The sequence below is a fragment of the Streptomyces sp. genome (assembly GCF_036566765.1).
Lineage (GTDB): Bacteria > Actinomycetota > Actinomycetes > Streptomycetales > Streptomycetaceae > Streptomyces.
Map to the genome: position 1 here is coordinate 1 of NZ_DATCVQ010000613.1, position 56,797 is coordinate 56,797.

The 56,797-nt window shown below is 71.7% G+C and carries 52 protein-coding genes (1 of these 52 cut by a window edge); 25 read left to right on the top strand and 27 right to left on the bottom strand.

Translation table 11 applies throughout. The annotated features are described in order from the left end of the window. The 4 genes from VIU94_RS35580 to VIU94_RS35595 form a co-directional block, all read right to left on the bottom strand. Window positions 1-585 (bottom strand): glycine-rich protein (locus VIU94_RS35580; RefSeq protein ID WP_331918136.1); only part of this gene is annotated, 585 nt, incomplete at its 3' end. A 56-nt stretch (window positions 586-641) separates the two neighbouring features. After that, complete coding sequence (locus VIU94_RS35585) at window positions 642-1,730, bottom strand: hypothetical protein (RefSeq protein ID WP_331918138.1); 1,089 nt, start codon at window positions 1,728-1,730, stop codon at window positions 642-644. Window positions 1,731-1,878: 148 nt separating this feature from the next. Beyond that, complete coding sequence (locus VIU94_RS35590; RefSeq protein ID WP_331918140.1) at window positions 1,879-2,610, bottom strand: TetR/AcrR family transcriptional regulator; 732 nt, start codon at window positions 2,608-2,610, stop codon at window positions 1,879-1,881. A gap of 48 nt (window positions 2,611-2,658) precedes the next feature. Beyond that, entirely contained in the window at window positions 2,659-4,170 is a 1,512-nt protein-coding gene (locus VIU94_RS35595) for a flavin-containing monooxygenase (protein WP_331918142.1), read from the bottom strand. Between the two features lie 284 nt (window positions 4,171-4,454). On the opposite strand from VIU94_RS35595, the gene VIU94_RS35600 reads away from it, so the two are divergent. Next, window positions 4,455-4,658, top strand: coding sequence for a cold-shock protein (locus tag VIU94_RS35600; protein WP_030069301.1), 204 nt, complete (start codon window positions 4,455-4,457; stop codon window positions 4,656-4,658). Window positions 4,659-4,746: 88 nt separating this feature from the next. On the opposite strand, the gene VIU94_RS35605 is transcribed toward VIU94_RS35600, so the two are convergent. From VIU94_RS35605 to VIU94_RS35630, 6 genes are all read right to left on the bottom strand, one after another. After that, window positions 4,747-5,055: a hypothetical protein gene (locus tag VIU94_RS35605; RefSeq protein ID WP_331918144.1), complete on the bottom strand. Its 309-nt coding sequence runs from the start codon at window positions 5,053-5,055 to the stop codon at window positions 4,747-4,749. A gap of 4 nt (window positions 5,056-5,059) precedes the next feature. Continuing rightward, on the bottom strand, window positions 5,060-5,980 hold the full coding sequence (locus tag VIU94_RS35610; RefSeq protein ID WP_331918146.1) for an ATP-grasp domain-containing protein: 921 nt from the start codon (window positions 5,978-5,980) through the stop codon (window positions 5,060-5,062). Then, window positions 5,977-6,804: a hypothetical protein gene (locus tag VIU94_RS35615; RefSeq protein ID WP_331918148.1), complete on the bottom strand. Its 828-nt coding sequence runs from the start codon at window positions 6,802-6,804 to the stop codon at window positions 5,977-5,979. Before VIU94_RS35615 ends, VIU94_RS35610 begins: the two co-directional genes overlap by 4 nt. Next, window positions 6,801-8,684, bottom strand: coding sequence for a M6 family metalloprotease domain-containing protein (locus VIU94_RS35620; protein WP_331918149.1), 1,884 nt, complete (start codon window positions 8,682-8,684; stop codon window positions 6,801-6,803). Before VIU94_RS35620 ends, VIU94_RS35615 begins: the two co-directional genes overlap by 4 nt. Before the next feature lie 147 nt (window positions 8,685-8,831). Continuing rightward, window positions 8,832-9,713 carry a diacylglycerol/lipid kinase family protein gene (locus VIU94_RS35625; RefSeq protein WP_331918150.1) on the bottom strand — a complete coding sequence of 294 codons (882 nt, stop codon included), beginning with the start codon at window positions 9,711-9,713 and terminating at the stop codon, window positions 8,832-8,834. A 29-nt stretch (window positions 9,714-9,742) separates the two neighbouring features. Further along, the gene (locus tag VIU94_RS35630) at window positions 9,743-11,338 is read right to left on the bottom strand and encodes an FAD-binding oxidoreductase (protein WP_331918152.1); all 1,596 of its coding nucleotides are present in this window, start codon (window positions 11,336-11,338) and stop codon (window positions 9,743-9,745) included. Between the two features lie 108 nt (window positions 11,339-11,446). Here VIU94_RS35630 and VIU94_RS35635 point away from each other — a divergent pair, with 108 nt between their 5' ends. The 4 genes from VIU94_RS35635 (at window position 11,447) to VIU94_RS35650 (ending at window position 15,203) form a co-directional block, all read left to right on the top strand. After that, window positions 11,447-12,046, top strand: a complete 600-nt coding sequence (locus VIU94_RS35635; RefSeq protein ID WP_331918154.1) for a TetR/AcrR family transcriptional regulator — start codon at window positions 11,447-11,449, stop codon at window positions 12,044-12,046. Then, window positions 12,043-13,602 carry a glycerol-3-phosphate dehydrogenase/oxidase gene (locus tag VIU94_RS35640; protein WP_331918156.1) on the top strand — a complete coding sequence of 520 codons (1,560 nt, stop codon included), beginning with the start codon at window positions 12,043-12,045 and terminating at the stop codon, window positions 13,600-13,602. The genes VIU94_RS35635 and VIU94_RS35640 overlap by 4 nt, the downstream gene beginning before the upstream one ends. 156 nt (window positions 13,603-13,758) lie before the next feature. After that, entirely contained in the window at window positions 13,759-14,949 is a 1,191-nt protein-coding gene (locus tag VIU94_RS35645; protein ID WP_331918158.1) for a cytochrome P450, read from the top strand. A gap of 14 nt (window positions 14,950-14,963) precedes the next feature. Beyond that, on the top strand, window positions 14,964-15,203 hold the full coding sequence (locus VIU94_RS35650; protein ID WP_331918160.1) for a ferredoxin: 240 nt from the start codon (window positions 14,964-14,966) through the stop codon (window positions 15,201-15,203). Window positions 15,204-15,258: 55 nt separating this feature from the next. Here VIU94_RS35650 and VIU94_RS35655 read toward each other — a convergent pair whose 3' ends face one another. Continuing rightward, window positions 15,259-17,100, bottom strand: coding sequence for a S8 family peptidase (locus VIU94_RS35655; protein ID WP_331918162.1), 1,842 nt, complete (start codon window positions 17,098-17,100; stop codon window positions 15,259-15,261). 257 nt (window positions 17,101-17,357) lie between these two features. Continuing rightward, on the bottom strand, window positions 17,358-18,422 hold the full coding sequence (locus VIU94_RS35660; protein ID WP_331918164.1) for a T6SS phospholipase effector Tle1-like catalytic domain-containing protein: 1,065 nt from the start codon (window positions 18,420-18,422) through the stop codon (window positions 17,358-17,360). Between the two features lie 89 nt (window positions 18,423-18,511). Here VIU94_RS35660 and VIU94_RS35665 point away from each other — a divergent pair, with 89 nt between their 5' ends. The 4 genes from VIU94_RS35665 to VIU94_RS35680 are packed head-to-tail and all read left to right on the top strand — an operon-like array spanning window position 18,512 to window position 22,539. Then, a complete protein-coding gene (locus tag VIU94_RS35665; RefSeq protein WP_331918166.1) occupies window positions 18,512-19,693 on the top strand; it encodes a caspase family protein in 1,182 nt (393 codons plus the stop codon). After that, entirely contained in the window at window positions 19,690-20,976 is a 1,287-nt protein-coding gene (locus VIU94_RS35670) for a hypothetical protein (protein ID WP_331918168.1), read from the top strand. Before VIU94_RS35665 ends, VIU94_RS35670 begins: the two co-directional genes overlap by 4 nt. Further along, window positions 20,976-22,016 carry a hypothetical protein gene (locus VIU94_RS35675; protein WP_331918170.1) on the top strand — a complete coding sequence of 347 codons (1,041 nt, stop codon included), beginning with the start codon at window positions 20,976-20,978 and terminating at the stop codon, window positions 22,014-22,016. The genes VIU94_RS35670 and VIU94_RS35675 overlap by 1 nt, the downstream gene beginning before the upstream one ends. Before the next feature lie 37 nt (window positions 22,017-22,053). Then, complete coding sequence (locus VIU94_RS35680) at window positions 22,054-22,539, top strand: universal stress protein (protein WP_331918172.1); 486 nt, start codon at window positions 22,054-22,056, stop codon at window positions 22,537-22,539. Between the two features lie 17 nt (window positions 22,540-22,556). On the opposite strand, the gene VIU94_RS35685 is transcribed toward VIU94_RS35680, so the two are convergent. Continuing rightward, the gene (locus VIU94_RS35685; RefSeq protein ID WP_331918174.1) at window positions 22,557-24,620 is read right to left on the bottom strand and encodes a phosphocholine-specific phospholipase C; all 2,064 of its coding nucleotides are present in this window, start codon (window positions 24,618-24,620) and stop codon (window positions 22,557-22,559) included. Window positions 24,621-24,976: 356 nt separating this feature from the next. Here VIU94_RS35685 and VIU94_RS35690 point away from each other — a divergent pair, with 356 nt between their 5' ends. The 4 genes from VIU94_RS35690 (at window position 24,977) to VIU94_RS35705 (ending at window position 29,457) form a co-directional block, all read left to right on the top strand. Beyond that, window positions 24,977-26,590, top strand: coding sequence for a serine/threonine-protein kinase (locus VIU94_RS35690; protein WP_331918176.1), 1,614 nt, complete (start codon window positions 24,977-24,979; stop codon window positions 26,588-26,590). Beyond that, entirely contained in the window at window positions 26,587-27,192 is a 606-nt protein-coding gene (locus tag VIU94_RS35695; protein WP_331918178.1) for a hypothetical protein, read from the top strand. The genes VIU94_RS35690 and VIU94_RS35695 overlap by 4 nt, the downstream gene beginning before the upstream one ends. Window positions 27,193-27,313: 121 nt before the next feature. After that, complete coding sequence (locus tag VIU94_RS35700) at window positions 27,314-28,375, top strand: right-handed parallel beta-helix repeat-containing protein (RefSeq protein ID WP_331918180.1); 1,062 nt, start codon at window positions 27,314-27,316, stop codon at window positions 28,373-28,375. Between the two features lie 53 nt (window positions 28,376-28,428). Then, window positions 28,429-29,457, top strand: coding sequence for a methyltransferase (locus VIU94_RS35705; protein ID WP_331918182.1), 1,029 nt, complete (start codon window positions 28,429-28,431; stop codon window positions 29,455-29,457). Between the two features lie 153 nt (window positions 29,458-29,610). On the opposite strand, the gene VIU94_RS35710 is transcribed toward VIU94_RS35705, so the two are convergent. The 7 genes from VIU94_RS35710 to VIU94_RS35740 are packed head-to-tail and all read right to left on the bottom strand — an operon-like array spanning window position 29,611 to window position 34,849. Next, window positions 29,611-29,943 carry a TcmI family type II polyketide cyclase gene (locus tag VIU94_RS35710; RefSeq protein WP_331918184.1) on the bottom strand — a complete coding sequence of 111 codons (333 nt, stop codon included), beginning with the start codon at window positions 29,941-29,943 and terminating at the stop codon, window positions 29,611-29,613. Window positions 29,944-29,965: 22 nt separating this feature from the next. Beyond that, window positions 29,966-30,445, bottom strand: a complete 480-nt coding sequence (locus VIU94_RS35715; protein ID WP_331918186.1) for an SRPBCC family protein — start codon at window positions 30,443-30,445, stop codon at window positions 29,966-29,968. A gap of 1 nt (window position 30,446) precedes the next feature. Next, on the bottom strand, window positions 30,447-30,707 hold the full coding sequence (locus tag VIU94_RS35720) for an acyl carrier protein (protein WP_331918188.1): 261 nt from the start codon (window positions 30,705-30,707) through the stop codon (window positions 30,447-30,449). Between the two features lie 23 nt (window positions 30,708-30,730). After that, a complete protein-coding gene (locus VIU94_RS35725) occupies window positions 30,731-31,978 on the bottom strand; it encodes a ketosynthase chain-length factor (RefSeq protein WP_331918190.1) in 1,248 nt (415 codons plus the stop codon). After that, window positions 31,975-33,243, bottom strand: a complete 1,269-nt coding sequence (locus tag VIU94_RS35730; RefSeq protein ID WP_331918192.1) for a beta-ketoacyl-[acyl-carrier-protein] synthase family protein — start codon at window positions 33,241-33,243, stop codon at window positions 31,975-31,977. Before VIU94_RS35730 ends, VIU94_RS35725 begins: the two co-directional genes overlap by 4 nt. Next, the gene (locus tag VIU94_RS35735; RefSeq protein ID WP_331918194.1) at window positions 33,240-33,665 is read right to left on the bottom strand and encodes a cupin domain-containing protein; all 426 of its coding nucleotides are present in this window, start codon (window positions 33,663-33,665) and stop codon (window positions 33,240-33,242) included. The genes VIU94_RS35730 and VIU94_RS35735 overlap by 4 nt, the downstream gene beginning before the upstream one ends. A gap of 59 nt (window positions 33,666-33,724) precedes the next feature. Then, window positions 33,725-34,849: a SchA/CurD-like domain-containing protein gene (locus VIU94_RS35740; RefSeq protein ID WP_331918196.1), complete on the bottom strand. Its 1,125-nt coding sequence runs from the start codon at window positions 34,847-34,849 to the stop codon at window positions 33,725-33,727. Between the two features lie 233 nt (window positions 34,850-35,082). Between VIU94_RS35740 and VIU94_RS35745 the strand changes: the two genes are divergently transcribed. From VIU94_RS35745 to VIU94_RS35770, 6 genes are all read left to right on the top strand, one after another. After that, window positions 35,083-36,780, top strand: a complete 1,698-nt coding sequence (locus tag VIU94_RS35745; protein WP_331918198.1) for an FAD-dependent oxidoreductase — start codon at window positions 35,083-35,085, stop codon at window positions 36,778-36,780. A 385-nt stretch (window positions 36,781-37,165) separates the two neighbouring features. Then, window positions 37,166-38,248: an ATP-grasp domain-containing protein gene (locus VIU94_RS35750; protein ID WP_331918200.1), complete on the top strand. Its 1,083-nt coding sequence runs from the start codon at window positions 37,166-37,168 to the stop codon at window positions 38,246-38,248. Further along, window positions 38,245-39,471 carry a phenylacetate--CoA ligase family protein gene (locus tag VIU94_RS35755; protein WP_331918202.1) on the top strand — a complete coding sequence of 409 codons (1,227 nt, stop codon included), beginning with the start codon at window positions 38,245-38,247 and terminating at the stop codon, window positions 39,469-39,471. The genes VIU94_RS35750 and VIU94_RS35755 overlap by 4 nt, the downstream gene beginning before the upstream one ends. Next, entirely contained in the window at window positions 39,468-40,769 is a 1,302-nt protein-coding gene (locus VIU94_RS35760; protein WP_331918204.1) for an MFS transporter, read from the top strand. Before VIU94_RS35755 ends, VIU94_RS35760 begins: the two co-directional genes overlap by 4 nt. Next, window positions 40,766-41,635, top strand: a complete 870-nt coding sequence (locus VIU94_RS35765) for an SDR family NAD(P)-dependent oxidoreductase (RefSeq protein WP_331918206.1) — start codon at window positions 40,766-40,768, stop codon at window positions 41,633-41,635. The genes VIU94_RS35760 and VIU94_RS35765 overlap by 4 nt, the downstream gene beginning before the upstream one ends. A 16-nt stretch (window positions 41,636-41,651) precedes the next feature. Then, the gene (locus tag VIU94_RS35770; protein WP_331918208.1) at window positions 41,652-42,908 is read left to right on the top strand and encodes an AMP-binding protein; all 1,257 of its coding nucleotides are present in this window, start codon (window positions 41,652-41,654) and stop codon (window positions 42,906-42,908) included. Between the two features lie 49 nt (window positions 42,909-42,957). Here VIU94_RS35770 and VIU94_RS35775 read toward each other — a convergent pair whose 3' ends face one another. Continuing rightward, a complete protein-coding gene (locus VIU94_RS35775) occupies window positions 42,958-43,377 on the bottom strand; it encodes a TOBE domain-containing protein (RefSeq protein WP_331918210.1) in 420 nt (139 codons plus the stop codon). 11 nt (window positions 43,378-43,388) lie between these two features. Continuing rightward, the gene (locus VIU94_RS35780; protein ID WP_331918212.1) at window positions 43,389-43,625 is read right to left on the bottom strand and encodes a hypothetical protein; all 237 of its coding nucleotides are present in this window, start codon (window positions 43,623-43,625) and stop codon (window positions 43,389-43,391) included. 42 nt (window positions 43,626-43,667) lie between these two features. Here VIU94_RS35780 and VIU94_RS35785 point away from each other — a divergent pair, with 42 nt between their 5' ends. Continuing rightward, the gene (locus VIU94_RS35785; RefSeq protein ID WP_331918214.1) at window positions 43,668-44,729 is read left to right on the top strand and encodes an ATP-binding protein; all 1,062 of its coding nucleotides are present in this window, start codon (window positions 43,668-43,670) and stop codon (window positions 44,727-44,729) included. Continuing rightward, on the top strand, window positions 44,726-46,531 hold the full coding sequence (locus VIU94_RS35790) for a vWA domain-containing protein (RefSeq protein ID WP_331918216.1): 1,806 nt from the start codon (window positions 44,726-44,728) through the stop codon (window positions 46,529-46,531). Before VIU94_RS35785 ends, VIU94_RS35790 begins: the two co-directional genes overlap by 4 nt. 19 nt (window positions 46,532-46,550) lie before the next feature. Here the strand turns inward: VIU94_RS35790 and VIU94_RS35795 are convergent, their stop codons facing one another. The 4 genes from VIU94_RS35795 to VIU94_RS35810 form a co-directional block, all read right to left on the bottom strand. After that, the gene (locus tag VIU94_RS35795) at window positions 46,551-47,825 is read right to left on the bottom strand and encodes a TerD family protein (RefSeq protein ID WP_331918244.1); all 1,275 of its coding nucleotides are present in this window, start codon (window positions 47,823-47,825) and stop codon (window positions 46,551-46,553) included. 137 nt (window positions 47,826-47,962) lie between these two features. Next, on the bottom strand, window positions 47,963-49,642 hold the full coding sequence (locus tag VIU94_RS35800; RefSeq protein WP_331918218.1) for a serine/threonine-protein kinase: 1,680 nt from the start codon (window positions 49,640-49,642) through the stop codon (window positions 47,963-47,965). A 78-nt stretch (window positions 49,643-49,720) separates the two neighbouring features. After that, window positions 49,721-51,439 (bottom strand): acyl-CoA dehydrogenase family protein, encoded by a 1,719-nt coding sequence (locus VIU94_RS35805; protein WP_331918220.1) that lies wholly within the window; start codon window positions 51,437-51,439, stop codon window positions 49,721-49,723. Window positions 51,440-51,516: 77 nt separating this feature from the next. Continuing rightward, on the bottom strand, window positions 51,517-52,083 hold the full coding sequence (locus VIU94_RS35810) for a PadR family transcriptional regulator (protein WP_331918222.1): 567 nt from the start codon (window positions 52,081-52,083) through the stop codon (window positions 51,517-51,519). A gap of 220 nt (window positions 52,084-52,303) precedes the next feature. On the opposite strand from VIU94_RS35810, the gene VIU94_RS35815 reads away from it, so the two are divergent. Then, window positions 52,304-53,035, top strand: coding sequence for a hypothetical protein (locus VIU94_RS35815; protein ID WP_331918224.1), 732 nt, complete (start codon window positions 52,304-52,306; stop codon window positions 53,033-53,035). 95 nt (window positions 53,036-53,130) lie between these two features. Here the strand turns inward: VIU94_RS35815 and VIU94_RS35820 are convergent, their stop codons facing one another. Beyond that, window positions 53,131-54,165: a helix-turn-helix domain-containing protein gene (locus VIU94_RS35820; protein WP_331918226.1), complete on the bottom strand. Its 1,035-nt coding sequence runs from the start codon at window positions 54,163-54,165 to the stop codon at window positions 53,131-53,133. A gap of 118 nt (window positions 54,166-54,283) precedes the next feature. Here VIU94_RS35820 and VIU94_RS35825 point away from each other — a divergent pair, with 118 nt between their 5' ends. From VIU94_RS35825 to VIU94_RS35835, 3 genes are all read left to right on the top strand, one after another. Then, window positions 54,284-55,180: an alpha/beta hydrolase gene (locus VIU94_RS35825; protein WP_331918228.1), complete on the top strand. Its 897-nt coding sequence runs from the start codon at window positions 54,284-54,286 to the stop codon at window positions 55,178-55,180. Window positions 55,181-55,327: 147 nt separating this feature from the next. Then, window positions 55,328-55,813, top strand: coding sequence for a VOC family protein (locus VIU94_RS35830; protein WP_331918230.1), 486 nt, complete (start codon window positions 55,328-55,330; stop codon window positions 55,811-55,813). 146 nt (window positions 55,814-55,959) lie between these two features. Next, window positions 55,960-56,797 carry the 5' portion of a radical SAM protein gene (locus tag VIU94_RS35835; protein ID WP_331918232.1) on the top strand. Its footprint extends 500 nt past the window's final position, so 838 of the gene's 1,338 nt are visible here — the first part of the coding sequence; the start codon lies at window positions 55,960-55,962; its stop codon lies beyond the right edge, outside the window.

Genomic DNA, 56,797 nt, shown 5'->3' on the forward strand with positions numbered 1-56,797 from the left:
GCCGTCCCCGCCGTGCAGCCGGGGCCCGCCGTTTCCGGCGCCGCCTCCCCCGCCGGCGACCAGGACCCGCTCGGCCGGGCTGAACGCTCCGACCCTCAGGTCGGAGGCCCCGCCGCCGGAGCCCCCTCCCCCGTGCGCTCCGCCGCCGCCCGCTCCGTGGCCGTACCCGCCGGGCCGGGCGTACTCCCCTCTCCGCGAGCTGCCGGGTATGCCGGCGGCGCCGACGGTGAGTTGGAAGACCTGTCCGGGGGTGACGGCCAGGGTGGCGCGGGTGTGGCCCCCGAGACCGCCGGGGGCCCCTGTATCGACCGGGTTGGGGGTGACGTATCCGGCGGCGCTGCCGCCCTCCGCGCCGTACAGGTCCACGGTCAGGGAGCTGACTCCGGACGGGACGGTGAAGGTGTCGGTGCCGGGCGCGGTCCAGCCGCATCCGGCTCCGGGATCCGTGGTGGGAACACCCGTCGTCCCGCAGACGGGTTCGGCGGCGACGGCCGTCGCGGTGGGCGGGCACAGCGCTGCGGCGACGAGCACAGCGGCGCCGGCCAGGGCCAGGGCAGGGGTCCGCGCAGGGCGGGATGTGTTCATGTGTCAGTTCTTCTGCCGAGTCGGGGGAATGGGGAGCGGAAGGACGACGTACGGGATCAGACGCCGTCGTCGGCGCACAGCGCCCAGGCGTCGGTGTACGTGTTCGGGGAGCTGCCGCCACCGGTGTGGGCGTCGGCGGTCCAGTACGCGGCCGTGGTCGTTCCGTCGCCGACCGGGCTGCCGCCGGAGGTGCTGGGGTAGCTGCCGTTGAGGTGGTCGCCGACGGAGCCCGGGCCCGTGAAGTTCGTGGTGGTGAGGCTCCCGCCGCTGATCGCGGCACCGCCGCTGACCAGCTTGCCGTCGGCCTCGCCGCAGCCGACGGTGGCCGTCTGCCCGGTGGTGGCGGCGGTGGGTCCGCTCACCGAGGTGTGCCGGACCGTGACCGTGACTCCGCTGACGTCGATGGCGTCGCCGCTGCAGATGGCGTAGGCGTAGGTGGTGTTGTCGCTGTTGCCGCCCCCGCCGTTCCAGCCGACCGCGCTCCAGGAGTCGGCGTCGGTCTCCCCGTCGGCCGCGGCCTTCTGGCCGAATCCGTGGCCGGCGTCGTTGAAGGTGGGGAAGCTCGCGATGGGCTTGAGGCTGCCGACGCTCGCGGGGGTGATGCGGGCGCCGCCGCCGAGCAGGCGGGTGTTCGCGGGGCAGGTGGCGGTGACGAGGCCGACGGTTCCACTGCTGGTGGGTCCGGCGAGCTTGTTCATCACCACCTGGGTGTGGGTGACGAGGCTGCTGCTGAAGCACACGGCATAAGGGGTGCTGGAGAAGGAGGCGTTGACCGCTCCTCCGCTGCCGCCGATGCCGAGCCAGTGGGTCACGTCGGTGCCGACGACCCCGGTGGAGCCGAGGTACTCGGTGCTTCCGTCGGGGCTGGGGACGGTGCCGTTGATCTTGTTGCCGTTGGAGGACATGCCGGTGCCGATGGCCTGGCTGATGCCGCCGCCGGAGATCAGGCCGCTGGAGCAGGCGGCGTCGGTGGTGATCTCGGCGAACGTGGCCGCGGGGCCGGATGTGGCCCCCGGGGTGCGGACGGTGACGCCGACGGAATTGGCGTACGCGGTGAACGGGACGGTCACGGCAAGTGCCGCTCCCACCACGAGGGCGAGAGCCCGGCCCATGGGGCGAGGACGGCGGTGAAAGACACGGTGCATGGGATCCATCTCCTCGGATCTCCGCAGGGGTGCAGCCCAGTGCGGTGGGCGGCAGCTGCGTACCGTAGCAGTGGAATCCGTTCGCATCTATGAGGTGTTTGCGGACTGAGACCTAACAAATGCGAGGTCGGGCATCGTGGGGTGCTTGCTACTGTTCGGCCACCCCAGAGCCGACGCCGGACTCGGCCCGGCCGCCGATCAGGTCGGACACGAGCCGGTCCGGAGCGAGGTCGACGCCCATGGAGCGGAGGTTGCCGTCGAGGACCGACCAGATCGAGCAGGTCAGGAGGTCCGCCAGCTGGTCGCCGGTCAGTGCGTGCCGCTTGTCGGCGAGCCAGTGGTTGACCGCGGCGTCGACGAAGCCGACGATGCCGAAGGCGATCGACGGCGCCGGAGCGGGGTCCTGGCCGAGGGACTTCAGCACCACCTCGAACAACTCGCCCACCTGTACGGCGATCGCCGCCTTGGTGCCCGCGACCACCCCGGCGCCGTCACCGGGCGCGGGTGCGCCCGCGCCTAGGAAGGCGTGCAGTCGGGGGTGTCTGCGGATCCAGTCCAGGTACGCGTCGACGGCGTGCCGGACGGCCGCGACGACGGTGCCGTCGGGCTGCAGCGTCGGCGCGAGGTCGGCCATGAGGGAGTCGACGATGCGCCGGCGGATCAGCTCGTCGAGGTCGGCGCGATCCTTGAAGTGCCGGTACACCACTGATCGCGGCAGCCCGAGACGATCGGCGATCTGCTTGACGCCGAACTCGGGCCCCTCCTCCTCGATGACGGCCACGGCGGCGTCGAGGAGATCGAGCCGGCGTTGGGCCTTGTGCGCGTTCCATCGCGTCGAGCGCCCGTCCGTCTCGGCCCGCGTGTTCGAGGTCTCCGGCATTTCAGCAGGATAGGTGCGCACGATTTCAGGTGGTCGGCTTGCCCTCTGTCAGGCCGCCGGGGCGGAGTCCTGCCGTTCCTCGCGCCGGGCCGCGGGATCCGTGCGGCCGAAGCGGAGCGCCGGGTCGTCGATCGGGGAGCGTCGCAGGGCGCGGCGGTCGCGGTAGTAGTCGTTCCAGATCCGCCACGGGGCGCGGGTGCCCTGCCGGGGCATGACCGCGTCGGCGCGTGCGATGTATCCGGAGGTCAGCGAGTCGCCCATCGCGGACTCGGCGGCGCGGTCGGCGTCGGTGGCGATCGGCGTGACGTGGGTGAAGCCCCGCTCGTCCATGTGCGTGAGCAGCCTGCTGATGTACTCCGACGCCATGTCGGCCTTGAGGGTCCACGAGGCGTTGGTGTAGCCGAGGATGACGCCGAAGTTGGGGATGCCGTCGAGCATCACGCCCTTGTAGATGACGCGGTCGCGGGTGGTCACCGGGCGGCCGTCGACCACGAGCTCCGCGCCGCCGGCGATCTGCACCCGCAGGCCGGTGGCGGTCACGACGATGTCCGCCGGGATCTCCCCGCCGGACCGCAGGGCGATGCCGGACTCCGTGAACGTGTCGATGCGGTCGGTGACGACGGACGCCGCGCCTCTCTTCAGCGCCTTGAACAGATCGCCGCCGGGCACCGCGCACAGCCGCTGGTCCCAGGGCCGGTACGCGGGGGTGAAGTGGCGCATGTCGACGTGCTTCCCGACCTGCGCCCGCACCCCGGCGAGCAGCAGCCTGCGCATGACACCGGGGGCGGCCCGGCACAGGACGTACATCGCCCGTTGCAGCGCGATGTTGCGGGACCGCCCGAGCCGGTGGACCAGCCCCGCCGGGACGCCGGCCTTGCGCAGCAGGACGGCCAGCGGATCGTGCGCCGGCAGGGACAAGACGTACGAGGGCGAGCGCTGGAGCATGGTGACGTGGGCGGCGTCGTCGGCCATCGCAGGAACCAGGGTGACGGCGGTGGCGCCGCTGCCGATGACGACCACGCGCTTGCCGCGGTGGTCGAGGTCGTCGGGCCAGTGCTGCGGGTGGACGACGGTCCCGCCGAAGCGCTCCTCGCCCGGAAAGTGCGGACGGTGGCCGTTGTCGTAGTCGTAGTAGCCGGTGGCGTTGACCAGGAAGTCGCAGGTGTGGACCTCGGTCTCGCCGGTGTCCTCGTCCCGGGCCTCGACGGTCCACCGGCCGTCCTCGCTCGACCAGCTCGCCCGGACGACTCTGCGCCCGAAACGGATGTGCTCGGGGACCCCGTACGCGTCGGCGGTCTCCTGCACGTACTGCCGGATGTCCGTGCCGTCGGCGAGGATCTTGGTGCCGTGCCAGGCGCGGAAACGGAAGCCGAAGGTGTACATGTCCGAGTCCGAGCGGATGCCGGGGTACCGGAACAGGTCCCAGGTCCCGCCGATCCGGTTCCGCCGCTCCAGGACCGCGTAGGTCTTGCCGGCGTTCGCCCGGGTCAGATGGCAGGCGGCGCTGATGCCGGACAGTCCCGCGCCGATGATCAGCACATCGACATGACGTCGCTCCACGTACGTCTCCCTACTGTCTGGGCCGGCCGATGACTGTCGCCGACCGCCGTCCCGTACGGCAATGTATATGCGACGCAGCGTTTCGGATACCTGCGGTAACGTGATCCAGGCCACATAAATCGACGGGATCCCGTCATCTGCGGCCCGAGGTGTGGTACGTTGTTGATGTTGCAGTTGTGGTACCCATGAACCTATGTGCGCCTGACGGGAATGTTTCGTTGGGCGCGTTATTTGTTTTCCGGCATCTCCGGATGGGGCCTTCTGCCTACCAGAAGGAGAACGTCATGGCACAGGGAACCGTGAAGTGGTTCAACGCCGAAAAGGGTTTCGGCTTCATCGAGCAGGACGGCGGCGGTCCGGACGTCTTCGCCCACTACTCGAACATCGCGACGCAGGGCTTCCGTGAGCTCCAGGAGGGCCAGCGCGTGTCCTTCGACGTGACGCAGGGCCAGAAGGGCCCGCAGGCGGAGAACATCGTTCCCGCCTAATCGCCTCACGCGATTGCGCAAGCCGGGGTCCGCACCTTAAGGGTGCGGACCCCGGTTTTTTGCTGCTCTTCTTCGGCTCAGGGACGGGTCACGGCCGCTCGACCCGGAAGTCGCCGGGATCCGGGTGCGGTTCCGCCAGGATGTCGGCCGAGGAGCCCAGTCTCGCCCGGAGGTGGAGGGTCGCCCCGATCGCCACGTCGATCAGGAGCTCCCGTCGGATTCCCAGACTCATCTGCGAGCCCGTGAGGTTGGGCGTGATCAGGTCGGCCATGCCCTGTACGGGGGCGGTGGCGAGTACCTCGCAAGTGGCGAGGTACCAGTCGCTCAGCCGTGGGTGCGTGTGCCGGGCGAGGAGCCGGAGCCGGAGCGCGGTGAGGTTCTCGACGGGCTGGACCACGTGATCAGACCCCCGAGGGAACGGCGGCGGTTCGGTGACCGGCGAGGTACTCGACGAGCGCCCGGGAGATGGGCAGGTCGGTGTGCGCCTCGTAGTAGCTGTAGGCCGGCATGGGGTTGACCTCGAAGCACACCCACTCCCCGTCGGGTGTGCGGCGCAGGTCGATGCCCGCGAGCGGCAGGCCCAGCGAGGCCGCCAGGTCCACGCAGCGCCGGGACGTGTCCGGAGGAAGGTCGAGCGGGGCCAACCGGGCGGAGTCCCCGTCCGATTCGGCGTAGCGGTAGTCGATCGCCTCGCTTTCGACGGCCGCGGCGTAGGTGCGATCGCCGACCACATGGACACGTACGTCCTGGCCCGGCACATACGCCTGGAACTGCGTCGGCAGTCCGCGGACCAGAGGGAGCCGGCTCTCGTCGGCCTCGGTGAACTCCCTGACGATGGAGCGGATGCCGCTCACCGACTTGTAGACGATCCGGCCGTACTGGGCCCGGAACTCGAGGATCTCGTCCGGGTCGTCGCTGACCAGGGTCTCCGGCACGGCGAAGCCGGACCGGCCGATGAGCTGGGCCTGGTACGGCTTGGAGGAGTTGGACTCCATGGCGCGGGGCCGGCTCACCACGACGGCCGGGGTCGTGTCCAGCCAGCCGACGAACCACTCCTGGAACGCCGCCGCCCGCGCCCTGGCCGCCTGGTCCCCGCCGGCCGGCAGTTCCAGCGGGCGGGCGTACACGGCCGACACCTCGCCGAGCGGGAGGCGCATCCCTTCGACGGTCAGCAGACCGTCGAGCCCGCCCGTTCCGACGACGAGGTCGTACCGGGCCAGGCGGGCCTGGTCGATGACGAGGTGGCGGAGTTCGGCGTCCTGCGCCGCGCGGATCGCGCGCGCGAGGGGCGGGTCGTCCGTACGGCCGAGGAACAGGATCACGCGGGCCTCCGGGCAGGCTGTTCGGCGACGGTCGTCATCAGTGCGGCGGTGGCCTCGACGTGCCGCGGGTCGTCCAGGACCGGACACAGGTGCACGTCCGTCACGACGGGGCGGGTCGCACGGCGCGCAAACCGGAGCTCGAAGTGCCGGGTGCCGAGGGCGCCGGCCAAGCGGTGGCAGCGCTCCGCGTAGTCACCGGGGCCGATCACGCGGTCCCCGGCGACGAGCAGGCGGTCGCCGTCCGCCGTCGGATCCGGCAGCACATCGATCGGTACGGGCGATCCGGGCCCGCCCGGCCACGCGAGCCGGGGCACGTGCCGCTCCCCTGGGGCGGGCCGGCCCACCAGGCCGCTGCGCGTCGCCCCGCCCCGGCGGGCCACCGGCAGGCCGCACCGTTCGGCGTGGACGAGCGCCATGGTGGGGGAAATGGGCCCGAAGGCGGTTCCGTACGCGCTGATCACGCCGATCACCCGAGGCGCGAGCGAGAGCAGCCAACTCGCCACCAGGGCCTGGCGCTCGCTGTGCGCGTACACGGCGTCCTTGGCGCGGGGGCCCTTCTCGGCGCGCGCGGCGAGCGGCATCCCCGGCAGTCGGTGCAGCACCGCACCGATGCTCCGGTCGTCGAGCACCTGCCCGGCCGACAGGGTGATCCGGGTGGACGGCACTCCCCTGCCGTCGACCCGGTGGCTCCACCGGGCCCGGGCGAGTTCGGCGGGCGTGACGGCCAGGACGCCGTCGTGGCCGCCCCGGGCCGCCAGCGCGCGGACCACCGCCGCCGCGCCGCCGTCGCCGGGAGCGGCCAGGACCAGGAGGGTTCCGCTCACTGCTGGGGCAGACTGTCGTACGCCCGCTTCGCCTGCGCGTCGCCGGCCTCGACGGCGTCCCGCAGCGCGGCGGCGTCGGCGCCGTACTGCGGTCCGCCGAGCAGATCCGGTCGCAGCTCGGCGCCGATGAACGGCTCCTCGGGCTCCCCTCCCCCGCCCGCCCCGCCCAGGGCCTGCTCCAGTGCGGCAAGCCGGGTCTGCAGGTCCATGAGCGTCGCGGCCAGGGTGGGGTCTCCCCCGGCGGCTTCGTGCCCGCCGGCCGGACCGCGCGAAACGTGGAGTCCGCCGTCGATCTCGTCCTTGGTGTCCTTGAACGGCTCCTTGATCTCCTTCACACCTTCCTTGAACGGCTCCTTGACCTCCTTCACACCCTCCTTGAACGGCTCCTTGACCTCCTTCACGCCCTCCTTCCGGTCCTTGCGATCCTTGAAGTCCTTGAACTCCACCGACGGTTCCTTCGACTCCTTGATCGGCTCCTTGACGTCCTTGTGGTCCTTCAGCTCCTTGACCGGAGTCTTTCCGCAGGACACCGACACGGAGGCCGTCATGGTGGCCGCCGAGGGCGAGATCCGGGTGACGGAGACACAAGTGCTCGCGCCTGCATGGGAGTTCGAGCTGGGCGTACTGGAGGAGCTGAACGTGGTGTTCCCGCTGCTTCCGGGGAACGGGTCGCCGTCGTCGCCGCGGTTGCGGTTCAGTTCGAGGTCGCGCTTGTCGTCGGCCTGCACCAGGCCCACCCTGTAGTGGTTCTCGTCGCGGTTGTTCGGCTGGTTCTCGTCGATGTGCCAGATCAGCAGGCCCTCGCCCGGCAGGGAGGCGTCGTAGCCGGTCTGCTGGCGGTTCTCGATGAGGAAGTACTCCTTCCCGCCGGCGCCGTTCTTCCAGAGCCGGTGCACGGTGTGGCTGGACTTGACGTCCTGGAAGGACTCGCTTCCGCCGGTCGTGACGACCTTGGCAGTGGCCCAGCCCTGGTTGACCTTGCACCAGGCGGAGGGATGCGTGGGGATGTCACCGCCGCCGCCCCAGGAGCCCGCCCCCATCAGGCACCACGAGCCCACGCCCTCCGAGCTGTCGTCCGTGTCGTAGAGGTCCGGGAAGCCGAAGAGCAGATGGCCGAGTTCGTGCGCGCAGACGCCGATCTTCGCTTCCTCGGAGACGGTGAGATAGCCGTAGACCTTGGTGCCGTCCGAGACGTGCTCGGCGGGCAGGACCGACTTGTGCGACCAGATGTGACCCGGATTTCCCGTACGGTCGGCGGCCGGACCCGCGTGCACCACGATGAAGGCGTCGACGTAGCCGTTTCCGTCGTTGTCGAACGGCGCGAAGTTCACGCTCGGGTCCGCGGCTTCCACCGCGCTCTTCGCCATCTCCGGCGACCGGAACGGGCCGCTGGGCCTGGCGATGCCGAAGTTGTTCGCCGCGTACCAGGACATGGTCTGGGGCATGCGGAACGGGCCTCGGACCTCGCCGACGAGGTCCACCAGGCCGTTGGTGACGTCGCGGTAGTACTCGCGGACGCTTCCGTGCGTCATCGCGCCGAGCGAGAAGAACAGCTTGTCGATGTCGGCCGCGGTCGCCGTCATGGGCTGGTCGGAGAAGTCCACCAGCACGACGGCCACCCTGAGCGTGCCGCGCAGCGGCGCCCGGTCGGCCGCGGCCGCGCTGATGGTCTCCAGGGGGGTGCCTGCCGGGAACGCCTCCGGCGGGAAGATCGTGCCGTCGTCGAAGCCGAGCGGCGTGGGCGTGCGGGCGAAGCCGAGCAGGCTCGCGAGCTCGCTCGGGCCCTCGCGCAGGTGGTCGAGTTCGTCCAGCATCCGCTGGCGCAACTCCGGGCTGGGGGCGACGGCGCAGAACGAGGAGGCGACGGCATTGTCGGACATTTTCGACTCCAGAGCGTGAGGTCGTGTCACGTACGGTAGTCAAAGTAGCCCGCGCGGGTCGCCGGGGCGGGGATTGGCCGACGGGTCGACGGCATACGCCCTGGATGGCGGCCCCCGCTTGCGCGCGGGGCCGCCATCCAGGCCGTGTCAGGCCAGTACGTTCAGCGCGCCCGGCTGCACCCGTACCGTCACCGGCAGGGTCGCGTCGACCTCGCCGTCCGCGCCGTACGGGATCGGGCGGTCCGCCTCGATGCGGATCTCCTTGCCGCGCAGGATCTCGACCTGCGGGCGCTTCACGTGCTCGCCCGTCTTCAGCTCGTTCATCGTGGCGAAGAAGAGGCGCTTGGGAGCGTGCCCGATCACCACGACGTCCAGCAGCCCGTCGTCGAGCCGCGCCCCCGGGGCGACCTCCCTGCCGAACCCGTAGAAGCCGGAGTTCGCCGCGACCACCGTGTAGCCGGCGCGCTCGTGCAGCACCCCGTCGATCGTGATCCGGTACGCGGCCGGCTTCCAGGCGAGGACCGCCCGCAGGCCGCCCGCGTAGTACGAGGCAGCGCCCCGCAGCAGACGGGAGTTGTTGGCGTGGCGGTTGGCGACCGCGTCGACGCCCGCGTACACGCTGCCGAGGACGGATACCCGGTCGTGCACCGCGGACTCGACCTCGATCGTGTCGACGGCCCGCGGCGTGCCGTTCAGCAGCACCTCCGCGAGGCCCGGCGCGTCGGTGGGCAGCCCCAGCGCGCGGGCGAAGTCGTTGCCGCGGCCGGCGGGCACCAGTCCGAACACCGTGTCCGTGCCGCTGAGCGCGCCGCCGACGCAGCCGGCCATCCCGTCACCGCCGACGGCGAGCACGACGTGCCCCTGCTCTCCGGCCCGGTGGGCCAGTTCCTGCGCGTGCTCCAGGCTGCGGCTGTACACGGTGTCGAGCTGGGCGCCCGCCTCCCGCAGCAGCCGGGCCAGCGGGAGCAGGCTCGCCGTTCCGCTGGAACCCCCTGCGGTGGGGTTGACGACGGCGGTGAACTGTCGCATGGATCAGGCCTCCGGACGGCAGAAAGGGATCAGCGGACGGGGATGAGGACGCCGGGGCTGAGCACGCCGGACGGGTCCACCTCGGCCTTGACGGCCTGCAGCATACGGACGCCCAGAGGGCCGATCTCCCGGGTGTACCAGTCGCGGTGGTCGGTGCCCACGCCGTGGTGGTGGCTGATGGTGCCGCCCGCCGCCAGGATCGCGTCGTTGGCGGCCCGCTTCACCGGCTCCCAGTGCGCCACCGCGTCCTCGCCCTGCGCCGAGACGACGGTGAAGTACAGCGAGGCGCCGTTCTCGTACGTGTGCGAGATGTGGCACATGACCAGCGGCGGGGTGCCGGCCTCGGTGAGCGTCCTCGTCAGCGCGTCGCGCACCGCCGCGTACAGCCCGGGGACGGCGGACCAGAAGCCGGCCGTCTCCAGCGTCTCGGCGAACGCGCCGGCGTCGAGCAGCGCGTCGCGCAGGTAGGGCGCGTTGTACCGGCCGTGCTCCCACTTGTCGCCGGGCTCCTCGCCGATGTACTCGCCGCCGGCGGCGAGCAGGATCTCGCGGGCGGCGGCGCGCCGGGTCTCCGTCTCCTCCTCGGTGCCCTCGTAGCCCGCGATCGCCATGCAGCCGGAGCTCTGCGGGGCGTCGGCGGCGCCGATGGCGTCCGGCTGGGCCAGGCCGATGAAGGTCTCCGCCTCGTCCGACAGGCGGAGCACCGTGGGCCGGGGGCCGTCCTGGGCGAGCCGGCGCAGTGCGGCGGCGCCCGCCTCGAAGGAGGCGAAGCGCCAGCCCTCGTAGACCCGCTTCTGGGGCAGGGGGCGGATGCGCACGGTCACGGCCGTGATCACGCCGAGGGCGCCCTCGGAGCCGAGGATCAGCTGGCGCAGGTCGGGGCCGGCGGCGGAGCGGGGGGCCCGCCCGGTCTCCAGCGTTCCCTCGGGGGTGGCGACGGTGAGGGCGAGGACCATCTCGTCGAAGCGGCCGTATCCGGCCGAGGCCTGGCCGCTGGAGCGGGCCGCGGCGAAGCCGCCGACGGTCGCCCACTCGAAGGACTGCGGGAAGTGGCCGAGCGTCCAGCCCTGCTCGTTCAGCAGCGCCTCGCACTGCGGTCCGCGCAGACCGGGCTGCAGGGTCGCGGTGCGGGACACCTCGTCGACGGCGAGGAGCTGGTCGAGGAGGCGCAGGTCGAGCGCGACGAACGGCCGCTTCGTGTCGGGGGCGAGCCCGCCGACGACGGAGGTGCCGCCGCCGAACGGCACGGCGGACAGGCCGTGGGCGGCGCAGGCGCGGAGCACGGCGAGGACCTCGTCGTGGCCGGCCGGGAGCAGGACGGCGGCCGGGATGTCCTCGACCTCGCCGGCGCGGATGCGCAGCAGGTCGGGGGTCGACTTGCCGCGGGTGTGCCGGATCCGGCTCTCGGCGTCGAGGCGCACTCCGTCCTCAGCGGCGACCGCGGACCGGAGCGCCTCGCACGCCTCGTCGGTCAGCGCCGACGCGGGGGCCGCGATGTCGTCGAGGGTCGACGGGCCGCTCTCGCGGGGGGTGACGCCGAGCAGGTCCCGCAGCAGTCCGGTCACCGCGTCGGGCAGCGGGGCCGCCTTGGCCGGGTCGCCCCAGCCGCTCCACAACATGTCCACTTCGGAAGTCCTCACGGTTTGGTTCACGGTTCTGTTCACGGTCTGTTCGACGTCCTGTTTCAGGGACGGCGCTGCCGCTCGGCCCGTACTGGCATTACACTGTGACAGATGACGCCCATTCGTCACAACCACTCGGACGCAGATCCCGTGCTCGACGCAGCACGCGACTGCGTGCTCGCCGTCGGCGTACGGCGCACGACCCTGACCGACGTCGCCCGGCGCGCGGGCGTGTCCCGGATGACGCTGTACCGGCGCTGGCCCGACGTGCGCAGCCTCGTCGGCGACCTGATGACCCGCGAGTGGATCGCGGTCGCCGCCGGCGCCATGCCGACCGCCGACGACGGCGGGCCGGTCCGGGCACGGATGGTCGACGGGCTGGTCGCCGGCGCGGCCGCGTTCCGGGCCCACCCGCTCTTCGCCAAGATCCTCGACGTCGACCCCGAGTTGCTGCTGCCCTACATCCTCGACCGCCGGGGCGCCAGCCAGGAGGCCCTCCTCGGGCTTCTCGTCCGGGCGCTCGACGAGGGCCACGAGGACGGGTCCGTACGCCCCGGGCACACGGACCTGCAGGCCCGATCCCTGCTGCTCGTCGTCCAGTCGTTCACGCTCTCGCTGCGCACCATGACCGACGAGACCGATCCCGACCTGAGCGAAGCCGCCTTCCTCGACGAGCTGCGCACCCTGCTGGAGAGGACCCTCACCCCATGAACCCCACGAGCAGCCCCGCCCCGTCCGGCTCCTCGCTCAACGCCGAGCGCCGCCACCTCGAACTGGACCGGCTCGCCGAGGGAGCCGTCGTCGATGTACTCGTCGTCGGGCTCGGCGCGACCGGCGCCGGCGCCGCGCTCGACGCGGCCACCCGAGGACTCAGCGTCGCCGCGATCGACGCCCACGACCTCGCGTTCGGCACCTCCCGCTGGAGCTCCAAGCTGATCCACGGCGGACTGCGCTACCTCGCGACCGGACAGCTCGACGTCGCCCACGAGAGCGCCGTCGAGCGCGGCATCCTCATGGAGCGCACCGCCCCCCACCTGGTCCGCGCCCAGCCGTTCGTGCTCCCCCTCACCCCGCTCGTCAGCCGCGGCCAGGCCGCGCTCGCCCGGGCCGGCTTCCTGGCGGGCGACATGCTGCGCGCCGCCGCGCGCACCTCACGCGCCACCCTGCCCGCGCCGCGCACCCTTTCGGCCGTCGAGACCCGCCACCTCGCCCCCGCCCTGCGCCCCACCGGACTGCGCGGCGGGCTGCTCTCCTGGGACGGCCAGCTCACCGACGACGCACGCCTGGTCACCGCGATCGCCCGCACCGCCGCCGCCCACGGCGCCCGGATCCTCACCCGCACCCGCGCCCTCCGGCTCACCGGCGACGGCGCGCTCGTCCGCGACGAGACGACCGGCCAGGAGCTGCGCATCCGCGCGCGCACCGTCGTCAACGCCGCCGGGGTGTGGGCGGGCGGCCTCGTGGACGACGTACGCCTGCGGCCCTCCCGCGGCACGCACCTCGTGCTGCGCTCCGAGGACCTCGGCCGACTCTCCGCGGGCCTGCACATCCCGATCCCGGGCGAGTCCAACCGCTTCGTCCTCGTCCTGCCCCAGGGCGACGGACGCGTGTACGTCGGCCTCACCGACGAGCCCGTCGACGGCGACATCCCCGACGTGCCGGAGGTCCCCGAGACCGACATCGGCTTCCTCCTCGACGTCCTCGGCTCCGCGCTCGACGTCACCGTCCAACGCGCCGACGTGGTCGGGGCCTTCGCCGGACTGCGCCCTCTGCTCGACACCCAGGGCGCGGCCGGCCGCACCGCCGACATCTCGCGCAAGCACGCCGTGGTCACCTCCCCCGACGGCGTCGTCACCGTCGTAGGCGGCAAGCTCACGACGTACCGGCGCATGGCCCAGGACGCCGTCGACGCCGCCGTGGCCGCCCGCGGCCTCACCGCGGGCCCCTGCCGCACCGCGTCCGTCCCGCTCGTCGGCGCCGACCGCCCACAGACCCTCGCCCGGCTCGACGTCCCGGCCCGGCTCGTGCGCCGCTACGGCTCCGAGGCGCCGGCCGTCCACGCCCTCGGCGTCGAGGACCCGTCGCTCGCCCTACCTGTCGTTCCCGGCCATCCCGTCACCGGCGCCGAACTGCTGTGGGCCGTCCGCCACGAGGGCGCACTCGACGTGTCCGACGTCCTCGACCGGCGTACGCGCATCGGCCTCGTCGCGGAGGACCGCGAGACTGCAGAGGAAGCGGCCCGCAACGCCTTCGCCCACACGGCCTGAACCGCTCGCGGCGGGCGGCGCCCCGCCCGCCGCATATGAGGGACAGACCCGTTCCGGTGAATGGCCGAACTAGGTGTAGACCGGATAGGTGCCTGGGGCATGTAGTGGAGCCGACACCGATGTCAGAGCCACCGATGCGCCCCTTGCGAGGCCCCCATGACGGAAGCCGTGGCATTCCCCCAAGACCGCACCTGCCCCTACCACCCGCCCACCGCCTACCCCCGGCTCCACGAGGAAAGCCCGTTGTCGCGGGTGACCCTCTGGGACGGGCGGGCGGCGTGGTTCGTCACCGGACACACCGCCGCCCGGACGCTCCTGTCCGATCAGCGTCTGTCCACCGACAGCACCCGGGACGACTTCCCGCTCCCGACCGAGCGGTCCGCAACCGTGCGCCGGCGCCGCCGCGCGGCGCTGCTCGGCTGGGACGACCCCGAGCACAACGCCCAACGCCGGCTGCTGATCCCGAGTTTCAGCCTCAAACGCGCCGAGCGCCTGCGGCCCCGCATCCAGGAGACCGTGGACCAGCTGCTCGACGCCATGGAGGCCCAGGGGCCGCCGGCCGACCTGGTGAGCGCGTTCGCGCTGCCGGTTCCCTCGATCGTCATCTGCGATCTGCTCGGCGTGCCGTACGCGGACCACGACTTCTTCGAGCAGCAGTCGCGGCGGCTGCTGCGCGGACCGACGGGCGCGGACACGGAGGACGCCCTCACCCAGCTGGAGGGCTATCTCGGCGATCTGATCGACCGTAAGCGCGAGAAGCCCGGGGAGGGCGTGCTCGACGACCTCGTGGCGCGAGGGCTCGAGGACGGCGGCCCCGACCAGGAGGAGCTGGTGCAGCTCGCCACGATCCTGCTGGTCGCGGGGCATGAGACCACGGCGAACATGATCTCGCTCGGCGCCTACACGCTGCTGCAGCACCCCGAGCGCCTGGCCGAGTTGAGGGCGGACACCGGGCTCCTGCCGACCGCCGTCGAGGAGCTGCTCCGGTTCCTGTCGATCGCGGACGGGATGCTGCGGGTGGCGCGCGAGGACATCGACGTCGCCGGAACGGTCATCCGCGCGGGCGAGGGCGTGGTGTTCTCGACCTCGGTCATCAACCGGGACGTCGGCGCCTACAGCGATCCGGACACCCTCGACTGGACCCGCTCGGCACGCCACCACGTGGCGTTCGGCTTCGGCATCCACCAGTGCCTCGGGCAGAACCTCGCCCGCGCGGAGCTGGAGATCGCGTTCGGCACGCTGCTGCACCGGCTGCCGGGGCTGCGGCTCGCGGCGCCTGCCGAGGAGATCCCGTTCAAGGCGGGCGACACGATCCAGGGACTGCTCGAACTCCCCGTCACATGGTGAAAGGAGCGATGCGGATGCGTGTCTCGATCGACAGGGATGTCTGTATCGGCGCCGGGCAGTGCGCCCTGACCTCGCCGGACGTCTTCACCCAGGACGACGACGGCTTCGGAACGGTCGTCGGGGGCCCGCAGGACGGAGGGGGAACGCTGATCCGCGTGGCCGCCCGCGCCTGCCCCGTACAGGCCATCACGATCCACGAGATCGCGGGCGAGTCCGGGGCGAGGCGGGGCGGCGGCGGTACCGCCGGGGTCTAGCAGGTGAGGCTCACGGCCAGAAGGTGAGGCTCGACGCTAGAAGTGAGACTCAACGCTAGAAGGTGAGGTTCCAGGCGTCGATGCGGCCGACGTCCTGGGACGCGATGTCCCGGACCCGCAGCTTCCAGACGCCGTTCGCGACCTCGGCGGAGGCGTCGACGGTGTACGTCTTGAGCACATCGTCGGCGCTGTCGCTGTTCACGAAGTCCTCCAGCGTGTACACGGTGCCGTCCGGAGCGACCAGGGAGATCACCAGGTCGCCGCGGTAGGTGTGCTTGACGTCCACGCCGATCTTGAGCGCCGCCGGGGCGTTGCCGGTGACGCCGGACACGGTGATCGAGCTCTCGACGGTGGCGTTGTCGGCGATGGCGACGTCGGCGAGGTTCTCGAAGTACGGGCCGGTGGGCGGCGGGGTCGTGCCCGCGACGGCCTTCAGGGCGTCGACCGCGCCTTCGCCGAAGAAGCCGTTCTTGGTCGTGGTGCCCGTGCAGCGGCTGTCGGCGGGGCAGGCGCGGTCGTTCGCCTGGGTGGCGAGCGCGGCGCGGATGTCCGCCGGGGTATAGGTCGGGTTCGCGCCGGCGAGCAGCGCGGCGACGCCCGTCACGTGCGGGGAGGCCATGGAGGTGCCGCTCATGCTGCCGTACTTCCCGCCCGGCAGCGTCGAGTAGACGCCGGTGGCACCGTCGCCGCCCGGCGCGGCGACGTCGATGACGCCGTTGCCGAAGTTGGAGTACGAGGCCTTGGCGCCACCGCTGGCCTGCGAGGCGACCGTCACGACGCCCGGGAGCTCGGTCGGGATGTCGATGCAGGCGTTGGTGATGGTGCGGGTGACCGGGGTGGAGTCGTTGGGGCTCTCGGAGTCGGTCGTCTTGTTCGCCAGGTCGTAGTTCGAGTTGCCCGCGGCGGCCACCTGGAGCGAGCCCTTGGACTCGGCGTACGCCTGGGCCCGGCGGACGCCCTCGATGATGGCGGCCTGGTCCACGTTGTCCGGGCAGTTGAACTGCCACGGGTCCGTGTAATAGCTGTTGTTGGTGACCTTGAAGCCGTGGTCGCCGGCCCACATGAAGCCGCAGACGGTGTTCTCGGCGAAGAACAGGCTGCTCGTCGGCTCGGCGATGCGGACGGAGGAGATCTTCACGCCCGGCGCGACGCCGATGACGCCCTTGCCGTTCTTGGCGGCGGCGACCGTGCCGGCGACGTGCGTGCCGTGGGTGCCGACGTCGCGCCACGCGCCGGCGCGGGTGTCCGCCTTGCCGTAGGCGCAGGAGACGGAGTCGGCGGCGTTGAAGTTGGGCGCGATGTCCTGGTGCTGGTCGTCGACGCCGGTGTCGAGGACGCCGACCTTGACCGAGGCGGAGCCGGTGGTGACGGCCCAGGCCTGGTCGGCCTTGATCTGCGTCATGTCCCAGCGGTTGGACTCGGTGAGCGTCGTCGCGGACTGCGTCGGGTTCGTGGGCAGCGCCGGGTTGTACGCGTCGGCGGGGACGTCGGAGGTCCGGGTCGCGCCGACCTGCTGCACGCCGGAGACGCCGCGCATCGCCGTGGCGAAGGACGAGGAGGTCGAGTGGGCCACGATGACGCCGATGGCGTCGTACGCGGCGAAGACCGTGCCGGCGTTGGCGGTGACGGCCGTCCGTACGGCGGTGGTGTCACCGGGCGCCGTGATGACCAGGTACGCGCGGGTGCCGGCGGCCCAGGCGCCTGCGGCGCTCTGCGCACCGGCGCGGGCCGGGGCCTTCGCCGAGGTGGCGGCCTTCGCCGACGTTCCGGGAGTGGCCGTGCCGGGGCCGGCGTTATCGGGCGCGGCCTGGGCGGGGGCGGTGAGCGAGACCGTGGCGCCGACGACGACGGCAGCCGCGACCGAGAGTCTCAGCCGGCTGGATATCTGGGAAAACAATGCGTCCTCCGATGACCCGGAGGCGCTGGTGGCGCCCGGCCGGGCCGTGTGATGTGTGGGGTGGACGCAAGATCCCAGGTGAGCCCGGCCGGAGGCAATGCTTCCGCCCGACAAAGCACGACCCGTTACACAGTGTTGATCAGGAAGGATTCCCAACGGTCCGACGGATCACGGCGGGTAGCCGAGGCGCATGAGGGAGGCCGGCGGCCCCGGGGGAAATCCCCGGGGCCGCCGGCCTCCTGCTGCTCGGACGCCCGTCATCCCGCACGGGGGTGCGGGGTCAGCCATTCCTTGTCCGCCCAGATCACGCCGGACGGGATGCGTTCGCCGTACTCCGCCTCGGACTCCACGCGCAGCCGTACGCTCTCGTGCACCTGGGCGTCCCGGGGGACGTGGCGGCGCCGGTAGGTGAGCAGGGCCCAGACGCGGCCCATGCGGTGCACGGTGCCCAGCGCGTGGCCCGGTTCGAGCGTGAGGTGCTTGGCGTAGGTCCGGTCCTTGATCAGCAGGTCGGCGTCGAGCGCGCCGTCCACCATCCACTTGAGCGTGACGGTGGGCAGCTTCGGGTCCTCCTCGAAGGTGCCGCCCACGTCGGAGTGGACACCGGCGAACCAGACCTCGTCGATCAGCGGGCCCGGCGCTCCCGCCTCCTCCGGAGGCAGGACGAGGTACTCCTCGTACGGGCGGCGCTTCTCGTCGATGGAGACGGCGTGGCGGACGCGGCCCACGTTGGGGAGCCGCCGGGTGTAGAGCCAGCGCACGTTCCAGCGCAGCAGTCCGGCGGCCTTCACCGAGTCCCAGATCCCCATGAAGTGGACGGGGACGCCGATCAGGTCGTTCGCCTTCCTGCTGAACGCGTCGGCGAACTGGTGCAGTTGCTTCCAGTCGTCGTCGGTCCAGTCCCGGTTCTTGGCGTAGACGGCGATGGCGTACGGGACGAGGTTCTCCGATCCCGGGCGGAGCAGGCCGACCGTCTTGAGCAGTCCGGCCAGGGCTCGGGCGGTGTACGCACCGCGGCTGAAGCCGAACAGGAAGATCCGGTCGCCGGGTTCGTAATGGTGCATCAGATACAGGTACGCCTCGGCGAGGTTCGCCTTGAGGCCGGCGCCGAAGGCCAGGCCGAGCAGCTTGGAGAGCTTGCGCGCCGGGACCGTCCACGCGCCGGCGGCGGAGAAGGTGCCGACGCCGGGGTCGTAGTAGGCGATCTGCCGGGACGGATCGCCGAGGTCGAGCATCTCGTAGAGCTTGACGACGTTGGTGTTGCCGCGGGCCTTGAGCTGATTTCCCGTCCCGTCGAGGCACACCACGATGTTCTTGGCCATCACGGTCTCCGAAGGACACATTCCGCGTACATTTCTATAATAGGAGCAAAGCCGCCCACCGGCCTGCCGGTGCGTCACACGGAGCTTCCATGGCCCGTTTCACGGTGCACGCGGACGAGAACGCCGGGACCGCGTCCACGCACGCGCTCGTCATCGGAGTCGGGGCCTACGCGCATCTGGGCGGCGGCGAGACGCCGACGGACCATCCGGGCGCCGCGGGGATGCGGCAGCTGTCCTCACCGCCCCGCTCCGCGCGCGCGTTCGCCCACTGGATGATCGACCAGTACCACGACCAGGGCAGACCGCTGGGGAGCCTGGCGCTGCTGCTGAGCGAGGCGGACCCCGCGCCCTTCCGCCACCCCGGGACAGGCGCGGAGCACGTCGTTGAAGCGGCGACGATCGACAACATCGAGGACGCCATCAGGGAGTGGAAGGACCGGGGCGACCACGACGAGGCCCGGCTGGTCTTCTACTTCTGCGGGCACGGCGTCTCCCTGGGAATCACGACGTCGCTGCTGGCCGCCGACGTCTTCGCCGATCGCGACAGCCCGATGAACGGCGCCCTGCAGTTCGAGGCGCTGAAGAACGGGCTGAACAACTGCCGTGCCGCACAGCAGGTGTTCTTCGTCGACGCCTGCCGGGCCGGGTCCGACACCCTCGTCAGACAGGTGGGCATGGACAACCAGGGGCGGATCCCGCTCAGCGGCAGCACCCTGCGCCCCGAGGGCCTGGTGCGGCGCGAACACGCCGTCTACTTCGCGACCCTGCACGGCCAGGAGGCCTTCGCACGCGCCGGCCAGGTCAGTCTGTTCACCGACGCGCTGCTGCGGAGCTTCGACGGCGCCGCGAGCGAGAACATCGAGGAGCACGTGTGGCGGGTGACCACCCTCAGCCTGTTGCACTCGATCGCCGGCTTCATGCAGGCGCCCTGGTTCGCGGGCACGCTCACGGGGGCCGCGGCGCCGGGCAGCATGGAGTCGTTCGAATTCGGCTTCCACGAACTGCGGGGCGACCCGGTCGTCCCGGTGTTCGTCGGCTGCAGACCCGAAGAGGACAACGCCCGGGCCGAGTTCATCTGCCGGCACCCGGATCAGCCGGAGCAGCGACGTCCGCCGCCCGCGCCCGACGACGAACCCGACCTCCGTGAGTGGGCCCTGTTCCTGCCGTTCGGGCGCTACCGGATGGAGGCCGTCCTCGGCCCGGAAGACACCCGCACGAAGGAGTTCGACGCCCGTCCGCCGATGTTCCACGTCGTATTGGCCAAGCCATGACCACCACGCTCGCCGTCCGGCTCCTCCTCGCCCCCACCGGGGAGTTCAACGACGCCGTGGTCGTGGGCGACATCCGCTCGGCCGACCTCACGGGCAGTTCCCTGCGCAACATCCTCATCCCCTGCGGGCGTTCGCCCGAGCCCACGGCGTACCCGGTCGCCCCCGGTCGCTACGTCGTGTCGGCGACCCTCCCGTCCGGGATGGTGCTGACCGAGGACGTCGAGGCGGTGGAGGGCCTCGCGACGCCGGTGGACTTCGACATGACGGACTCGCCGTACGAGTCGCACGCCTGGCAGTACCTCATCGGGAACATCGAGCCCGACAGCGTCTACCACAGCGCCGCCGAGGCCCCGCTTCCCGAGTCGGTCGCCTCACGCTCCATGGTCGCGCCCGTCCCCGGGGCGGAGGGCGTCTTCGCCGAGGCCCCCGTCGACGTGTCCACGCTCGCCACCTGGATCGGCGACTCCCTGCCCGCCGCCTGGTCCTTCGCCTCGATGCTGGCGCTGGAGGCGGACCCTGCGCGGCCGTCGGTCGCGCCGCTGATCGCCCGGAGCACGCCCCACCCTCTGCCGTTCCCCCATGAGCGCGGGGACGACGTCACGCCGATCTACCGGTTCGGCCCGCACGGCCCCGTCGCAGGGCCCGACGGGCCCGTCGGCGAGCGGCAGTTCCTGGTCGTGGAGGCGGCCGGGTCCGTACGCCTGGTCACGCTCCCGCTGCCCTGGGGGACCTCCCACGTCGAGGTCCTGGTCAACCTGCGGCAGAGCCCGACCGGCAGCGCCGTCGCCGTGGCCGTCCGCGACCCGAGGGTCGGCGCGGGGCTGGCGTACATGGCCCAGGGCGCGCTGGACACCGCGGCGCAGCTCTTCACCGACGTCGAGGCGATGCTGTACTCCAAGTTCGCGAACCCGCTCGCGGCGGCGGCCGGGGCGTACGTCCTGCTCGGCACCGATCACACGGCCGAGGAGACGTACTGGGATCCCTGGCTGGAACGGCTGGCCGAGCGCTTCCCCTGGCTCGCCGACGGGGCGATCCTGCGGGCCGTGCGGCTGCTGCGCCGGACGCCGGCGGACCTGAGCGGGGCCCGGGAGGGGCTGGTCGACGCCTTCGACCGCGGGATCCCGTTCTACACCCTCGGTCTCGCCTGGCTCGCCGACGGACTCGCCGCCTTCCCCGACGACCCCGAATGCGTACGCCGGCTCGAACAGGTCCGCCGGCTGTCCTGGCTGGCCGACATGCGCGAGCCGTTCCTGATCCTCGATCTTCGGCAAGGGAGTGCGTGATGATCCGGCTCACGATGCTGCCCGCGGAGGACGGCGACTGTCTCCTCCTCGAGTACGGCGACGACGAGTTCGTCCGGCGGATCCTCGTCGACGGTGGTCGACGCGGCACCTACCAGCGGATCAAACCGCTGCTCTCCGAGCTGGACGGGCGGATCGACGTGCTCGTCGTGACCCATGTCGACCAGGACCACATCCTCGGCGTCCTCGCCATGCTCGACGACCCCGAGCGGCCGGTGGAATTCGGGGACGTGTGGTTCAACGGCTTCGACCATCTGCACGACCGGGAGATCTTCGGCGCGGTGGACGGGGAGCTGCTCACCACCGCCCTCATGACCCAGGGCCTGCCGTGGAACAAGGCCTTCGAGGGCCGCAGCGTCGAGGTCGGCCACCCGCTGACCTGGTTCGACGACGGATCCACGATGGAGGTGCTGGCTCCGGACCGCCGTCTGCTGGAATCCCTGATCGACGACTGGAAGGCGAAGTGCGAGCAGGCCGGTCTGATCCCGGGCGTGGACCCCAAGGAGCGGGAGCTCGCCCCGGAGATCGAGCACTTCGGCGCCATCGACGTCGACGAGTTGGCCGCCGTGCCGTTCAAGCGCGACAGCTCCCCCACGAACCCGACCAGCATCGGCCTGCTCTTCGAGTTCGAGGGCACCCGGATCATCCTGACCGGCGACGCGGACGACCGGCGCCTGGTGGCCTCGGTCCGGCCGCGCGCCGAGGCGGAGGGCGGGCGACTGCGGATCGACGCCCTGAAGTGCGCCCACCACGGCAGCGACAAGAACCTCTCGAACGACCTCCTCGGCCTCCTCGACTGCGACCGCTATCTGATCTCCACCAACGGCAAGATCCACGGCCACCCCAACGACGTCGCCATCGCCCGGATCCTCAAGAACGGCGGAGCGACGAAGGATCTCATCTTCAACTACCGGGAGAGGGCCGCGAACTGGGACCTCACCGCCCTCAAGAACCAGTTCGGCTACCGCGTGCTGGCGCCCGACCCGGCCGACGAGGACGGCTTCGTCACCGTGGAGTTCTGAGCGCGCACCGGGTCGAGCGTCGAGAGGAGGCACGGCCATGAGCACGGGTGACGAGACGCGCCGTGTGGTCGTGGGCGTCGACGGCTCCCCCGCCTCGTACGAGGCGCTGCGATGGGCCGTGCGACACGCACGACAGATCGGGGCGACCGTGGACGTGGTGGCGACGTACGACGTGCCGGGAGCGGTGGGGCGCTCCGCGCCGCCGGTGGCCGCCGCCTTCGACGAGGAGGAGGCCCGGCTGGCCCTGGCCGAGAAGATCCGGACGGTGGTTCCCCAGACCGGCGAGGTGCCGATGGTCGAGCACGTGGTCCGGGGCAGCAACCCGGCCAAGGTGTTGATCGCGGCGTCGGCCGGAGCGGAACTGCTGGTGGTGGGCAGCCGTGGTCGCGGCGGCTTCGCCAGCCTGCTGCTCGGCTCCGTGAGCCAGCAGTGCGCCGTGCACGCGTCCTGCCCGGTCGTCATCGTCCGCCCGGAGGCGTCCGAGGACGCCCACGGTCAGGGCGGCGAGGGTGCGTCGCCCTGACCGTGGGCCCGTGCGGGTCAGCTCGTGGCGATGCCCGGGTCGCTGACGCCGGTGGCGCCCGTCTCCACGTGGCCGGCGAAGCGGCGGAGGAACGTGGCGGCGCCGTCGGAGACCACGGACAGGTCGTACCAGCGCTTGCTGCCGCGCAGGTCCACGGTGTGCGTCACCGTGGCGCCCTTGGCGACCTTGAACGTCTGGGACTGACCTCCGTAGGCCCGCGCCTGAGTGACCGTCAGGTTGACGTCGGCCGTTCCGGCGTTGGTCATCGTCAGGACCACGTTGCCGCTGACCGCGTCATGGCGTGCCGTCACCTCGGGTCCGGCGGCGGTGCCCGGTCCCCGGAAGGTGCGCAGGAACCCGTTGGGTCCGGTCACGTTGAGGTCGTAGACCCCCTGCGAGTAGCTGGTGTTCCAGGTGTCGGAGACGCTCTTGCCCGCGCTCGCGGTGTACGTCCACGGACCGTCGGTGCGGACCGGAGCCGTGACGTGGAAGAACGCGCCCGCGTTGGCCCCGGCCCCGAAGGTGAGCGTGTAGCGGCCGGTCGAGGGGGTGGAGGCGCCGTCCACGTACAGCTCGTACGGCAGGGCCCTGGTCGGGCGCGCGCCGGGCTCCTGCTTCGGCAGAACCCCCTTGGTGGGCGGCTTCGGGACGTAGCTGGGGTGCCGGTCGCCGTCCGGCGGCAGGTAGCCGGCCGTGTCCGGCAGCTCGGCCGGCGCCGTGTCCTCCAGGCCGAAGTCGAACGCCGAGGTCAGGTCGCCGCAGATGGCCCTGCGCCACGGAGAGATCTGCGGCTCGGTCACCCCGAAGCGGCTCTCCATGAAGCGGATGATCGACGTGTGGTCGAAGACCTCGGAGTTGACGTAACCGCCCTTGCTCCAGGGGGAGACGACGAGCATCGGGACACGCTGGCCGAGCCCGTACGGGCCGGCGGCGTAGCGGGCGTCGCCGGGGAACTGGTCGAGCGAGGTGTCGACCGTCGAGAGCCCCTGCGCGGCCGAGGCCGGCGGGTACGGCGGGACGACGTGGTCGAAGTAGCCGTCGTTCTCGTCGTACGTGATGAACAGCGCGGTCCGGCTCCACACCTCCGGGTTGGAGGTCAGCGCGTCGAGCACCTGGGAGATGTACCAGGCACCGTAGTTGACGGGCCAGTTGGGGTGCTCCGAGAACGCCTCGGGCGCGGCGATCCAGGAGACCTGCGGCAGCGTTCCGGCGGCGACGTCGGCCTTCAGGATGTCGAAGAGCCCGTCGCCGTTCTTGACGTTCGTGCCGGTGCGGGCCTTGTCGTAGAGCGGGGTGCCGGGCTGGGCGTTGCGGTACTTGTTGAAGTACAGCAGCGAGTTGTCGCCGTAGTTGCCCCGGTAGGCGTCGTCGATCCAGCCCCAGTGGCCCGCGGCGTTCAGTCCGTCGCCGACGTCCTGGTAGATCTTCCAGGAGACCCCGGCCTGCTCCAGCCGCTCGGGGTACGTCGTCCAGTCGTAGCCCGCCTCGTCGTTGCCGAGGACGGGACCGCCGCCGGTGCGGTCGTTGCCGGTGTGCCCGGTCCACATGTAGTAGCGGTTGGGGTCGGTGGCTCCGATGAAGGAGCAGTGGTAGGCGTCGCAGACGGTGAACGCGTCGGCGAGCGCGTAGTGGAACGGGATGTCGTCACGGGTGAGGTACGCCATCGTGCCCGCGGACTTGGCGGGGATCCACTGGTCGTACTTGCCGTTGTTGAACGCCTTGTGGCCGCCGGCCCAGTCGTGGTTGAGGCCCGCGATGAACTGCATCCCGAGGTCCTGGGCGGTGGGGTGGTACGGCAGGACGTCCTTCCGGCCGTCCGGCTGGTACCAGACCGGCTTGCCGCTCGGGAGGGTGACGGGGCGCGGGTCGCCGAAGCCGCGGACGCCCTTCATCGCGCCGAAGTAGTGGTCGAAGGACCGGTTCTCCTGCATCAGGACGACGACGTGCTCGACGTCGGCGAGGGTGCCGGAGGTACGGGCGGCGGGGATCGCCGCGGCCCGGGCGATGCTGGTCTGGAGTGCCGCGAAGCCGGCGGTGGCGCCGGCTATCTGGAGGAAGCGACGCCGATTGAGTTCAGTCATGAGTACGAGCACCTCGGGGTGGTTGCGGGGGGCGGTGGTCCGGGCGAGCCAAAGATCAGCGGAGCGGCGGGACGGGGCGTGTCGTCGAGGTGTGGGGGCGCGGTACAGGACATGAACGCGGGACCGAGCCGGGCGTCCCGCGGCCGGTGACACCGTAGGGGCGGGTGGGAAAGCGCGTCGGCAGGTCGGCGAAGAGTCCATGTGCTCGTTCCGGAAATCCATGTGCCGGCTGCGGCGGAGCCCGTTCGGTTGTGCTGGAAACCCCCGTGGTTGCGCCGGAAGTCCGTACACGAGGCTTGGAACCAGGGATGGCCGGAAATTGTCCCTTTGGGTGAGGCGAGTGCACGGGGGGCGAGATGAACACATGGGCGGTACCCGGGTACACCGAGTCCCGGGAGCTGGGCGCGGGCGCGAGCGGGCGGGTGGTCCTCGCCGTCCATGACGCGACCGGGACGCCGGTGGCGGTCAAGTACCTGAGCGAGCGGCTGTGCGCGGACGAGGCGTTCGTACGCGGTTTCCGCTCCGAGGCGCGGCTGCTCGGCGGCCTGGACAGCCCGTACGTCGTGGGGTTCTACGAGTACGTCGAGGCGCCCGGCGGCGCGGCCATCGTGATGGAGCTGGTCGACGGCGTCGCGCTGCGCACCCTGCTCGCGCAGGAGGGCGCCACCGGCCCCGAGGCGGCTCTCGTGGTGCTCAAGGGCTCCCTCCTGGGCCTGGCCGCCGCGCACCGGGCGGGCGTCGTGCACCGCGACTACAAGCCCGCGAACGTGCTGGTCGCCGCCGACGGCTCGTCCAAGCTCGTCGACTTCGGCATCGCGACCGGCCGGGGCAGCACACCGGGCATCGCCGGAACACCGGCCTACATGGCGCCCGAGCAGTGGAACGGGGCGCCCGCCTCGCCGGCGGCCGATGTGTACGCGGCGACCGCGACGTTCTTCGAGTGTCTGACCGGCCACAAGCCGTTCACCGGCGGCAACTTCGCGGAACTCGCCCTGCAGCACCTGGACGCGCCCGTTCCCGACGAGCAGGCCCCTGAGCCGCTGCGCCCGCTCATCCGGCGGGGCCTCGCCAAGACCCCGCAGGAGCGGCCGGAGAACGCGGCGGCGTTCGTCAGCGAGCTGGAGTCGGTCGCCACGGCCGCGTACGGCCCCGACTGGGAGGAACGGGGCCGGGGCAGGCTGGCGGCGCTGGCCGCGCTTCTGCCGCTGCTCTTCCCCTCCTCCGGAGGCCCTTCGCAGGGCACGACCGCGCTCGCCACCACGACGCTGCCCGACCCGCCGCCCCGCCCGCGGTGGCGGATTCCGCGCGGACTGCCGGCCGGCGCGGCCGCGCTCGTCGTGGCGCTGCTGCTCGCCCTCGCCGCCCGTGCCGACGGCGAGGAGCCGGGCGCCGACGAGGCTGCCCGGGCCTTCGCGACCACGAGCAGCATGCCGAGCACACCCCCGCCGACGCCGGAGACGTCGCCGGAGCCGTCGCCGCCCTCGCCGAGCCCGGAGCCGTCCTCCTCCCTGGAGACGCCGACCGTCACCCCGAGCGCCTCGCCCACCGACGGCACGACGACGCCCCCGCCAGACTCGACACCGTCCCCGGACACCAGCGCGACGCCCACCGACCGGCCGACCACGCGCCCGACAAGGACCCCGACCGTCTCCGTGACCGGCGTCTGGGTCACCAGCCTGCGGCAGATCGGGCCGACGGCCGCCCAGGCCGTTGTCGAGGTCACGACGGACGGACCGGGTCCGGTGACGGTCGTCGTCGAGTGGTTCACCGGCGACGAGAAGGGCGTGCCCGGCACTCCTGACGGCTCGGAGACCTTCCGGCGCGAGGGGGCCACCCGGTACACCCTCACGCTCCCCCACACCGTCCAGGGCGCCGGTTGCTACTGGGGGGTGCGCGCGAGCACGGACCCGGCCGCCGCGAACGGCGGTTCTCTCCAGCAGATCTTCATCCGGCGGTGCACGATCTCATGAACGACGACGACTACAGCGCCACCGAACTGGGCAGCCACTGGTTCGAGCGGCCGGCGCCGGACACGCCGCCGGACCGCGTGGACGGCGAGGTCCTGCGCTTCGGCCCGGGGGTGACCGCAGCCGCGGCACGGCGCGCCGGGACGACGCCCACAGCGGCCCAGATCTGGCACGGCACGCTGCCCGGCGCACCGCCGCCGCGGCCCGTCCCCCGCCGATGGCCGCGGCGGTACGCACTCGCCGGCGTCGTGCTGGCCGCCGTCCTGGCCTTCCTCGCCTGGCAGCACTACGGCCCACGGGTGGCGGTGCGGGACGTGGCGGTCGGCGCCTCGGAGCAGCGGCTCGGCTGCGACGAGACGGCGGACGTCGTGGGCGTCGTACGCACCGACGGCCGCCGAGGCACCCTCACGTACCGCTGGGAACGCAGCGACGGCACCGTGTCCGCGCCGCTGCACGAGAAACTGGCCCGAGGTCAGAAGCAGGCCGACCTGCACCTGCTGTGGACCTTCCACGGGCCCGGAGAGCACCGTGCCACGGCCCGCCTCGTGATCATCTCGCCCACCGCCCATACAGCCGCGGCGACTTTCACGTACCGCTGCGCCTGAGACCCCCGACGCTCCGGCCGTCGACCGGGACTAGGCCGTTCGCAGGCGGGTTCGCGGGGCCATGGGCCCGCCTGGAGGATCAGCGGTGGCAGGCCGGTACGGGCGCTCATAGCTTCGCCGTATGACCAGACGACAGATCGCCCTCCTCGCCTGCACCGTGGCGCTCGCGGCCTCGGGACTCGGCGCCGCCGCCCCGACGGCCGACCACCGCACGGTACGCCAGGTGAAGGCCGGCGCATCCATCCAGAAAGCAGTGGACGCCGCGAAGCCCGGGGACACCATCGTCCTGTCCCCCGGCACCTACCGTGAGAGCGTCCGCATCACCAAGTCGAACCTGACACTGCGCGGCTCGGGCATCCTGCCCACCGTCATCCAGCCCGGCACGGCCGCCGCCGACGACGCGTGCGCCAAGGCCGGCCACGGCATCTGCGTGACCGGGACGGAAGCCGGCCCCGTCGCCGGCGTCACCGTGCGCTCCCTGACGCTCAGGGGCTTCACCGGCAACGGCCTGTGGGCGCAGTGGACCGATGGGCTGAAAGTCCAGCACACGGTCGCCGAGAAGAACGGCAAGTGGGGCATCGGCGAGGAGAGGTCCGTACGCGGTGAGCTCAGCCACAACGTCACCCGCGACAACGGCGACGCCGGGCTGTTCGTGGCCAACACCACCGACAGGGAGCACGGAGCGTCGGACGCCCTGGACACGGTGATCAGCCACAACCTCAGCACCGGCAACCGGATCGGCATCACCGTGCGGCGGCTGCGGAACGTGACCGTCGAGCACAACCAGGTGACCGAGAACTGCACCGGGGTGTTCGTGGTGGGCGACGAGTCCAGGCCGCGCACCAAGGCCACCGTGCGCCTGAACTCCCTCTACGCCAACAACAAGCACTGCCCGGCGACCCCCCGCCTGCCCTTCCTGCAGGGCTCGGGCATCGTCCTCACCGGCGCCGAGGAGACGGTGGTGGAGAAGAACCACGTGGTGGACAACGTGGGCGCCTCTCCGCTGTCGGGCGGCATCGTCCTGTTCAAGAGCTTCGTGGGCGCGTTCAACGAGCAGAACGCGATCCGCGACAACGTGGTGCTGCGCAACAGCACGGCTGACCTGGCCAACCGGGACACCGGCAAGGGCAACACGTTCACCCGCAACAGGTGCACGGTCTCCGAGCCCGCCGGAATGTGCTGACCGACCGGCCTCCCCCGCCCCCCCACGGCACTACAGCAAAGGCAAGGCAACAGATGACGACGGTTGATCCGGCTCCCCCGCCGCCCATGCGGCTGAGGGAGCTCGTTTTCGGGGCGGCGTGCGCCGCCGCCGTACGCGCGGCCGCCCGCCTGGGTGTGGCGGACGCCATGGGCGACACGCCCATGACCGTGGACGACCTGGCGGCCGCGGTGAAGACCGAGCCGCGGACACTGCGCCGGCTGCTGCGCGCACTGTCCTGCCAGGGTGTCTTCACGGAGCAGCCCGACGGCACGTTCGCGCACACGGAGATGTCCCGGCTGCTGCGCGAGGACGATCCGCACAGCCTGCGGTACATCGCGCTGTGGTGCACCGAGCCCTGGACCTGGGACGTCTGGCCGAAGCTCGACGAGGCGGTGCGCTCCGGCCGCAACGTCTTCCAGGACGTGTACGACCGGGAGTTCTTCGCGTACCTCAACGAGGACGCGCCCGAGTCCGCGTACGTCTTCAACCGGGCCATGACGACGTCGAGCCGGCAGTCGGCGCAGGACGTCGCGAACCTCCTCGACCTGACGGGCGTGACCTCGGTCGCGGACATCGGGGGCGGGCAGGGGCACGTCCTGGCGAGTCTGCTGGAGAAGCACCCCTCCTTGCACGGCGCGCTGCTCGACCTGCCGGGCGTGGTGGAGAACGCCGATCCGCGGCTGCGGGAGGGCGGCGCGCTGGCCTCCCGGGTTCGGGTGGTGCCCGGGGACTGCCGCGAAGACATCCCGGTCCGGGCGGATGTGTACATCATCAAGAACATCCTGGAGTGGGACGACGAGAGCACCCGCAGGGCGCTGGCCAACGTCCGGAGGGCGGCGCGGCCCGGCGCCCGTGTCGTCGTGATCGAGAACCTGGTGGACGACACGCCCTCGATGCGGTTCACGACGGCCATGGACCTGCTGCTCCTCCTCAACGTCGGAGGCGCGAAGCACACCCGGCAGAGCATGGTCGAGCGGCTGTCGGAGGCGGGTCTGGTCATCGGCGAGATCCGCTCGGTCAACGCGTATCTGCACGCCTTCGAATGCACCGTCCCCGTCTGACCGATCAACTCGTCCGACCGATCAACTCGTTCGACCGATCAACTCGTTCGACCGAACAACACCTCTGGCCGAACAGCACCGGAGAAATCCCGAGGCCGCCGGTTCCGCGTCTGACGCGGGGCCGGCGGCCTCGGGATTCTTGCCGTGTGCCGCTCAGGAAGGGGCGTCCCGCTCCCAGCGGTAGAAGCAGCGCGCCATGGCGTCCTTGGGGCTGCGCCAGGTCTGCGGGTCGTACGCGCTGACGTACGCCGACAGTCGGTCGCTGGTGCTGCGGAACTCGGGGTGCCCGGTCAGCTTCGCGATGGCGGGCGCCGGGTCCTGCTCGGCCTCGATGAGGTGCAGGTAGACGTCGCCGAACTGGAAGAGGCTGCGCCGGGCGACGCCGACCAGGTGCGGGAGTTCGCCGCGGTCCGAGGAGGCGAACACGTCGGCGATCGCCGGCGCCGAATCGGGCGCCATGCGGGCGACGATCAGGGTGTGGTGCATCGCGTGTCCTTCCTGGGCTCGATCAGCCCGGTACGACCGGTGCGTCCCGGCGGTCCCGGGCGACCTGCTCGATGCGGTCCCGGATGAGGGCCATCTGCGTGCGCGAGTTGCGGTTGATGTTGTCCGTCATCCAGTCGTCGTCGACCGGGGCGTCGGGCTTCATCGCGAAGTCCTGCACCCAGCGCATCTGGACGCCGCCGGGCATCTCCGCGTAGTCCCAGCGGATGTTCATGTGCGCGAAGGGGCCCGTCTCGACGCGGCGGGCCCGGACGGACTTCTTGTCGCGGTCCATGGTGCGCTCCGAGACCCAGCTCCAGACCTTGCCGGACTCGTCCGGGTGCATGGTCAGCCGGAAGGTCGTCGAGTCGCCCTCGCGGTCGAGGACGTCGACGGACGCGTACTCGCTGAAGAGTCGGGGCCAGTTCTCGATGTCGTTGGTCATCTCCCAGACGAGGTCGAGAGGGGCGGCAATGGTGATGCTGTTGTCGGTGTGTCCTGACACGTCAGGCTCCCGTCCTGAAGGTGTTGTTGACGAGGTCGATGAATTCGGCGGGCGTCTTGCAGCGCTCCGCGTCGTTGGGAAGCGCCTTGCCGTACCGGTTCTCCAGCTCCCCGACGATGCCGAGCAGGCCGAGCGAGTCGACGCCGAGGGCGCTGAAGGGCGCGTCCGATGTCTGCTCGAGCTCCCGGGCGTCGACGGTGACACCGGCCGACTGCTTCATCAGCGCGGCCAGTTCGTCGAAGGTCACTTCGGTGGTGATCATGTGTTTCTCCTTCCCGCCCGGTCCTACCGGGCGGAGTCGCCGCCGCGGCGCACGACCAGCGCCGCGTTGGATCCCATGAGTCCCCTGCTGAGGACGAGTGCGGTGCGCAGCTCGGCGGGGCGAGCGCGGGACATCACCAGGTCGATGTCGTGGTCGATGTCGAACACATTGGGCGTGGGCGGTACCAGGCCCTGTTCCATGGCGAGCACCGCGGCCACGGTGTCCAGAACCGGGGCCCCGCAGTAGGCACGGCCGAATCCGGTCTTGGGCGCCGTGACGGGGACCCGCGTGCCGTGCGCGCCCAGGGCGTCGGCAATCGCCAGGGCCTCGGCGCGGTCCGCCTCCGGTACGCCCAGGGCGTCGGCGAACACGACGTCGATCTCCTCCGGGGCGCAGTCGGCCTCGTCGAGAGCGACGCGGATCGCGCGGGCGAGTCCCTCCCGGGACAGCTCCCAGCGCGAGGCGCCGGTGAAGGTGGCGCCGTGGCCGGCCACGGTGGCCCGGACGGCCGCTCCCCGATCGCGGGCCCGGGTCTCGTCCTCGACGACGAGCATGGCACCGCCCTCCGCGGGCACGAAGCCGCAGGCGGCACCCGTGAAGGGGCGGTAGGCGCGATCCGGTTCCTCGACGGTGCTGAGCTCGGGGTAGCCGAGCTGGCACACCATCGAGTACGGGGCGAGCGGGGCCTCCGCCGCTCCGACGACCATCACGCCGGTCCCGCGCCGCACGGCCCGGGCCGCGTGGGCGAGGGAGTCCAGGCCGCCGGCCTCGTCGCTCGCGACCACTCCGCAGGGCCCCTTGAAGCCGCCGCGGATGGAGATCTGGCCGGTGCTGGCGGCGTAGAACCAGGCGATGGACTGGTACGGGCCGACGAACTTGGAGCCCTGGCCCCACAGTTTCTGCAGCTCGCGCTGGCCGAACTCGCCGCCTCCGGACCCGGCGGCGGTGACCACGCCGATGGAGAAGGGCTCCTCGGACGCAGCCCGGCCGAGGCCGGCGTCGTCGAGGGCGAGTGAGGCGGCGGCCATGGCGAAGTGGCTGAACCGGTCGGTCTGGACGAGGAAGCGCTCCTCGATGAGGGCCGAGGCGTCGAAGCCCCGTACCTCGCCCGCGACCTTCAGGGGCAGGTGTTCGCATCCCTCTCGGGTGATCCGGTCCAGGACGGCGAGGCCCTCCCGTACGGACTTCCCGTACGCGTCGGCGCTCGATCCGTTGGGGGCGATCACGCCGATCCCGGTGACGACCGCGCGCCCTGGTCGCTGTCTGCTCATGGTGTCCTCCCGCCCGGCCCGGTCAGGAGCACCGCGGACTGGAATCCGCCGAATCCGCTGCCGACGGAGAGCACGTTCCTCAGCTTCCGGGGGCGGGCGGTGCGCGGCACGTAGTCCAGGTCGCACTCGGGGTCGGGGGTCTCGTAGTTCGCCGTCGGCGGGACCACCTGGTTCTTCAGCGCGAGCACGCAGGCGGCGACCTCGATCGCGCCGATCGCGCCGAGCGAGTGCCCCACCATGGATTTGATGGAGCTCATGGGCGTGTCGTAGGCGTGCGCGCCCAGGGAGCGCTTCACGGCGGCGGTCTCGTGCCGGTCGTTCTGCCGGGTGCCCGAGCCGTGCGCGTTGACGTAGTCGACGAGGGTGGGGTCGAGCCGGGCCTGGTCGAGCGTGGAGTCGATCGCCCGGGCCATCTCAAGACCCTCCGAGGTCAGACCGGTCATGTGGTAGGCGTTGCCGAAGGTGGCGTAGCCGCTGATCTCGCAGTAGATGTGCGCGCCGCGGGCTCGGGCGTGCTCGTACTCCTCCAGGACGAGGACCGCCGCGCCCTCGCCCATCACGAACCCGTTGCGGTGGGCGTCGAAGGGCCGGGAGGCGTGCTCGGGGTCGTCGTTGTCGGGCGACGTCGCCTTGATGGCGTCGAAGCAGGCCATGGTGATCGGGGATATCGGAGAGTCCGACGCGCCGGCGATGCAGACGTCCGCGCGGCCCTCCTCGATGGTGTGGAAGGCGTAGCCGACCGCGTCGAGACCGGAGGTGCAGCCGGTGGAGACCGTCTGCACCGGGCCGCGGGCGCCGAATTGCTCGGCCACGACCGAGGCGAGCGTGCTCGGCGAGAACGCCAGGTGCAGCTGCGGATCGGCCGCGCGGTCGTCCACGTCCCACCGCCGGCCGCCCTCGCTGACCAGGACGTAGTCGTGCTCCAGTCGGGTGGTGCCGCCGACGGCGCTGCCGAGGGAGACTCCGACGCGCCAGGGGTCCTCCGCGTCGGTGTCGAGCCCGGAGTCGCGTACGGCTTCTCCGGCGGCGACCGCGGCGAACTGGATGTACCGGTCGGCGTGCCGGCTCAGCTCCTGGTCCAGGCCGTGCGCGAGCGGGTCGAAGTCGCATTCGGCGGCGATCCGCGAGCGCAGTCCGACCGGGTCGAACAGGGTGATCCCGCGGGTCGCGGTGCGGCCGTTGGCGAGAAGGTCCCAGAACGCCTTTGCCCCGGTGCCGCCCGGAGCGACCACACCGACACCGGTGACGGCGACGCGCCGGGTCACTCGATGGCCCCGCTTGGCTCGGGAGCGTGCACGTCGTCGGTGACCTCCGTGTCGACGTGGCCGAGGCTGGGGCGGGGGGCGAGCGGGCCCAGGTGGAAGACCATGCGGGCCTCCTCGTCGCCGACGTTGCGGAACCGGTGCCGCACGTCGATCGGGATCAGGAGCCCCTGATCGGGCCGGAGCGCGTACGTCTCGCCGTCGAGGTCCACTTCGAGCGCGCCCGAGACGACGTACACGAACTCCTCGGAGTACGGGTGGTAGTGCTCGCCGATGCGCTCGCCGGGCTGAACGATGGCCAGGCCCATGAAGCCGCTGGTGGAGCCCACGGTGGCCGGCGTGAGCATGGCCCGCAGGTCTCCTCCCCGCCTGCGGTTGGGTTCCGTCTCGCTCAGGTTCACGATGCGTGGACGCTGCTTCAGCATGGTTGTACCTCCGGATGTGGCAGTGACGTACGGGGGAGCGGCCGGGCCGCGGCGGTGCGTCAGGAGCCCGCCGCGCTGCGGTCGGTGATGGGCAGCATGTCGGCGTGCGACAGCAGCCGGTTGACGTTGCGGTCCGACTCCAGGGAGCCCTCGACGCCGATCGCGGCGCCGTCGAGGAGCCGCTCCAGCTCCGCGGCCTTCCGCGGGCCCTTCAGGCCGAGGGAGGCGACGGGGTCGAGGTCGAGGTCGCCCGTGATGTCGATCAGGCGCACCACGATGTCGTCCCGCTGGAACAGGGTGCTGCTGTGGACCGGGCTGTTCGGGTCGTCCGCCGCCGCCTGGTCCTGCTGGGCGAGCAGCCGGGCCAGCTCCATGCCGCGGCCCTCCTTGGCCGGGTAGTACAGCGCGTGTCGCCGCAGGTTCGCCGGAGTCGGCCGGTCGGACACCACGTGCTGCACGGCGGGGAGCGCCGCCCGGGTGAAGAAGACCCGCGCCGACTGGGGGTCGCTCAGGTCCCGGTCCTGCTCCAGGTACGGGTTGATGGCCTCCTCCACCGCCCGCACCTCGGGCTGACGGGCGACGTGGCGCAGGGCCGCGAGGAGGTCGCCCTCGACCTCCACGGCCCGCACGACGCGGTTGCCGTGCATGAAGAGCGAGGTGCGACGCAGCCGGGTGGTCTCGTCGACCCGTGCCTCGGGCGACTCGTACCCGGCCAGGATCTCCGCGACCTTCGACTCGGAGCCCGGCTTGACGGTGAAGGTGAGCGCGTGACGGGCCGCGCCGTCGCCCACGCGGGCCGCCACCTGCCCGCCCGCCGTCGCCGGGTCCGGCGTCAGCGGCTGCCCGGGACCGGTCTCCCGGAGGATGCTGTAGCGCATGGACCGGGTGTCCCGTACGCAGCTGTGCATCGGCTTGACGGTCTCGAGGTGCTCCTCGCTGTTCACCCAGGCGAGGAACGGCGGGGCGCTCTCCCACTCGCTGGTGATGAGCCACTGCGAGGAGTTCTCGATGGACTGGCAGAGCTGGTCGCTGATGTGACCGGGAACGGTGGCGACCTGCTTGCGCATGAGCTCGTAGGCGTCCAGGAACTGCTGCTGGGCGCCGTCGTACAGGTCGAGCAGGAGGATCACGCGCAGCCTGGAGCCGTCGAACGCCGACTGCGAGATGCGTCCCGTGGGGGTCATCCGGCAGACCTCTTTCTCTTCTGAAGGGGGATCGGGAGCGACCGCCGGATCCGAAACGCCGGGGTCGTCATGTGCCGATCGTTGACAGGCATGCCGATCGCGCGCGAGCCCCACGGGGCGGACGAGTGAACTGCGCGTCAACCGGGTGCCCCGGGCACGCGGACCTGGCCCCGCAGGGCATGAATCTGCATCCCATCCCCGACTCGCGTCACAGGTGACGCCGGAGACGATCAATGAACCGATTCGAAGGGGCCGGCGAGTCCGGTCTCCGCACACCCGTACTCATCGTCGGCGGCTCTCTGGTGGGCCTGTCCACCTCGCTGTTCCTGGGGCGTCTCGGCGTGCCGCACACCCTCGTCGAGCGCCACTCGGGCACCTCGATCCATCCCCGCGGGCGCGGCAACAACGTGCGCACGATGGAGCTGTTCCGGGGGGCGGGGGTGGATCAGCGCATCCGGGAGGCCGCTGCGGTCCTGGGGGAGAACAACGGCATCCTGCAGACGCCGAGCCTGGTGGGCGACGTCGGCGAGTGGCTGTTCAAGGAGATCGACCCCGGCGGCGGGCTCGCCCGCTTCAGCCCCGCCGGATGGTGTCTGTGCAGCCAGAACGATCTCGAGCCGGTGCTCCTCGAGCGCGCCCGGGAGCTGGGCGGGGATCTGCGGTACTCGACGGAGCTGATGTCCTTCGAGCCGGACTCCGAAGGGGTGACCGCACACGTCAAGAGCCGCGAGACGGGCGAGCACACTGCCATCCGCGCGGACTATCTCGTCGCGGCGGACGGCCCGCGCAGCCCCGTGCGCGAGCAGCTCGGCATCGGGCAGAACGGCCCGGGCGACCTGTTCCACAACGTGAGCGTCACGTTCGTCTCGCGCGGCCTGGCAAACGTCGTGGGCGACCGGCGCTTCATCGTCTGCTACCTGACGAACCCGGAGGCCGACGGGGCCCTGCTGCCGGTCGACAACCGGGAGCGCTGGGTGTTCCACGCCCCCTGGCACCCCGAACACGGCGAAACACTCGAGGAGTTCACCGCCGAGCGGTGCGCGGAGCACATCCGGCGGGCCGTGGGAGTGCCCGATCTCGACGTGGAGATCACCGGCACGGCCCCCTGGCACGCCGCCGAGCGGACCGCCCAACGGTACGCGCGCGGACGGGTGTTCCTCGCCGGCGACTCCGCCCACGAGATGCCGCCGACCGGGGCGTTCGGCTCCAACACCGGTATCCAGGACGCCCACAACCTCGCCTGGAAGCTCGCCGCGGTACTCGGCGGATGGGCCGGTCCCGGCCTGCTCGACTCCTACGACGCGGAGCGCCGGCCGGTCGCGGAGGCGACGAGCACGCGCGCCTCGTCGCGGTCGGTCGAGCACAGCCACCCGGGGTACGCCCCCGGCCCCGGCGCCGGCGGCCCCGGGGGGCGCAAGGGCGGCATCCTCAACGTGGCGCTGGGCTACCGCTACCTGCAGGGCGCGGTCCAGGGTGCCGACCCGACGGCCCCGGTCGTGCCCGAGGAGCTGCGGCTGACGGGCGAGCCCGGGACCCGGGCGCCCCACATGTGGCTGACGCGTGCCGGCGAGCGAAGCGAGATGGGGGTCCCCCCGGCCGGAGGCTGGGGGAGGGTCTCCACCCTGGACCTGTACGAGCGGTCCCTGGTCCTCCTCAGCGCGGGAGGCGGCTCCGGCGACTGGCACGCGGCCGCGGCGCGCCTCGCGCAACGCCTCGCGGTGCCGCTCGACTCGTACCGGATCGGCGACGGGCCCGACGCGGAGCTCTCCCCCGCGAGCGACACGGACTGGGCGGAGGCCCACGGCGTCACGCCCGGAGGCGCGGTGCTGGTCCGCCCGGACGGATTCGTCGCCTGGCGCTCCGAGGGCGCGTCACCGGATCCCGAAACGGCGCTTGAGCACGCCCTCACGGCGATCCTCGACCTGGGCTGACCGCGTCCTCGCGGCCGGCCCGACGGCAGTCCCGGGGGCGCTGATCCCCGGTCCGGAGGTCACTCCGGCGACAGCGCCCCGGGACTGCCTGCCTGTAACCGTTGTGGCACATTATTTTCGAAGGTAGAGTCCACGTTCGCCGAGCACGGATATGCGCTTGCAGGCATTTCTGGGGGGAACGTGTTGAATAGGCGCTGCACCGACGGGGTCATCACCCGTGTTCTTTCTTCTTCATTTCCGGAACGCACACTTCGCTTTTAGCGCCACGCCCGACGACAGGCCGTCGAACCGGGTGCTTGGCTTCCGTTCCTGATTCTTCTGCTTTTCTTTCGCCCTCGTTTCCTTTGGCATGCCCTTTCGGCATGCCCTTTCTCGGGAGACCGCCATGAGCGACCAGAGTTCCTTAGCCCCCATAGCCGTCGGGGAGAGCCGTCCCGCTCCCCCCGACGGCCCGCTGCGCCGCATGTGCTGGATCTTCCCCGACCGTGAGTCCACCCGGGCCGCCGCGATGTGGCGGGGCTTCTTCTGGGACCTGTACGCGGAGGTCGCCAAGGACCTGGGGATGAGCTGGACCAGGCACTCGCCCGACGCGGTCACGGTGGACGGCACCGGCCGCGGCCGACCGCGCGTGTATGTGGACGACGAACTCGTCACCCCGCAGGACACGCTCTTCGTCACCGCGCTCTACTCGCTGCCGTACCAGTCGATGGACATCTTCAACCAGTACGCGCTCTGCGCGGTGCTCGAACAGGCGGGCTTCTACCTGCCGTTCCCGCCGCAGGTGTCGCTCATCGGCAACGACAAGCTCGCCACGCTGCTCCACCTCGACGGATCCCCGGTGCCCCCGATCCCGACCGTCCGCGTCGGCACCGGCCGGGACGTCGGCAAGCACCTGTACGAGGCAGCGCTCGGGAACATGACGTACCCGGCCATCGTCAAACCGGCCGGATGGTGCGGCGGGGGCGGGATCAACCTGGCCCGCAGCCTTGAGGACATCCGGGGCCTGGCCAGCCTGGCGCAGGGCGGCGACACCACCCTCGTCGTCCAGCCCTACCTCGGCGACGGCACCGTCGACTACCGGGTGTACGTCGTCGACGGCAAACCGTACGCCGTGATGAAGCGGACTCCGGCGTCCGGCTCGCCGGTCGCCAACGCCAGCCGGGGCGGCGCGATGGAGTTTCCTCCGGTCCCCGACGAACTGGCCGAGGCCACCGCGTACTTCGCCGAGCGACTGCCGATCCCGTTCTTCTGCATCGACTTCCTGCACGACGGGGAACGGTTCTGGTTCTCCGAACTCGAGCCCGACGGCGTGATCGCCCCGGACTTCGCCGATCCGCATCGCACGGTCCAACGGGACATCACCCGCGCCAGGTTCACCGCCTACCGGGACACCCACACGAAGTGGCTCGCCAACGGCGCACGCAATGCGCTCGCCTTCGATTCAGGGACGGGGACGGAAACCAGATGACGGAATTGTTCTCGCTGCCGCCGGAGGCGGCCGAGCCTCACCTGAGCGTCGCCCGGAGATCGTTCGAGCGGCTGAAGGACGTGCCGGGACTCGCGCCGCGTTACGCCGGCCACCGCGGTCCGCTCACGCTCGACGACGTCGCCGCGCTGCCGCCGCTGATGAAGGACGACCTCAACGTCGCCCTGGCCCACCTGGAGCCCCAGGCCGAGCACGGTGCCACCTGGCTCTTCCAGAGCGGCGGAAGCACCGGCGCGCCCAAGATCGGCTACGCGCCGACCGGGTTCTACATGACCGGCGTCCACGCGCACTGGCAGCCGCTCGACCGCGCGGACGTCTTCGTCAACGCCTGGGGCGCCGGGCGCATGTGGGGCGCGCATTTCCTCGCCGCGGCCCTGGCCGACCTGTCCGGGTGCCAGGTCATCGCGGTGGGCTCGGTCGCCAAGGAGGAGTACGCCGACTGGCTCGCGTTCTTCGCGGCGCGCGAGGTGACCGCGATCGGCGGGACGCCGAGCGTGCTGCGGTTGTGGTTCGCGCAGGCGCGCGCCGCCGGACTGAAGCTGCCCGCCCTGCGCAAGGTGCTGTGGCTCGGCGAGCCGTGGCAGCCCCAACTGGCGGAGGACATAGCCGTGGTCGCGCCGGACGCGCGGCGCTGGGGCATGTTCGGCAGCACGGAGACCTGGGTCGTCGGCACCAACACCCCAAAGTGCCCGGCCGACACCTTCCACCCGCTGCCCGAGCAGTTGGTGCACGTCGGCCCCGACGAGCTGCTGGACTTCACCACGCTCAACCCGGAGATGCTGAACCCCGTGCTGCGCTACCGGACGGGCGACGCCGGCCGCCTCGTGGCGTGCCCGTGCGGCCGGCCGGGGCGGGCGATGCGGGTGCTGGGCCGCCGGGACAGCGTCGTGCAGGTGCGCGGCCTGGGTCTGCACGTGGACGAGCTCATCGCCCGGGTGGAACGCGAGGCCTGCATATCCCGCGCCCAGGTGCTCATCACCGAGCAGCAGGGCCGTACTTCGGGAGTGGACGTCCTGCTGCTCACCGACCGGGGCGCGAGCGTGGACGCCGAACGGCTGCGCAAGGAGCTGCTGTCCGAGACCTTCACCCTCAGCACCGCCTTCCAGCACGATCCGGATTCCTTCCGGGTCCGCGAGGTCGACGACCTGATCAGCAACGAGCGGACCGGCAAGACGTCGAACCTGGTGCTGCGGGAGGAGTCGTGAAGCTGCGGCTGCCGGTCTCCTTAGGACCCGAGTTCAACCGGTTCTGGCTCGGCCAGACGGTCAGCACGGTCGGCGACCGGATCACCGTCTTCGTCGTACCGACCCTGATGATCTTCGCCCTGGACGCCTCCGCGCTCCAGGTCGGCGTCGTGGCGATGGCCCAGTACCTGGGCATCCCGTTGCTCGGTCCGATCGCCGGTGTGCTGGTGGACCGCTGGGACAAGCGCCGGACGATGCTCGCCTGCGATCTGATCCGGCTCCTCGCGGTGGGGATCATCCCGCTGGCGTACTGGCAGGACTGGCTGTCCATCCCCCTGCTGTTCGGCTGCGTGGCGGTGATCAGCGGCGCGACGATCTTCTTCACCGTCGGCTACCTCGTCGCCGTCCCCGCCGTCGTGCCGAAGGAGCACCTCGTCCGCGCCTACGCGCGCCTGGAGGGCAGCCGCTCGGTCTCCGAGGTGTCCGGGCCCTCGATCGCGGCCGGGCTGTACGGCGCGCTCGGCGTGGCCGCGCTGGTCGTGGACGCGGCCAGCTATCTCGTCTCGGCGCTGTGCTTCAAGGCCATGCGGCCCTGGGGCGAGAAGACGGTCACCGAGGGTTCCGTGGGGCAACGGCTGACCGCGGGCTTCCGCCTCAACTGGGCCGACCCCGTGCTGCGGCGGGTGGTCGTGGCCGCGGTGACGCTCAACTGCGGCGGGCCCGTCTTCGTCACCGTGCTGCCGGTCCTCGCGTACCAGGGTCTGGGCGTCTCGGTCGGCGTGTTCGGCGCGGCCATGTCGGTGGCGGCGGTGGGCGCGCTGGTGGGGGCCGCGGTCGCCGGCAGGATCAGCGACCGCCTCGGCACCGGGCGGATGATGGCCTGGGCGCTGCTGCTGCACTGCCTGGTGGGCCTCGGCGTGCTCGCCGCGCCCGCCCTGCCGGCCGGGCCGGTGATCGCCGTGACGATGGGCTGCTACGGCTTCTTCATGTCGTGCATCAACGTGAGCAGTGCGCCCATCCGGCAGTCCCGGATGTCCGCGCAGCACCAAGGCGTGATGCACGCGGCGTTCAGGACGGTGACCTGGGGCGTGATCCCGCTGGCCGCGCTCGTCGGCGGCCTGGGCGTCACCCTGCTGACCGGCCCGCTGGGCGTCCTGGACGCGGCGCGGGTCGTGATGGCGGCGGGCACGCTCCTGGCGGCCTGCTCGTTCCTGCCGGCGTTGCGGATCCAGCCGCTGCTGGACGCGGCCGAGCGGGAGAAGGCGGAGGAAGCCGACGAGCCGGTGGCCGAACCGGCGCTCGGGGAGGGCCGGTCATGACGGCGGACGACGCCACGGTGCTGGTGACCGGGACGTCCTCCGGCATAGGCCTTGCCACCGCCGTCGCCGCGGCGCAGGCCGGGTTCACGACGGTGGCGACGATGCGCGAGCCCGGCCGGGCCGGAGCGCTGCGCGAGGCGGCGGAGCGCGCCGGCGTCACGGTGGACGTCCGCCGCCTCGACGTCACCGACGCCGAATCCGTCGCGGCCTGCATCGACGACGTGGAGAAGGCGTACGGGCGGCTGGACGCGGTCGTCAACAACGCCGGCGTCTCCAACTTCGACCCCACCATGGAGATGTCGACGATGGCGGCGCTCCGGGCCAACCTGGAGGTGAACTTCTTCGGCGTCGTCGAGGTCAGCCGGGCCGCGATGCCGCTGCTGCGGGCCGCCGGCGGGCGGCTGGTCACGATCGGCAGCGTGCACGGCGTCGTCGGGCAGCCGTTCAACGAGGCGTACTGCGCCGCGAAGTTCGCCGTCGAAGGGTTCATGGAGAGTCTCGCGCCCGTCGCCGAAGCGCACGGTGTGCGGGTGTCCGTCATCGTGCCCGGCTTCGTCAAGGACACCTCGTTCGGCCGCTTCCCGGACATCGACCGCACCACCGTCCAGGCCGCCTCCGGGCCCTACGCGCCCACCTTCGCCGACTACATCGACTGGGTGGGCGGCCAGGGCTGGGAGGCCGTGGGACAGAGCGCCCAGGACGTCGCGGACGTCGTCGTACGCACCCTGCGCGCCGACCGCCCGGCCTTCCGGGTCCCGACCGGCCCGTGGGCCGCCGAATACCTGGGGCAGAAACTGACCGACCGGAACGGGTCGACCGTGCAGACGCTCGCCCGCACCTGGATCGGGCGACCGGAATCCCTCTAGAGAAGCAGGAGACGCAGTGCCCGCGAAGTCGCTTCAAGAGCTGGTCGACCACGCCCGGACCCACTCGCCGTTCTACGCGGAGGCGTACCGGGACGTCCCGCGGACGATCTCCCACATCACCGAACTGCCCATCGTCGACCAGACCGCGTTCTGGGCGGCCAACACCTGGCCGGACAACCGGCTGCTCACCGGCCCGCTGACCGACGCGGGCGTCTACAAGACCGGCGGCACCACCGGCGTACCGAAGCTGTGCGTCTGGTCGCGCACCGAGCACGCCGACTCGGTGACCGCCTTCGGCGCGGGCATCGTGGAGGCCGGCCTGAAGCCGGGACACAAGGTGGCCAACCTCTTCTGGGCCGGCGAGTTGTACGGCGGATTCCTCTACATCGAGCACGCACTGCACCACGCGCCGGTGGAGAACGTCCGCCTGCCGGTCGGTGCCGGCGCGTCCGACGAGTACGTCGCCGACCTGATCGGGAGCTTCGGCGTGCACGTGCTGGCGGGCGTGCCGATGAAGCTGGCCGCGGTGGCGGAGTGCCTCGTCCAGCGCGGCGAGACCGCCGAGTCCGTGGAGCTGCTGCTCTTCGGCGGCGACCTGCTCTTCGCCGACCTCCGGCCGCTGTTGTCGAGGGCCTTCCCCAAGGCGGCCGTCGCCTCGCTCGGTTACGCCTCGAACGACGCGGGGCTCGTCGGCCGGCCGGTGCCGGGGGACGACGTCCGCGTGCACGAGGCCTTCCCCCACCGCACGCTCGTCGAGATCGTCGACGACGAGACCGGCGAGCCCGTCACCACGCCGGGCGTGCCCGGCCGGGTGCTGGTCACCAACCTGTTCCGCACCCTGATGCCGACCATCCGCTACCCGGCGGGCGACCGCGCCGAGTGGGTCGACCCGGCGTGCCGGCGCTTCCGGCTCCTGGGCCGGTCGATGGAGGGCGGCCGCGTCGGGGTGGTCACGATGCCCGTCGAGGACGTCCGCGCGGTGCTCGTCGAGGCCGACCCGGACCGCTTCATCGCGGGGATGCAGATGGTGCAGCGCCGCTGGGACGGGCGGGACGGGCTCATCCTGCGCCTCGGCTACGTCGAGGAGCCTCCCGCGGATCTGAGCGCCCGGCTCATCGACGCCGTGTACGCGGCCCGCCCCCTCTTTCCGTCCGAGGTGGCGGCCGGCGCGATCCACGACCTCGCCGTGGAGTGGGTGCCGCGGTCCGAACTCGTCACGAGCCCCCGGACCGGCAAGCTCCAACAGGTCGTCGACGAACGCCCCTCGGCCTGACCGACCCGCGCCGCGCCCGCCCATGTCTCCCTGGGCGGGCGCGGCGTGATCAGACGGCGGACAGCGAGATCTCGGTGGACTTGATCAGCGCGACGACGGCGGTGCCGGGCGCAAGGCCGAGAGCCTCGACGGCGTCCTTGGTGATCGCGGCGGTCAGCTCGCCCCCGTCCACGGAGACCTTCACCGCGCCCATGGCGCCGCCGGTCGACACATCGGTGACCGTGCCCGCGATCTGATTGCGGATGGAGATGCCGCCGACGGGGCCGGTCGCGAGCGCGACCTCGGTGGCCTTCACGAGCGCCCTGACCGCCGAGCCCTCGGTCAGGCCCAGGTCCTCGACGGCGGCGGCGGTGATCGCCGCGGTGATGTCCTGGCCGCCGGCCAGACGTACCTTCACGGACGCCATGGCCTCCCCGGCGACGACGGCCGTGACGGTCCCGGGGAACTGGTTGCGGATGGACAGGGTCATGAAAACACGCCTCACAAATCGTCCGGAATCGACACGGCCATCACGTTTGTGACCTGGACCGCGACCGACGGTATCGCCTCGTCCTCGGGAACCCGGGGCGCACCGCGCGATAAATCGGCTGCGCCGTGGTGCCCGGTATGACCACACTGTTCGCGCGCGTCGAACACTTCGCGTTGTTCGCGCGCGTCGAGCACTTCGCGTTGTTCGCGCGCGTCGAGCACTTCGCATCGTTCGCGCGCTTCGAGCACTTCGCCTTCGTCCGGCCCCCCTTCTCCTCAGGAGTCCTCCGCTTGCAGGCCGTCGTCACCGTCACGCCCGCCCGGGTGCCCGAGCTGCTGCTCGGGCTGGCCACCGTGCGCCCCGTCTTCCTGTGGGGCGCCCCGGGAATCGGGAAGTCGTCCCTCGTGCGGAACTTCGCCGCGTCCCTCGGCCTCGAATGCGTCAGCCTGCTCGGTACCCAGCTCGCGCCCGAGGACCTCATCGGCGTGCCGCAGATCCGCGACGGCAAGTCCGTCTTCTGTCCGCCGGAGTCCATCGCCCGCGACGAGCCGTACTGCCTCTTCCTCGACGAGCTGAACGCGGCCACGCCCGACGTGCAGAAGGCGTTCTACTCGCTCATCCTCGACCGGCGCATCGGCTCGTACGAACTCCCCGCCGGATCCATCGTGATCGGCGCGGGCAACCGGGCCACCGACAACGCCCTCGCCCGCCCCATCGCCTCCGCGCTCGTCAACCGCCTCGCCCACGTCCATCTGCGCGCCTCGACCACCGACTGGCTCGTGTGGGCGGGCGAGAACGACATCCACCCGTGGGTCGTCGACTACCTCACCGACCGGCCCGACCACCTCTGGTCGCAGCCGCCCAAGACCGAGGAGCCGTTCTCCACCCCGCGCTCCTGGCACATGCTCTCCGACGCGCTGCACTCCTTCGGGCCGACGCTCGACGAGGAGACGCTCAAGGTCATCGCGTACGGCGCCCTCACTCCCGCGCACGCCGTCTCCTTCTGCGGTTACGCCAAGATCGTGCGGCACGCGTACGGCATCGACTCCATCATCAAGGGCGACGCGTCGTGGCCCCACCGCATCGAGGACCGCGACCTCCTCTACTACCTGGCCGACTCCTTCCGGGGCCGGCTGGTCAAGGACCTCGGCTCCGGCAAGGACCACGTCTCGCCCGCCCTGCGGCAGACCGCCCACCGCGCCAAGGCGCTGCTCGTCCAGCTCGCCGAGATCTCCGTCGAGGTGGCTCAGACCGTCATCCGCGACGACGAGGACGGACAGCCCGTGCTGCCGGCCTGGTTCCTCGTCGAGGCCGCCCGCGACATGCCCCGGCTGGTGGAGGCCCGCCGGTGAGCCGGCGGGCGCCCGGCAAGAAGGCCCGGAACGACGCGGCCACCGAGGCCTTCCTGGCCGGACTGGCCCTCGTCAAGCGCAACCCGGCGCTCGCCGCCCTTGGGACCGACGTCTGCCGGAGCCGGGACTGCGACCTGAGCCCGCGTCACGGCCTGGTCGCCGTCGACTCCGACGGCAAGCTGCACGTCCACCCCGACCGCCGTGCCGAGCCGGCCGACTGGGCCTGGGCGGTGGCCCACTGCCTCATCCATCTTGGGTTCGGGCACGTCCCCGCCGGCAAAGAGCGCCGGCGCAAGCAGCCCGACCGGTTCGACCTCGCCGCCCGCTGCGCCGTCGTCAACCGGTTCCTGCTCACCTTCCCCGTCGGCCGCGCCCCCGAGCACCTTCCGGACTCGTACCCCGACGGCGACGAGGAGCAGCTCGCCGCCCGCTGGCGTCGCGGCGGCGTCCCCGCCGCGTACGAGCGCTGCGGCACGGCGGGAGACGCACCCGATCAGGTCCTCGTGCCGTGGCCGATGTGGAGCACCACCCTGCCCGACTGGCAGCACGCCTTCGCCCGCGCCCTGACCGGCACCATGTCCGCGGCCATGGACGTGGCGGGCGGCCGACGCGACACGCTCACCGGCGCACGGCACAGCCGGCAGCCGTGGGACAGGGCGCTCAGCTGGTTCATCGCCTCCTACCCGCTGCTCGGCGGCATCGCGGCCGGTCTGAAGCTCGTCGCCGATCCAGAACTCGCCCGCGCCCACGGGATCGCCGTCGCCGCCGTCGACGCGACGCTCGGCGAGATCTACGTCAACCCGATGCGCCGGTTCGAGGCCGAGGAATGGCGCTTCATCCTCGCCCACGAGATGCTGCACGCCGCCCTGCGCCACGGCGACCGGCGCGGCGCCCGCGACCCGTACCTCTTCAATGTGGCGGCCGACTACGTCGTCAACGGCTGGCTCGTCGACATGGCCGTCGGCGCCATGCCCGAAGGGCTGCTGTACGACCCAGAGTTGAGGGGCCTGTCGACGGAGGAGGTGTACGACCGGATCGTCACCGACGCCCGGCGCATGCGACGGCTCGCCACCCTGCGCGGCAAGGGCGTCGGCGACATCATCGGCGAACCGCTCGACGGCCGCGGCCGCGACTGGGTCGACCTCGACGAGTTCTACCGGCGCGGCCTGGTCCAGGGCTTCGACCTGCACGTCGGCGGCGGACGCGGGCTGCTGCCGGAGGGACTCGTCCAGGAGATCCGGGCGCTGTCCCACCCGCCCGTGCCGTGGGACGCCCGACTCGCCCGCTGGTTCGACGAGTTCGTGCCCAGCCCCCAACCCGTGCGCAGCTTCGCGCGGCCCGCCCGCCGTCAGGCGTCCACCCCCGACATCCCGCGCGCGGGACGGTACTTCCCGCCCGAGGAGATCGCCCGCTGCACCTTCGGCGTGGTCCTGGACACCTCCGGCTCCATGAGCGCACGGCTGCTCGGCAAGGCGCTCGGCGCGATCGCCTCGTACGCCGACGCCCGCGACGTCCCGGCCGCGCGCGTGGTGTTCTGCGACGCCGCCGCGTACGACGCGGGCTACCTCCCGCCGTCGGAGATCGCCGGCCGGGTCCGCGTGCGCGGCCGGGGCGGCACGGTCCTCCAGCCGGGCGTCGACCTCCTGCGGCGGGCGGAGGACTTCCCGCCGACGGCGCCCGTGCTGATCATCACGGACGCCGACTGCGACGTGCTCCGCGTCCGCGCCGAGCACGCCTACCTGGTCCCGGAGGGCGTCGTGCTCCCCTTCACCCCCCGGGGCCCGGTCTTCCGCCTGCGCTAGGCCGCACCCCGGACAGGCCCTAGCCGCCGTGCGGTTGCAACCGCTTCAGCGACGCCCGCCACGGACCGTCCGCCATCTCGAACTGCACCACGAGCGGGCCCTCCGGCAGCGGAACGGTCTCCCGCCGCTTGCCGATCTCGTTGACCACGTTCTCGTCCTCGGGCAGTTCGGTGTGGTCGTCGTGCCCTTCGAGCTCGTAGGTGTTGACGATGAGGTTGTCGTCGCCCCGGTAGTGGATGACGAGGTCGGCCACACCGGCCGTGTGCAGCATGACGTCGGGGCCGCGGGACTCGAACTCCTCCTCCGTCAGGGGACGGGCCGCCGCCAGCGGCGACACCAGGACCTTCCAGGGCCCTTCCGCCTCCAGCTTCATGCGCAGCGTCCCGTTCTTCGGGACCGTGGCGAGCACCCGGCCGAAGAAGTCGTCCTCGGTGCTGTTGACGAGGTTGTCCTTCTCCTTGTTGCGCCAGTTGAGGGTCGTCAGCCCTGTGTACCCGTCCCCCTTGACCGCGAGCTCGACCACGACCGGCCCCGGCGGCAGCCCGTCCACGGTGATCACGTCGTTGTCCCGGCCGGTCAGGATGCGCGGCTCGAAGACGGGGCCGTACGTCCACCATGCGGCAGCGACGGGGGCCGGCGCGGGCTGCGCGACGGCGGGTACTGGCGCGGGCGGGGGCGCGGGCATGTAGGCCGGGGCAGGCGGGGGTACGTAGGCAGGCGCCGGCGGGGGCACGTAGACCGGCGCGGGCGGGGGTACGTAGGCCGGCGCGGGCGGCAGGTCCTGCTTCGTCACCGTCACGCCCACACCGGACGGCACCGCACCGACTCCGTGGTCCGCGGCCAGGCCCGCGAGGCCGTTGGCGTACCCCTGCCCCACGGCGCGGAACTTCCAGCCCCCCGCCCGCCGGTACAGCTCGGCCAGCACCATCGCCGTCTCGCCCGCGCCGTCGGTCACGTCGTATCGCACGACCGACGTGCCGTCAGGAGCGAACGCCTCCACCGACAACCCGGCGACGTCCCGCATCGCGCCGCTCCGCGTCGACCCGACCACGAGGACGCGGTCGATCTGCTCCTCGACGACGCCGAGACCGACCTCCAGCCACGCAGCGCCCCGATCCGTCCCCAACAGCCGTACGGCGCCCGCCGGATGAACCGGCGCACCGTGGAAGACGACGTCCCCGTCCCCCCGGACGGCCCCGCTCTCCGTCAAGAGCAACGCCATGGCGTCCAGACCGCCGCCCACGGCGATCCGCAACGGCACCGACGGTACGAAGCAGTTGCCTCCCTTGATCATCGTCTCCACGATGTACCGACCTTTCCCCTCATGTCCCCACCCTGTTCGATCACGCAACGATCTTGCAGGCGAGCACGCCCAAGGGCAAGGCCCGGGCGGTCAGTTGCCGGAGCGCGACGACGTCAGAGCGCTCGTCGTCATGACGCCGGGTGGCTCGACACGACCTTCCCTGCGCTGTCGACGGCGAGATAGCCGACGGCGCTGTACTCGTTGGTGAGGTAGTAGCGCAGCGTGGGGCGGTCGTCGTTGAAGGTCCAGCGGCCGACGATGACGTAGCGCAAGTTGGGGCGCTCCACCTTCAGCTCGCTCTCGCCGCGCTTCATCAGCGCGGGAAGGCCGGCCCAGTTCATGGTGGAGACGTCGAAGGGCTGCTCGTCGGCCCCGTCGAGGGTCCCGCCGGGACCCGTCCTGCGGGCGACTCCGTTGCGGAACTCGTACGCGTCGTAGGTCTTCGCGCCGGGGCGGGTGGGGATGTCCGCCAGGGCGTACTCCTCGTAGATCGTCATTTCCTTCATCGTGCTCGTCCCCGCGGCCTTGCGGAAGGCCTCGATGACGGCGCGGGTGTTGGCCGTGGTGAGGAGGGAGCCACGGGGTGCGGGGGTGCTGGGCTGGGTGTCGCCGGTCCCGGCCGTCCCCGTTCCGGTCCCCGGCGTGCGGCTCGCGTTCGAGGGCGTCCTGCCCTTCGCACCGGAATCCGAGCCGCCGCTGCCGCCGTCGGGGAGCAGCTTCACGACGCCCACGACCACGGCCGTCGCCAGCGCGAGGGCGACGGCGACGGTGACGACCGGTCGGCGGTTACGGGAGGAAGACGGCGGGGGCAGTACGGGCGGGCCGAACCCGCCGCCGGGCGTGGCGTGTCCGGACGGCACGGTCTGCGAGGCGGGCGGGCCGTACGCGGGGTGGGGGTAGGGCGGGGCGTACGGACCGGGGGCCGCCGGAACCGGGGGCGGAGTCGGGGCCACGGGAGTGGAGTGCCCGGCCTCCGCCTCGGCCAGCAGGTGGTCCAGCCGGGCCCCGTCCGGCCGTAGCGCCGGATCGCGTACCAGGAGCTGGGCGAGTACGGGCGTCAGCGCGCCGGACCTGACCGGTGTGGGGATCGGGTCGTCGAGCACCGCGACCACCGTCGCAAGGCTGGTGGCGCGCCGCAGCGGGTGGTGGCCCTCGGCCGCCACGTACAGGAGCATGCCGAGCGACCACAGGTCGGAGGCCGGGTTGCCCTCCTCGCCGCGGACCCGCTCGGGGGCGATGAACTCGGGGGAGCCGATCAGGTCGCCGGTGGAGGTGAGCCGGGACGTCGCCTCGCTGAGCACGGCGATGCCGAAGTCCGTGAGGACGGCGGTGCCGTCGGGGCGGAGCAGGACGTTGGCGGGCTTCACGTCGCGGTGCTGGATGCCGGCGGCGTGGGCGGCGCGCAGGGCGGACAGGACCTGGCGGCCCAGAGTGAGGACCTCGGCCACCGGCATCGGGCCCTCGGCGAGGCGGTCGTACAGCGAGCGGCCCTCGACGAGCTCCATCACGATCCACGGGTGCGAGCCGTCCTGCGGTTCGACGATGTGGTGGATGGTCACGACGTGCGGGTTCGAAAGGCGCGCCAGGGCCCGGGCCTCGCGGACGGCCCGTTCGCGCAGTTGCGCGGCGAACCCCGGGTTGGCCTCCTCGACGGCCGGGTCGGGTGGGCGGACCTCCTTGAGGGCGACGTCCCGGTCCAGGGCGACGTCGCGCGCTCGCCAGACCGTGCCCATGCCGCCGCTGCCGAGGCGGGAGATCAATCGGAACCGTCCGTCGACCAGGGGTCTTCGGTCCTCACTCGTGCTCATGGGCGGTCATGGTATGCGGTGCCGGTGACAGGCCGGTCGGTGACCGGCCTGTCACGCGAAAGCGCGGAGCGCCGGCGCCTACGGCTTCATCTCGTACGCGCCCGACAGCGCCTCGACGCGCTGCCAGACCCGGCCCGACCGCTCCTCGTCGACGACCGGGCGCCGGACCGAGCCCAGCGCCCATTCCTGCTGCGCCTCGGTCGCGGAGTCCTTGCCGTGCAGCTCGACGGCGTGCGCGGAGAAGTCCCGCACGAGCACGGCGAACAGCTCGTCGAGCACGTCCCCCTCGAGGCCGGTCAGGGCCGCCTGCTCCAGGACGAGCTGCCCGTGGACGACGAGCGCGAAGAGCTGGCCGACGGCAAGCAGCAGGTCGAGGTCGCGGCTCTGCTCCTCGTCGGGCGCGGCGGTGGCGACGAACGCGCACAGGGCGTCGGCCTGCTCGCGGAAGCGGGCCACGTTGGACAGGTGCGCGTACGCGTCGTAGGCGGCGCGCCAGTCGTGGAAGCGCACCGCGCCGAGGCCGCGGGCCGGTCCCTGACGGAAGAGGAACGCGTCGTCGGCCGCGTCCAGGCGGGTGGGGACGGGCTCGTACGCGACCGGGTCGAGCAGGTGGTTGCGCATGAACTTCAGGATCAGCGCCAGGTTGACGTGGACCGTGCCCTCCAGCTTCGGCAGTCCGCGGATCTCCACGGCGGCCTGCGCGAAGTAGTTGTCCTTCTCGAAGCCCTTGGCGGCGATGACGTCCCACATCAGGTCGATGACCTTCTCGCCCTCCGTGGTCACCTTCATCTTCGTCATCGGGTTGAAGAGGAGGTAGCGGCGGTCGTCCGGGCCGGCGGAGCGGAAGTAGTCGACGGCGCGGTCGCTGAACAGCTTCATGCCGACGAGACGGACGTACGCGTCGGTCAGCTCGCGGCGCACGTGCGGGAAGGCGGTGACGGGGCGGCCGTACAGGATCCGGTTGTGGGCGTGCGTGACGGCCTCGTACATCGCGTGCTCGCAGATGCCGATCGAGGCGGTGCAGAGGTTGAACTTGCCCACGTTGACGGTGTTGAGCGCGGCGTCGAAGGCGGCGCGCCCGGTGTGCAGGACGTCCGCGGCCGCGACGGGATAGTCCTCGAGCCGGAACTCACTCACGAACTTCGACGAGTCGACGACGTTCTTGACCAGGTGGTACGCCGGGTGGCGGCTGTCGGCGGCGAAGAAGACGTACCCGTCCGGGCCCTCGACGTCGGTGCGGCGGCCGAAGACGGAGACGAGTCCGGCGGCGTTGCCGTTGCCGATGTAGTACTTCGAGCCGGTGGCGCGGAAGCCGCCGTCGCCGTCGGGCTCGAGCAGCATGTCGGTGGAGTAGATGTCGGCGCCGTGGGCCTTCTCCGAAAGGCCGAACGCGAACACCTCGCCCTCGGTGAGGAGTTCGGCGGCGCGGGCGCGCGCGGCGGGGTTCTCGCTCTGCCAGACGGGGCCGAGGCCGAGGATGGTGACCTGCCAGGCGTACCAGTAGTCGAGGCCGTAGAAGCCGAGGATCTCGTTGAGGGCGGCGATCCGGGCGGTGTCCCAGCGCTGGTCGTCCCCGCTCGCGGCGGAGGCCGGCGTGAGGAAGGTCGCGAACAGCCCTTCCTTGGCGGCGAAGGCGAGGAACTCGCCGAGCCAGGCGCGGGACCGGTAGTCCTCGATCAGCTGCCGCTTGCCGCGCTCCTCGAACCAGTCGACGGTGGCCCGCAGCAGCCTGCGGGTCTCCGGGTCGAAGTGCGCGGGGTCGTAGGTCCGCGGGTTGAACAGGAGCGCGTCGGCCATGGTTGCCGCCTTTCGGCTGGGAGGGTGAGGGTGGGACAAAGGTGGCGCGGTCAGCGAGGTAGGGGGCCGAACCGGGATCAGTCCGCGGGACCGAACCGTTCGAGCGTGGCGAGGACGTCGTCGAGCCAGCCGATCATCATCCGCTCGTACGCGATGCCGCCGCGCAGCACGACGTGCTGCAACTCGCGCTCGGCGTCGAGCGGACCGCGCGCCTCGGCGCCGGTCGGTGTGGGGAAGTCGCGCGCCTCGCCGGAGAGGTAGTGGGCCAGCCGCTCCGTATGCGCCTGCCGGTGCCGCTCCACCTCGCGGATCAGGGCGGCCGGGTCGTCGAAGGCGGCGCCGCGGATCTTGACCGCGAGGTCGTGCCGGACGCTCTCGGGCTCGATCGGCTCATGCAGCCAACTCGCCAGCGCCGCACGGCCGAGGTCGGCGACGGAGTACTCCTTCTTGTCCGGCCGGCCGTGCTGCGGCACCTCCCGGACGTCGACCCAGCCGTCGTTCTCCATGCGCTTGAGCACGCGGTAGATCTGCTGGTGGGTGGCGGTCCAGAAGTACCCGATGGACCGCTCGAACCGCCGAGCCAGCTCATAGCCGGACCCCGGCTTCTCCAGCAGGGACACGAGGATCGCGTGTTCGAGCGCCATGCCCCCGATGATGCTATGCAACTCGTTGCATAGCAACCTCCCCCGGCCCTGTGGCCAAGGTCCACTGGGATTTCCTCTCGCAGACAGCCATGGCGAACCCGGGCGTCACATGAAGGGCACAAGATCGCACGACTGCCAGCAGCGGTGGGCGTCTCCTTGGCCGGGGTCGGAGTGCGGGGAACGTAGGCTCGGCTCGGCGCACAAGCGACGAGGAGGACCCATGAATGCCGCCGATGCGGGCCGGCAGGAGTTGGACGCGGTCAGCGTCCTCAACGCGAAGATCACGCTCGTCCGGCTCCTGGAGCGGGCTGGGGTCTACTCCGGTGACGCGGAGGAGCTGATCGGGCTCGTCGAGGCCGGCGCCCTCGCCGTCGCGCACCGGGAGATCGGCCGGATCGGAGCGACCGCCCCCGGGGAGAAGGGCGAGCTCTACGCGTCCGGCTGGCTCGACGGGACCCGGGCCGCCACCGACGAGCTCGGCGACCTCGCCGAGCGCACACTGCGGAGCATCGTCGGGTCCGCCTCCTCCGCCTCGTCCGACGAAGCGCGTCCGCCTGTCGGGAGGATGGACGTCGAGCGGGCGAAGGTGGCGGTGACGCCGCTCTACTTCTCGTTCACCGCGGTCTCCGACCTTGACCCCGAGGTGTCCGAGCAGGTGCTCATCGCCGTGCTCGGCACGATGAGCACCAGGGAACGGGCCGGGTACGCGGGGCGGCTGACGGAGTTCGCCTCGACCCACCGCGTACGCCTGGAACGGCTGTACGCGGAGTACGGGCCCGGCAGCGCGATCGCGATCCACGGGCGCTACACCCTCCTCCACTCCCCCACCAGCATCGCCGTACTGGAGCGCCTCGCCACGGCGCCCTCGCCCCTGCGGGAGGAGTGGGACGCCGCCGAGCTCCCGCCCGCGTGGCTGGACGGGCTCACCACGGCCTGGGGCTCACCCTCCTGACCTGCAAGACGGCGCCGTCACCCATGGGGGTCGAGGCTGAGCGTGGTGGTCTCGTCGGCCGTCCAGGCGTCGAACTCCGCCAGGGTGCGGCAGCGTCAGGAATCGAGCAGCCGCCACACGCCGAGCGCGAGCCTGGCGCGGGTCAGCCCGGTGGGGGCCGTGAGGTCGATGTCCAGGGTCTTCCCGAGCTGGTCGACGCGGCGGGCGACGCTGCTGTGGTGCAGGTGGAGGAGGTCGGCGGCGCGGCGCAGGGAGCCGGTGACGCAGTAGGCGTCCAGGGTCTCCAGGTCCTCCGGGTTTTCGGCGATGCGGGTGATCGCGGCCACGTCGGCGTTGTCGCGCGAGGCGTCCTCGGGGATCTCGGCGAGGAGCGCCAGCGCGCCCAAATCGGCGTGGCGCACGACGGGTTCGCGGGTGCTGGTGAAGCGGAGGGCGGTACGAGCCCCCCGCCAGGACCGGTCGGGGCTCTCGGAGGCGCCGATGCCCGCGCGTACCCCTGCCGGGAACAGGTCCCTGTCGACGGTCGTGGCGAGGATGACGCCGACGTCGGCGAGCGGCGCCGCTTTCACCGGGCGGTTCGGGCAGATCAGGCCGCCGATCCGGTCGAGCGGGAGCGTCGAGCGTACGGCGACGACGCGGACGGGCTGGCCGGCGGCGAAGCCCAGGAGGCGCAGCGCCCGCGCCCGCGCCGCCTCGTCGCTGTCGGGGCTGATCGCCAGTTCGACGAGGGCGGGGTCGGCCATGGTCGTACGGGCCGGGCCGTACCGCTCGACGGCCGCCCCGGCGGCGATCGCGAGCCGGTCGAGGAGCACCTCGTCGAGGGGGTTGGGCGGGCCCGGGCGTTCCAGCCACACCGTGCCGATCTCCTCGTCGTCGAGGGTGATCGGCACCGTGGTGGACGCGGGCGACGGCGGGGTGGCGGCTTCCGTGCCCTCGGGCGCGACGCGGATCGACCGTCCCGTGCCGTGCAGCCGTATCCCGGCCACGCACTCGGCCAGGCCCGCCGACGCGCGGGCGAGCGCGGGGAGATCGACTCTCCGGCGCATCAGCGTGTCGTAGAACGCGACGATGCGGATCGCGCCGTCGACGTACGGATCGAGTCCTGACAGCCGAACAGCCAATGCCTGCATGCCAGAAGGATAGACAGGGCAGGGAAGCGCGAGGGCGCGCCGAACGGTGCGCGATCGGGGCGGGATGCGCGACGGACGGCGGATGACCCCTCGCGGGCCGGCCGTGAGGATGGTCGTCATGGATCCCGAACTCGAAGCATTCATCCCCTTCCTGCCGCAGATCGACATGAACGACCCGGTCGCCGCCCGCAAGATCTTCGCCGAGGGCGCCGCCGCGGTCCCTGCGCCGGACACCTCGGCCATGGAGGTCGAGGACCGCACGGTGCCCGCCGATCCGGACGTGCCGGTGCGGATCTATCGCCCGCGCCAGGCGCAGGGCGCCATCGTCTGGCTGCACGGCGGCGGAGGCGTCTTCGGCAGTCTGGACACCGAGCACCCCTGGGCCGTCCGGATCGCGGACCTCACCGGGGCCGTGGTCATCTCGGTGGACTACCGCCTCGCGCCCGAGCACCGGTTCCCGGCCGCCCTGGACGACGCGTACGCCGTACTCACCTGGGCGGCGGAGCACGCGGCCGAACTCGGCTTCGACCCGGCGCGGATCGCGGTCGCCGGCCACAGCGCCGGCGGCGCGATCGCGGCCGCGGTGGCCCTGCGGGCGCGCGACCAGCAGGGGCCGACGATCCGCTTCCAGCTGCTCAACGAGCCCGGGCTCGACGACCGGCCGGAAACGTGGTCGCGGCGGAACTTCACCGATGTGCCCTGGATGAACAGCGACAAGGTGGCCACGGCGTGGCGGCACTACCTGGGCTCGCAGCCCGCCACGCCGTACGCCGCCGCGGGGCGAGCCGCCGACCTGTCCGGCCTGCCTCCGGCCTACATCGCCACCGCGGAGTTCTGCCCCAACCGCGACGAGGGCATCGCGTACGCGCTGCGCCTCCTCCAGTCCGGCGTGTCGGTCGAGCTGCGCCAGTGGCCCGGCACCTTCCACGGGTCGCAGGCGATCCTGTCCGCCGAGGTGTCCCAGCGTCAGATCGCCGCCGTCGCCGAGGCCCTGCGGCGCGCTCTGGCCGCCTGAGGCCCGCGTGGCAGCCCCCTGCCGCCCTTCGGGGCAACCGGCAAGGGGCTGCCGCGCGGCGGCGGCGCGCGTCCCGCCGGTTGGGCTATCCCTGGTCGCAGGCGGCGGTCGGCGGTGATCGCCACTGTTCGGAAAGGTGGGAGTCCGGTGGCTGTCCAGCCCATTCCCGAGGGATACCCGCGCGTCACGCCGTACCTCTGCGTCGACCCGGCCGCGGCCGCGATCGACTTCTACGTGTCGGTGCTCGGCGCGGACGAGCGGATGAGGATGCCTGCGCCCGGCGGCAAGATCGGCCACGCCGAGCTGGCGCTCGGCAACTCGGTCATCATGCTCGCCGACGAGTACCCGGACCTGAACTTCCGCTCGCCGAAGTCGGTGGGCGGCACGCCCATCACCCTGCATGTGTACGTCGAGGACGTCGACGCGGTCTTCGCCAGGGCCCTCGCCCAGGGCGCCAAGGAACTGTCCGCGGTCAAGGACGAGTTCTACGGCGACCGCACCGGGCAGTTCGAGGACCCCTTCGGCCACCGGTGGAACGTCGCCACGCATGTGGAGGACGTCACGGCGGAGGAGATGGAGAAGCGGGCAGCGGATGCCATGAAGTCCATGGACTCGAAGAAGAACGGCAGTTGAGCCGTCCGCCCGCCAGGTTCCCCACCGGAACCGGGCGGAGGCACGGCGACCTGACGCGGCCGCGTACCCCCGGCGGGCCCTCGCTCAAGGCGGCAGATAGGTTGTTCTGCATGGATCCGTCCATGCAGCAGGCCTGAGGAGAGCACATGGAGAGCCCGAGCCGCACCGCGCTGGTCGAGGACCTGATGAGCAGGTTCCCGCACGTACCGCGGGAGGCGGTGATCAAGGAGGACCTGCTGCGGGGCGGCATGGCCTTCGACGAGTCCGCGCTCAGCGGCACCGCCGACGGGGCCTCCGGCGACGTCAAGCCGAAGTCGTACTTCATCTTCTCCTTCGACCACCGCACCCTGCCGGAGCTCGGCGCCGCCGCGCTGAACCGTCCTCCGGAGGAGATCGTGCTCACCGGCGGCCCCTACGAGCTGCGCCGCACGGTCGTGTCCGTCCGTGTCAATCCCGATTCTCCGTACGTCGTGCGGGGCGGTGAGGACGGCGCGCTCGGCCTGTATCTGGACGGCGCGCGGATCGCCGACGTCGGCCTGCCGCCGATGCCCGAGTACTACCGACACAAGCTGTCCAACGGGAAGTCGGTGATGGAGGTCGCGCCCACGATCCAGTGGGGCTATCTCATCTACCTGACGGTCTTCCGGGTCTGCCAGTACTTCGGTGCCAAGGAGGAGTGCCAGTTCTGCGACATCAACCACAACTGGCGCCAGCACAAGGCGGCGGGCCGCCCGTACACGGGTGTGAAGCCGGTCGAAGAGGTGCTGGAGGCCCTGGAGATCATCGACCGGTACGACACGGCCGGGACCTCCCGGGCCTACACCCTCACGGGCGGCTCGATCACCTCGAAGGTCGCGGGCCGTGACGAGGCGGACTTCTACGGGCACTACGCGAAGGCCATCGAGGAACGTTTCCCGGGCCGTTGGACCGGCAAGGTCGTCGCGCAGGCGCTGCCCCGTGACGCCGTGCAGCGCTTCCACGACT

Coding starts and splice junctions, on each gene's coding strand:
- VIU94_RS35585 (WP_331918138.1), bottom strand. CDS start 1,730: ATGCACCGTGTCTTTCACCGCCGTCCTCGCCCCATGGGCCGGGCTCTC.
- VIU94_RS35590 (WP_331918140.1), bottom strand. CDS start 2,610: ATGCCGGAGACCTCGAACACGCGGGCCGAGACGGACGGGCGCTCGACG.
- VIU94_RS35600 (WP_030069301.1), top strand. CDS start 4,455: ATGGCACAGGGAACCGTGAAGTGGTTCAACGCCGAAAAGGGTTTCGGC.
- VIU94_RS35620 (WP_331918149.1), bottom strand. CDS start 8,684: ATGTCCGACAATGCCGTCGCCTCCTCGTTCTGCGCCGTCGCCCCCAGC.
- VIU94_RS35625 (WP_331918150.1), bottom strand. CDS start 9,713: ATGCGACAGTTCACCGCCGTCGTCAACCCCACCGCAGGGGGTTCCAGC.
- VIU94_RS35635 (WP_331918154.1), top strand. CDS start 11,447: ATGACGCCCATTCGTCACAACCACTCGGACGCAGATCCCGTGCTCGAC.
- VIU94_RS35640 (WP_331918156.1), top strand. CDS start 12,043: ATGAACCCCACGAGCAGCCCCGCCCCGTCCGGCTCCTCGCTCAACGCC.
- VIU94_RS35645 (WP_331918158.1), top strand. CDS start 13,759: ATGACGGAAGCCGTGGCATTCCCCCAAGACCGCACCTGCCCCTACCAC.
- VIU94_RS35650 (WP_331918160.1), top strand. CDS start 14,964: ATGCGTGTCTCGATCGACAGGGATGTCTGTATCGGCGCCGGGCAGTGC.
- VIU94_RS35660 (WP_331918164.1), bottom strand. CDS start 18,422: ATGGCCAAGAACATCGTGGTGTGCCTCGACGGGACGGGAAATCAGCTC.
- VIU94_RS35665 (WP_331918166.1), top strand. CDS start 18,512: ATGGCCCGTTTCACGGTGCACGCGGACGAGAACGCCGGGACCGCGTCC.
- VIU94_RS35670 (WP_331918168.1), top strand. CDS start 19,690: ATGACCACCACGCTCGCCGTCCGGCTCCTCCTCGCCCCCACCGGGGAG.
- VIU94_RS35675 (WP_331918170.1), top strand. CDS start 20,976: ATGATCCGGCTCACGATGCTGCCCGCGGAGGACGGCGACTGTCTCCTC.
- VIU94_RS35680 (WP_331918172.1), top strand. CDS start 22,054: ATGAGCACGGGTGACGAGACGCGCCGTGTGGTCGTGGGCGTCGACGGC.
- VIU94_RS35685 (WP_331918174.1), bottom strand. CDS start 24,620: ATGACTGAACTCAATCGGCGTCGCTTCCTCCAGATAGCCGGCGCCACC.
- VIU94_RS35690 (WP_331918176.1), top strand. CDS start 24,977: ATGAACACATGGGCGGTACCCGGGTACACCGAGTCCCGGGAGCTGGGC.
- VIU94_RS35695 (WP_331918178.1), top strand. CDS start 26,587: ATGAACGACGACGACTACAGCGCCACCGAACTGGGCAGCCACTGGTTC.
- VIU94_RS35700 (WP_331918180.1), top strand. CDS start 27,314: ATGACCAGACGACAGATCGCCCTCCTCGCCTGCACCGTGGCGCTCGCG.
- VIU94_RS35705 (WP_331918182.1), top strand. CDS start 28,429: ATGACGACGGTTGATCCGGCTCCCCCGCCGCCCATGCGGCTGAGGGAG.
- VIU94_RS35710 (WP_331918184.1), bottom strand. CDS start 29,943: ATGCACCACACCCTGATCGTCGCCCGCATGGCGCCCGATTCGGCGCCG.
- VIU94_RS35720 (WP_331918188.1), bottom strand. CDS start 30,707: ATGATCACCACCGAAGTGACCTTCGACGAACTGGCCGCGCTGATGAAG.
- VIU94_RS35725 (WP_331918190.1), bottom strand. CDS start 31,978: ATGAGCAGACAGCGACCAGGGCGCGCGGTCGTCACCGGGATCGGCGTG.
- VIU94_RS35735 (WP_331918194.1), bottom strand. CDS start 33,665: ATGCTGAAGCAGCGTCCACGCATCGTGAACCTGAGCGAGACGGAACCC.
- VIU94_RS35740 (WP_331918196.1), bottom strand. CDS start 34,849: ATGACCCCCACGGGACGCATCTCGCAGTCGGCGTTCGACGGCTCCAGG.
- VIU94_RS35745 (WP_331918198.1), top strand. CDS start 35,083: ATGAACCGATTCGAAGGGGCCGGCGAGTCCGGTCTCCGCACACCCGTA.
- VIU94_RS35750 (WP_331918200.1), top strand. CDS start 37,166: ATGAGCGACCAGAGTTCCTTAGCCCCCATAGCCGTCGGGGAGAGCCGT.
- VIU94_RS35755 (WP_331918202.1), top strand. CDS start 38,245: ATGACGGAATTGTTCTCGCTGCCGCCGGAGGCGGCCGAGCCTCACCTG.
- VIU94_RS35765 (WP_331918206.1), top strand. CDS start 40,766: ATGACGGCGGACGACGCCACGGTGCTGGTGACCGGGACGTCCTCCGGC.
- VIU94_RS35775 (WP_331918210.1), bottom strand. CDS start 43,377: ATGACCCTGTCCATCCGCAACCAGTTCCCCGGGACCGTCACGGCCGTC.
- VIU94_RS35795 (WP_331918244.1), bottom strand. CDS start 47,825: ATGATCAAGGGAGGCAACTGCTTCGTACCGTCGGTGCCGTTGCGGATC.
- VIU94_RS35800 (WP_331918218.1), bottom strand. CDS start 49,642: ATGAGCACGAGTGAGGACCGAAGACCCCTGGTCGACGGACGGTTCCGA.
- VIU94_RS35805 (WP_331918220.1), bottom strand. CDS start 51,439: ATGGCCGACGCGCTCCTGTTCAACCCGCGGACCTACGACCCCGCGCAC.
- VIU94_RS35810 (WP_331918222.1), bottom strand. CDS start 52,083: ATGGCGCTCGAACACGCGATCCTCGTGTCCCTGCTGGAGAAGCCGGGG.
- VIU94_RS35815 (WP_331918224.1), top strand. CDS start 52,304: ATGAATGCCGCCGATGCGGGCCGGCAGGAGTTGGACGCGGTCAGCGTC.
- VIU94_RS35820 (WP_331918226.1), bottom strand. CDS start 54,165: ATGCAGGCATTGGCTGTTCGGCTGTCAGGACTCGATCCGTACGTCGAC.
- VIU94_RS35825 (WP_331918228.1), top strand. CDS start 54,284: ATGGATCCCGAACTCGAAGCATTCATCCCCTTCCTGCCGCAGATCGAC.